The organism is Terriglobia bacterium, from assembly GCA_020073495.1.
Classification (GTDB): domain Bacteria; phylum Acidobacteriota; class Terriglobia; order Terriglobales; family Acidobacteriaceae; genus JAIQFD01.
The window spans coordinates 1-57,671 of record JAIQFD010000003.1 but is presented as its reverse complement, the minus strand read 5'-3'; the positions used below and the strand labels follow the sequence as shown (position 1 = coordinate 57,671).

At 62.9% G+C, this 57,671-nt stretch carries 47 protein-coding genes and 1 pseudogene; 29 read left to right on the top strand and 19 right to left on the bottom strand.

The features are described 5' to 3' along the window. The first annotated feature begins 763 nt into the window (after window positions 1-763). The 19 genes and pseudogenes from LAN37_07650 (at window position 764) to LAN37_07560 (ending at window position 19,685) form a co-directional block, all read left to right on the top strand. Entirely contained in the window at window positions 764-1,201 is a 438-nt protein-coding gene (locus tag LAN37_07650) for a hypothetical protein (protein MBZ5647082.1), read from the top strand. 276 nt (window positions 1,202-1,477) lie between these two features. Beyond that, window positions 1,478-1,966, top strand: coding sequence for an N-acetyltransferase (locus tag LAN37_07645; protein MBZ5647081.1), 489 nt, complete (start codon window positions 1,478-1,480; stop codon window positions 1,964-1,966). After that, window positions 1,963-2,325, top strand: a complete 363-nt coding sequence (locus tag LAN37_07640; protein MBZ5647080.1) for a hypothetical protein — start codon at window positions 1,963-1,965, stop codon at window positions 2,323-2,325. Before LAN37_07645 ends, LAN37_07640 begins: the two co-directional genes overlap by 4 nt. 12 nt (window positions 2,326-2,337) lie before the next feature. Further along, window positions 2,338-3,378 carry a Gfo/Idh/MocA family oxidoreductase gene (locus LAN37_07635; GenBank protein MBZ5647079.1) on the top strand — a complete coding sequence of 347 codons (1,041 nt, stop codon included), beginning with the start codon at window positions 2,338-2,340 and terminating at the stop codon, window positions 3,376-3,378. After that, window positions 3,363-4,487 (top strand): DegT/DnrJ/EryC1/StrS family aminotransferase, encoded by a 1,125-nt coding sequence (locus tag LAN37_07630; GenBank protein ID MBZ5647078.1) that lies wholly within the window; start codon window positions 3,363-3,365, stop codon window positions 4,485-4,487. Before LAN37_07635 ends, LAN37_07630 begins: the two co-directional genes overlap by 16 nt. After that, window positions 4,471-5,178, top strand: a complete 708-nt coding sequence (locus LAN37_07625; GenBank protein ID MBZ5647077.1) for an acyltransferase — start codon at window positions 4,471-4,473, stop codon at window positions 5,176-5,178. Before LAN37_07630 ends, LAN37_07625 begins: the two co-directional genes overlap by 17 nt. Window positions 5,179-5,232: 54 nt before the next feature. After that, window positions 5,233-6,189 carry an NAD-dependent epimerase/dehydratase family protein gene (locus LAN37_07620; protein ID MBZ5647076.1) on the top strand — a complete coding sequence of 319 codons (957 nt, stop codon included), beginning with the start codon at window positions 5,233-5,235 and terminating at the stop codon, window positions 6,187-6,189. Then, window positions 6,186-7,466, top strand: a pseudogene (locus LAN37_07615) (nucleotide sugar dehydrogenase). Before LAN37_07620 ends, LAN37_07615 begins: the two are co-directional and overlap by 4 nt. Further along, window positions 7,455-8,639, top strand: coding sequence for a DegT/DnrJ/EryC1/StrS family aminotransferase (locus tag LAN37_07610; GenBank protein MBZ5647075.1), 1,185 nt, complete (start codon window positions 7,455-7,457; stop codon window positions 8,637-8,639). The pseudogene LAN37_07615 and the gene LAN37_07610 overlap by 12 nt, the downstream one beginning before the upstream one ends. Next, on the top strand, window positions 8,626-9,621 hold the full coding sequence (locus LAN37_07605) for a glycosyltransferase family 2 protein (GenBank protein MBZ5647074.1): 996 nt from the start codon (window positions 8,626-8,628) through the stop codon (window positions 9,619-9,621). The genes LAN37_07610 and LAN37_07605 overlap by 14 nt, the downstream gene beginning before the upstream one ends. Then, window positions 9,614-11,470 (top strand): hypothetical protein, encoded by a 1,857-nt coding sequence (locus LAN37_07600; protein MBZ5647073.1) that lies wholly within the window; start codon window positions 9,614-9,616, stop codon window positions 11,468-11,470. Before LAN37_07605 ends, LAN37_07600 begins: the two co-directional genes overlap by 8 nt. 7 nt (window positions 11,471-11,477) lie before the next feature. After that, a complete protein-coding gene (locus LAN37_07595; GenBank protein ID MBZ5647072.1) occupies window positions 11,478-12,344 on the top strand; it encodes a metallophosphoesterase in 867 nt (288 codons plus the stop codon). Between the two features lie 141 nt (window positions 12,345-12,485). Next, window positions 12,486-13,880, top strand: coding sequence for a hypothetical protein (locus tag LAN37_07590; GenBank protein MBZ5647071.1), 1,395 nt, complete (start codon window positions 12,486-12,488; stop codon window positions 13,878-13,880). After that, window positions 13,880-14,995 (top strand): hypothetical protein, encoded by a 1,116-nt coding sequence (locus LAN37_07585; GenBank protein ID MBZ5647070.1) that lies wholly within the window; start codon window positions 13,880-13,882, stop codon window positions 14,993-14,995. The genes LAN37_07590 and LAN37_07585 overlap by 1 nt, the downstream gene beginning before the upstream one ends. After that, window positions 14,992-16,725, top strand: coding sequence for an AMP-binding protein (locus LAN37_07580; GenBank protein MBZ5647069.1), 1,734 nt, complete (start codon window positions 14,992-14,994; stop codon window positions 16,723-16,725). The genes LAN37_07585 and LAN37_07580 overlap by 4 nt, the downstream gene beginning before the upstream one ends. After that, window positions 16,722-16,979, top strand: a complete 258-nt coding sequence (locus LAN37_07575) for a hypothetical protein (GenBank protein MBZ5647068.1) — start codon at window positions 16,722-16,724, stop codon at window positions 16,977-16,979. The genes LAN37_07580 and LAN37_07575 overlap by 4 nt, the downstream gene beginning before the upstream one ends. A gap of 48 nt (window positions 16,980-17,027) precedes the next feature. Continuing rightward, complete coding sequence (locus tag LAN37_07570; GenBank protein ID MBZ5647067.1) at window positions 17,028-18,005, top strand: SDR family oxidoreductase; 978 nt, start codon at window positions 17,028-17,030, stop codon at window positions 18,003-18,005. Between the two features lie 10 nt (window positions 18,006-18,015). Continuing rightward, window positions 18,016-19,041 (top strand): polysaccharide deacetylase family protein, encoded by a 1,026-nt coding sequence (locus LAN37_07565; GenBank protein ID MBZ5647066.1) that lies wholly within the window; start codon window positions 18,016-18,018, stop codon window positions 19,039-19,041. A 95-nt stretch (window positions 19,042-19,136) separates the two neighbouring features. Further along, window positions 19,137-19,685, top strand: coding sequence for an acyltransferase (locus LAN37_07560; GenBank protein MBZ5647065.1), 549 nt, complete (start codon window positions 19,137-19,139; stop codon window positions 19,683-19,685). A 26-nt stretch (window positions 19,686-19,711) separates the two neighbouring features. Here the strand turns inward: LAN37_07560 and LAN37_07555 are convergent, their stop codons facing one another. The 18 genes from LAN37_07555 to LAN37_07470 are packed head-to-tail and all read right to left on the bottom strand — an operon-like array spanning window position 19,712 to window position 40,837. Continuing rightward, on the bottom strand, window positions 19,712-20,848 hold the full coding sequence (locus tag LAN37_07555; protein MBZ5647064.1) for a glycosyltransferase: 1,137 nt from the start codon (window positions 20,846-20,848) through the stop codon (window positions 19,712-19,714). Then, the gene (wecB, locus tag LAN37_07550) at window positions 20,845-21,990 is read right to left on the bottom strand and encodes a UDP-N-acetylglucosamine 2-epimerase (non-hydrolyzing) (GenBank protein ID MBZ5647063.1); all 1,146 of its coding nucleotides are present in this window, start codon (window positions 21,988-21,990) and stop codon (window positions 20,845-20,847) included. The genes LAN37_07555 and wecB overlap by 4 nt, the downstream gene beginning before the upstream one ends. After that, window positions 21,987-23,213, bottom strand: coding sequence for a glycosyltransferase (locus LAN37_07545; GenBank protein MBZ5647062.1), 1,227 nt, complete (start codon window positions 23,211-23,213; stop codon window positions 21,987-21,989). The genes wecB and LAN37_07545 overlap by 4 nt, the downstream gene beginning before the upstream one ends. Next, the gene (locus tag LAN37_07540) at window positions 23,213-24,442 is read right to left on the bottom strand and encodes a glycosyltransferase family 4 protein (protein ID MBZ5647061.1); all 1,230 of its coding nucleotides are present in this window, start codon (window positions 24,440-24,442) and stop codon (window positions 23,213-23,215) included. The genes LAN37_07545 and LAN37_07540 overlap by 1 nt, the downstream gene beginning before the upstream one ends. Window positions 24,443-24,474: 32 nt before the next feature. Further along, the gene (locus tag LAN37_07535) at window positions 24,475-25,482 is read right to left on the bottom strand and encodes a hypothetical protein (GenBank protein MBZ5647060.1); all 1,008 of its coding nucleotides are present in this window, start codon (window positions 25,480-25,482) and stop codon (window positions 24,475-24,477) included. Beyond that, complete coding sequence (locus LAN37_07530; GenBank protein ID MBZ5647059.1) at window positions 25,479-26,546, bottom strand: class I SAM-dependent methyltransferase; 1,068 nt, start codon at window positions 26,544-26,546, stop codon at window positions 25,479-25,481. Before LAN37_07530 ends, LAN37_07535 begins: the two co-directional genes overlap by 4 nt. Before the next feature lies 1 nt (window position 26,547). Next, the gene (pelF, locus tag LAN37_07525; GenBank protein MBZ5647058.1) at window positions 26,548-27,717 is read right to left on the bottom strand and encodes a GT4 family glycosyltransferase PelF; all 1,170 of its coding nucleotides are present in this window, start codon (window positions 27,715-27,717) and stop codon (window positions 26,548-26,550) included. A 31-nt stretch (window positions 27,718-27,748) separates the two neighbouring features. After that, the gene (locus LAN37_07520) at window positions 27,749-28,930 is read right to left on the bottom strand and encodes an ATP-grasp domain-containing protein (GenBank protein ID MBZ5647057.1); all 1,182 of its coding nucleotides are present in this window, start codon (window positions 28,928-28,930) and stop codon (window positions 27,749-27,751) included. Window positions 28,931-28,938: 8 nt separating this feature from the next. Next, window positions 28,939-29,931 carry a polysaccharide deacetylase family protein gene (locus tag LAN37_07515; GenBank protein ID MBZ5647056.1) on the bottom strand — a complete coding sequence of 331 codons (993 nt, stop codon included), beginning with the start codon at window positions 29,929-29,931 and terminating at the stop codon, window positions 28,939-28,941. 27 nt (window positions 29,932-29,958) lie between these two features. Further along, on the bottom strand, window positions 29,959-31,446 hold the full coding sequence (locus LAN37_07510; protein MBZ5647055.1) for an oligosaccharide flippase family protein: 1,488 nt from the start codon (window positions 31,444-31,446) through the stop codon (window positions 29,959-29,961). Continuing rightward, window positions 31,419-32,657, bottom strand: a complete 1,239-nt coding sequence (locus tag LAN37_07505) for a DegT/DnrJ/EryC1/StrS family aminotransferase (GenBank protein MBZ5647054.1) — start codon at window positions 32,655-32,657, stop codon at window positions 31,419-31,421. The genes LAN37_07510 and LAN37_07505 overlap by 28 nt, the downstream gene beginning before the upstream one ends. Window positions 32,658-32,681: 24 nt before the next feature. Beyond that, window positions 32,682-34,055, bottom strand: a complete 1,374-nt coding sequence (locus tag LAN37_07500; protein MBZ5647053.1) for a TIGR03013 family PEP-CTERM/XrtA system glycosyltransferase — start codon at window positions 34,053-34,055, stop codon at window positions 32,682-32,684. 12 nt (window positions 34,056-34,067) lie between these two features. Continuing rightward, a complete protein-coding gene (locus tag LAN37_07495) occupies window positions 34,068-35,039 on the bottom strand; it encodes a CpsD/CapB family tyrosine-protein kinase (protein MBZ5647052.1) in 972 nt (323 codons plus the stop codon). Then, the gene (locus LAN37_07490) at window positions 35,023-35,976 is read right to left on the bottom strand and encodes an AAA family ATPase (protein MBZ5647051.1); all 954 of its coding nucleotides are present in this window, start codon (window positions 35,974-35,976) and stop codon (window positions 35,023-35,025) included. Before LAN37_07490 ends, LAN37_07495 begins: the two co-directional genes overlap by 17 nt. 3 nt (window positions 35,977-35,979) lie before the next feature. Continuing rightward, the gene (locus LAN37_07485; protein MBZ5647050.1) at window positions 35,980-37,542 is read right to left on the bottom strand and encodes a lipopolysaccharide biosynthesis protein; all 1,563 of its coding nucleotides are present in this window, start codon (window positions 37,540-37,542) and stop codon (window positions 35,980-35,982) included. A gap of 56 nt (window positions 37,543-37,598) precedes the next feature. Then, window positions 37,599-39,203 (bottom strand): hypothetical protein, encoded by a 1,605-nt coding sequence (locus tag LAN37_07480; GenBank protein MBZ5647049.1) that lies wholly within the window; start codon window positions 39,201-39,203, stop codon window positions 37,599-37,601. A gap of 11 nt (window positions 39,204-39,214) precedes the next feature. Further along, window positions 39,215-39,844, bottom strand: coding sequence for a polysaccharide biosynthesis/export family protein (locus LAN37_07475; protein ID MBZ5647048.1), 630 nt, complete (start codon window positions 39,842-39,844; stop codon window positions 39,215-39,217). A gap of 27 nt (window positions 39,845-39,871) precedes the next feature. Further along, window positions 39,872-40,837: a sigma 54-interacting transcriptional regulator gene (locus LAN37_07470; GenBank protein ID MBZ5647047.1), complete on the bottom strand. Its 966-nt coding sequence runs from the start codon at window positions 40,835-40,837 to the stop codon at window positions 39,872-39,874. 95 nt (window positions 40,838-40,932) lie between these two features. Here LAN37_07470 and LAN37_07465 point away from each other — a divergent pair, with 95 nt between their 5' ends. From LAN37_07465 to LAN37_07420, 10 genes are all read left to right on the top strand, one after another. Then, the gene (locus LAN37_07465) at window positions 40,933-41,235 is read left to right on the top strand and encodes a hypothetical protein (GenBank protein ID MBZ5647046.1); all 303 of its coding nucleotides are present in this window, start codon (window positions 40,933-40,935) and stop codon (window positions 41,233-41,235) included. Between the two features lie 119 nt (window positions 41,236-41,354). Beyond that, on the top strand, window positions 41,355-42,260 hold the full coding sequence (gene xrt / locus LAN37_07460; GenBank protein ID MBZ5647045.1) for an exosortase: 906 nt from the start codon (window positions 41,355-41,357) through the stop codon (window positions 42,258-42,260). Further along, window positions 42,257-42,910: an EpsI family protein gene (locus tag LAN37_07455; GenBank protein ID MBZ5647044.1), complete on the top strand. Its 654-nt coding sequence runs from the start codon at window positions 42,257-42,259 to the stop codon at window positions 42,908-42,910. Before xrt ends, LAN37_07455 begins: the two co-directional genes overlap by 4 nt. 279 nt (window positions 42,911-43,189) lie before the next feature. Continuing rightward, window positions 43,190-43,873 (top strand): PEP-CTERM sorting domain-containing protein, encoded by a 684-nt coding sequence (locus tag LAN37_07450; protein ID MBZ5647043.1) that lies wholly within the window; start codon window positions 43,190-43,192, stop codon window positions 43,871-43,873. A 161-nt stretch (window positions 43,874-44,034) separates the two neighbouring features. After that, window positions 44,035-46,317 (top strand): tetratricopeptide repeat protein, encoded by a 2,283-nt coding sequence (locus LAN37_07445; protein MBZ5647042.1) that lies wholly within the window; start codon window positions 44,035-44,037, stop codon window positions 46,315-46,317. Window positions 46,318-46,453: 136 nt separating this feature from the next. Further along, window positions 46,454-48,652, top strand: a complete 2,199-nt coding sequence (locus LAN37_07440; protein ID MBZ5647041.1) for a tetratricopeptide repeat protein — start codon at window positions 46,454-46,456, stop codon at window positions 48,650-48,652. A gap of 322 nt (window positions 48,653-48,974) precedes the next feature. Further along, window positions 48,975-49,727, top strand: coding sequence for a PEP-CTERM sorting domain-containing protein (locus tag LAN37_07435; GenBank protein MBZ5647040.1), 753 nt, complete (start codon window positions 48,975-48,977; stop codon window positions 49,725-49,727). 303 nt (window positions 49,728-50,030) lie between these two features. After that, complete coding sequence (locus LAN37_07430) at window positions 50,031-52,316, top strand: tetratricopeptide repeat protein (GenBank protein MBZ5647039.1); 2,286 nt, start codon at window positions 50,031-50,033, stop codon at window positions 52,314-52,316. 42 nt (window positions 52,317-52,358) lie between these two features. After that, entirely contained in the window at window positions 52,359-54,656 is a 2,298-nt protein-coding gene (locus LAN37_07425) for a tetratricopeptide repeat protein (protein ID MBZ5647038.1), read from the top strand. A gap of 350 nt (window positions 54,657-55,006) precedes the next feature. Then, the gene (locus LAN37_07420) at window positions 55,007-57,394 is read left to right on the top strand and encodes a hypothetical protein (protein MBZ5647037.1); all 2,388 of its coding nucleotides are present in this window, start codon (window positions 55,007-55,009) and stop codon (window positions 57,392-57,394) included. Window positions 57,395-57,439: 45 nt separating this feature from the next. Here LAN37_07420 and LAN37_07415 read toward each other — a convergent pair. Further along, a partial coding sequence (locus LAN37_07415; protein MBZ5647036.1) for a cation:dicarboxylase symporter family transporter occupies window positions 57,440-57,671 on the bottom strand: 232 nt, incomplete at its 5' end.

Here is a 57,671-nt window from a genome sequence, read left to right as displayed (position 1 = left end):
CTTAGAATAGGATACGAATAGCTCGGCGAAGCATGGGTCGGAGCAGCTATGGGTGAGTTCATGTGACAAAAGAGAGATTTGTATTGCTTGATATTATCGTCGTTCCGAAAAGCCAACATCCCGGCGTGGGATCAACGGGCGTCCGGGACGCGGCCTTGACGCCCGGTTGGGGTCGTCCAGACTCGGACCGCTTACCGTGAATAGGCTCTTCCAAATCGCAGTCCCGTTTCTCCTGGCTTGTTCCAGCCTTGTGCTCGCCCAAGACGGTCGCACCAGTCCTCCGCAGAGCCGGACGCCGGTGACCTATCTCTCCACGGATTTTGAGGCCGGGTTCCCCGCGGGCCTATCCAACAACCACATTTCGTGCGGTGAAGGGTTGAATTGTCCGACTGCATGCCAGGTTTTGGAGTCCGGCGGCAAGACCGCGAACGGCAACGTCGTCACGGCCCATAGTGGTACTCGTGCCCTGGTTTGTTCCGCGACCGGATTGGGTGGTCCAAAAAGTTCCGCGGTAAATCGCGTCGATCTGTATTTTGGGCCGGACACCTGCGATACCGGGTCCGGGCCGACGGGTCGTGCGGGCATTACCACGATCTGCAATCCGGCGGCAGCGGCGCCTCCGTTGATAGCCAGTTGGTGGGAGTTCGAACCGCAAGCCTCCATCAGCAATGTGATCAAAGGAGGGCGGGGCGGCCTCAGCCAGCAGAAGTTCTTCCTTGCACGGTACACGAATTCTCCGGGTAAGCTCTTGCCGGCATGGTGGATGATCTCTTACAGCGCAGCGCTGGAGCACGTCCTGGCCTTGGAGGATTCCGGGGCCGATGCGCCTCCCGGCATCGGAAGTTTTGATACCGGCCTCCCGGTCAACAAGTTCGGCGGAGTGTGGCGCCGATTCGTGGTGCGCCTCGAGCATGACACGGGCACCGGCTGTGGGCACGCCAAGTTGTGGATGGGGACGGACGACAAACCCCTAACACTGGTGGCCGACACGGACACGCGCAAGCCGCAGGGCGGTTGCTACAAGGGGTTTGGCACGAGTGACAAGGGAGCCCAGCAGCAACTTCAATTCGGGCTGGTGTACCTCCAGGGGCCAAGCGGCGGAGTGGACGTCTTCGTGGACGACATCTGCGTTGCGAATTCTTTCGATGCCTGTGGCCTAAGTACGCTTGCCTCCGAGCCGCCGCAGCGCAGTCGGCGCTAGAAGCGGCGGCATTCCGCCCGCCATCATGCCAAGAGTCACTTGCGGACGCGTTACGGATGTAATGGCCGCATGGCTGGGCAGAACCGGTAACTTCATAGTACACTCAATCCAATTTTGTGCCGGAATGGCGGGCGCGTTGTCGCGCTGCAACACAGGGCTCTGCTGCATTCCCTGCGCCTTTTTAGAGGCTGCATTCCGGAGGCAAGCGGCGCCCCCCAGCACGCTGGCTCAAGAAGGCTTCCGGCCACGGCCGAGCAATTCCAACATGGAGACCGAATGCCGATCGCGAAAGACGTAGTGCTGGGCAAGGGCGTGCGGATCTTTCAGCCCGAACTGGTGAATCTCTACGGTTGCACCATCGGCGACGACACCAAAGTCGGCGCCTTTGTGGAGATCCAGAAGAACGCGTTCATTGGCGCCCGCTGCAAGGTCTCGTCCCACACCTTCATCTGCGAAGGGGTCACCCTCGAGGATGAGGTATTCGTCGGTCACGGGGTTCTATTCATCAATGACCGCTATCCCCGTGCGACGGCTGGCGGACAGTTGCAGACCGAAGCCGATTGGGCGGTCGTGCCCACCCGGGTCCGGCGCGGCGCCTCGATCGGCAGTGGCGCCATCGTGATGTGCGGTTTAACCGTGGGCGAAGGCGCCCTGGTGGGGGCGGGCGCCGTGGTCACGCGCGACGTCCCGGATCATGCCGTCGTCGTTGGCGTTCCGGCACGAGTGGTTTCCGACGTGCGAGAGCGCGAGAAGGTGAAGAAATGAGCCCCCTCGGCTTCACATTGGTTCTTCTCAGCGCGTTCTTCACCGCCATCGCGAACCTGATGCTGCGGAAGGGCACGCTGGCGGTGGGTCTGACCGCTTCACCGGGAGCGCAGATCCTGCTGCTTCTCCGACAACCCGTATTCGTGATCGGAGTCGTGTTGTATGGGTTAGCGGCGCTGATCTGGTTCCGCGTCCTCCCCATGGAAAAACTCACCACCAGTTACCCCATGCTGGTCAGCCTGACGTTCATCATGGTCACGATCGGAGCGGTGCTGGTGTTTCACGAACACGTCAACCTGCAGAAGGTGTCGGGGCTGGCGGTCATCATCGCCGGCATCGTTTTGGCGACCCGCGCTTAAGAGAGCTCCTGAATGATCCGTGTCGGCGTCATCGGCTATGGCTACTGGGGACCGAATCTGGTCCGCAATTTCTGTGAAGCCCCCGGCTCGCAAGTCACGATGGTCAGTGACTTGAGCAGCGAACGGCTGGGAAAAGTGACGGGCCGTTACCCTGGTGTGCGCGTCACCACCAACCATCACGAATTGCTGCATGATCCCAGTGTGGACCTGGTGGCGATCGTCACGCCCGTTTCGACTCACTATGATCTCGCACTGCAGGCCCTCCAGGCGGGCAAGCATGTCCTCGTGGAGAAGCCATTCACGGCGACCTCCGAGCAAGGGCTCCGCCTGATCGAAGAAGCGGAGCGCCGCCGGCTCGTTCTCATGGTGGACCACACGTTCGTGTACACCGGCGCGGTACGCAAGATCCGCGAACTGATCGCCAACAAGGTCGTCGGCGACGTCTATTACTACGACTCCGTCCGCGTGAACCTGGGCCTGTTCCAGCACGACGTCAATGTGATCTGGGACCTCGCCGTGCACGACCTGGCGATCATGGACTACGTGCTCGACGCCAAACCGGTCGCGGTCTCCGCCGCCGGCATGAGCCACGTGCCGGGCAAGCCGGAAAACATCGCGTTCCTCACGCTATTTTTCGAGGACAATCTAATTGCCCACTTCCACCTGAACTGGCTCTCGCCGGTCAAGATCCGAAGGACCCTTATCGGCGCCAGCCAAAAAATGATCGTCTACGACGACATGGATCTCAGCGAAAAGGTGAAGGTGTACGACAAGGGCATCACCGTGGCGGCCAATCTCGACAGCTTCTATCAGATGATCGTGGGGTACCGTACCGGCGACATGTGGGCGCCGAATGTGCCTGGCACGGAAGCGTTGCAGGTCGAGGCGCAGCATGTCGTGCAGTGCATCGAGAAGGGTGAGCGGCCCATCACCGACGCCCAGGCCGGACTGCGGGTGGTGCGCATATTGGAAGCGGCGTCGGAGTCTCTGAAGCAGCGCGGTATTCCAGTGGAAATCGAACGAGGAAAAACGGCAGCATGGTCCCATTCCTAGATCTCAAAGCGCAGTACCGCAGCATCAAGACGGAGATCGACGAGGCGGTCGGGCGCGTCCTGGAGAGTTGCCAGTTCGTGCTCGGTCCCGAAGTTGCGGCCTTCGAAAAGGAGTTCGCGGCCTTCTCCAGGGTGAAGCACGCCGTCGCGGTGAATACCGGTACCAGCGCGCTGCACCTGTCAATGCTGGCGGCCGGCATCGGACCGGGCGACGAGGTGATCACAGTTTCCTTCACCTTCGTGGCTACGGTTGCGGCCATCCACTACACGGGCGCGACGCCGGTGCTCGTCGACATCGATCCGCGGACCTTCACCATGGATCCGAGGAAGCTGGAGGCGGCCATTACTCCGCGCACCAAGGCGGTCATCCCAGTGCACCTGTACGGTCACCCCGCCGACATGGACCCCATCCTGGAGATCGCCCGGCGTCACAAGCTGCTGGTGGTCGAAGACGCGTGCCAGGCACACGGGGCCGAATACAAGGGTCGCCGCGTAGGCTCGATCGGCGATCTCGGCTGCTTCAGCTTCTACCCGGGCAAAAACCTCGGCGCCTACGGAGAAGGCGGGCTGGTCACGACCAACAACGAAAAATTCGACCAGACGATTCGCATGCTGCGCGACTGGGGGGCTGAGCACAAGTATCATCACGTCCTGAAGGGTTACAACTACCGCATGGAAGGCATCCAGGGCGCGATCCTGCGCGTGAAACTGCGCCACCTCGAGGACTGGACGGAAGCCCGGCGCGCCCATGCTTCCCGTTATGGCGAGGTCCTGGCCGGCAGCGGCGTGCGCACTCCCCAGGCTGCTCCGTGGGCCCGCCACGTCTATCACATCTATGCGGTCCGCACTCCCGACCGCGAGGGGTGGCAGAAGTTTCTCGACGACCGCGGCATCCAGACGGGCATTCACTATCCCATCCCGGTGCACCTGCAAAAGGCGTACGCCGATCCGCGCTACCGCGACGGCGATTTCCCCCACTCGGAGGCAGCCGCGCGCGAGGTGCTGTCGCTGCCGATGTTTCCCGAAATGACGGATGAGCAGATCCAGGCGGTGTGTGTGGCGGTGCGAGAGATCGGCGCAGGTGAAAAGATCCATGCCGCAAAAGTCTGAGCGCAAGCCGCGCATCGTGAAGGCGGTGCACGGGCTGGGAAAGGTAGAACCCGATCCCCAGTTCCGCGTGGGCCTGGCCGAGCACCTGCGCACGCGCTATACGCGCGACACGCTCATCGAACTGTACGGGCGCTTTGCGGCCGGCGACGGCGAAGTGGATGCACTGATGCGCCAGTCCATCCTGCGTGCCCTGGCGCGCCACTTCGGAAACGGGGTTCAGGTGGGCAGCAGTGTGGGGTTCAAGCACCCCGAGACATTCGAGATCGGCGACCACGTCTTCCTCGGTTCGCAGACGTATATCCAGGGCCGTTTCGACGGCACATGCATCATTGGCGATCACGTCTGGATCGGACCACAGAGCTATTTCGATGCCCGCGATCTCGTCATCGAGGAGTATGTGGGCTGGGGACCGGGCGCAAAAGTCCTGGGATCCGCGCACACGGCCTTGCCGGTGGATGTGCCGATCCTGAAGACCGACTTGGTGATCAAACCGGTGACCATCGGCGCGTGGGCGGACGTTGGCACTAACGCGATCGTTCTGCCGGGGATCAGCATCGGCCGCGGCGCGATCGTTGGGGCTGGAGCCGTGGTGACGAGAGATGTGCCGGCATTCGCCGTCGTGGCTGGTGTTCCCGCCCGGTTCCTCTCCTGGCGGGAGGGCTACAAGCCCAAAAAAGAGAAAAAGAAGTGAACGTCGCAGCAGGTTGACAGCCCACTGCGAGGGCGAGTTTCCGGGAGTCGGGTCTTGGCACGTATTTTGATCACTGGCGGCGCGGGCTTTATCGGCACTCATCTCGCCGAGCGCCTTTCCGGCAGCGCTGACGTCATCCTTTTCGATAATGGCCGGCGCGACTCGCTGTCGCTCGCGCCGCAGCTCAAGGACCATCCTCGCGTCACCTTCCTTGCCGGAGACACGCTGGATCCCGCTTCCATCACGCGCGCGTTCGAGCGTGGCGTAGATACGGTCGTCCATCTTGCCGCGATCGCCGGCGTCTCCAGCTACTACCAGGAGCCACTCAAGACACTCCAAGTCAACATCCTTGGCACGATCAATGTATTGGAAGAATCGCGCCGGCATGGGATCAAGCACTTCATCGACTTTTCCACGAGCGAGATCTTCGGCTCGAATGCGATGTGGGTGACGGAGGAGATGCCATGCGGCATCGGGCCATCGTCGGAGCGGCGCTGGGTGTACGCCACCAGCAAGCTTGCGACTGAGCATCTGACGCTCCGTTACGGTGAGACGTATGGATTCATCGGGACCGTGGTGCGGCCGTTCAATATTTACGGCCCGCGGCAGACCGGCGAGGGCGCAATCAGCAATTTCTGCCGTGCTGCCATCGAAGGCCGTCCATTGACGGTGTATGGGGATGGCAGTCCGATCCGGGCATGGTGCTACGTCAGCGACATGGTCGAGGCGGTGGAGCGCATCCTCGTCAAACCGGAGTCGGCGGCAGGCGTCTTCAATGTCGGCAACCCGAGCGAGATCGAGACAACGCTCGGCCTGGCGCGCCGCATCGCTCGGCTCGTCCCCGGCACTCGCATCGAGTTCCAGTCCATGGGACGCGCCGAAGTGCGTGCTCGCGTGCCCGTCATCGAACGCGCGCGGCAGCTGCTCGGCTTCGAGCCTAAGGTGGACCTGGAGCAAGGCCTGCAGCAGACCCTCAACTGGTATTGCAAGGCAAAGGGAGTCGCGAAATGAAGGTCGCCGTGATCGGGGCGGGGAAAATGGGGCTTCCCCTGGCCTGCCAGTTCGCAACCCGCGGGGCGACGGTGAGCGCTTGCGATATCCGGCAGGACGTCGTCGATGCGATCAATGCCGGCCGCTGCTCGATCGACGAACCGGGCGTCCCCGAGCTGCTCTCCGCTGCGATTGCGAATGGCCGGCTTCGCGCCACCACTGACATCGGTGGCTCGGTGGCTGCGAGCGAGGTCGTTGTTGTGATCGTTCCGGCGCTGCTCACGGCGGACAACGATGCCGACCTGGGCGCACTGTGCTCCGTGTCGCAACAGATCGCGGCCAATATGCATCGCGGGTTGATGGTCTCGTATGAGACCACGGTGCCCGTCGGTACCACGCGGCACCGCTTTCTTCCTATCCTCGAGAGCAGCGGGCTGAAAGCCGGGCGCGATTTCGACCTGGCTTATTCACCGGAGCGGGTCAAGAGCCAGTTCGTCCTGCGGCATCTGGCCAGTACACCCAAAGTGGTGGGGGGCATCACTCCGCAGGCGGCGGAGCGCGCCGCGGATTTCTATGGCCACTATCTTGGCGCCAAGGTGATGAATGTCGGATCGCTCGAAGCCGCCGAACTGGTCAAGCTTGCGGGCATGCTCTACCGCGATGTGAACATCGCGCTCGCCAACGAATTGGCGCGCTACTCCGAGGCCCTGGGCATCGACCTGGGTCCGGTGATCGAGGCCGCCAACACCGACGGCGAAGCTGCGATCCATCTCCCCGGCATTGGGGTGGGTGGCCACTGCACTCCGATCTACCCGTACTTCCTGATCCGGGACGGCGAGCGCCGCGGGATCCCGTTCATCCTGGCCGACCGGAGCCGGCGCATCAACGACGGTCAAGCTACGCATGCCATAAACCGGATCGAGCGCATTCTGGGTCCACTGGCTGGCCGCCGGGTGCTGATTCTCGGCCTCGGCTTTCGGCCGTCCGTGAAGGAGCACATTCTCTCCCCTGCGTTCCTCCTGGCGCCGGAGCTGCGGAAGCGCGGGGCCGACGTTCGTGTGCACGATCCCATGTACAGCGAGGCCGAGATCCGCGACCACGGCTTCATTCCCGGCAGCCTCGAACAATCTCCCTCGCCGGAAGTCATAATTCTCAACACCGCGCATCCGCAATATGCGAACCTCGATTTCAAGCAGCTCGCCACGCAAGGCCTGCGGGTTGTCTGCGACGGGCGCCGCCTGTGGCCGGCGGAGTCGGTCCGCGCCTCCAGTCTCCACTACATCGGCATCGGACAACCGGACGAGGTCCCAGCCGGCGAGCCGGTCATAGCGGTCGCCAAGCCTGTGCTGGCGGGCAACGAAGCCGAAGCAGCGGCCAACGTGGTCCGCAGCGGCTGGGTGATGCAGGGACCACAGGTTGCGCAATTCGAGCGCGAGTTCGCGGCCCGTGTCGGCGCCCCCCACGCATGCGCCGTCTCCAGCGGCACCACCGCCCTGCACCTGGCCCTCCTCGCGGTCGGAGTGCGGCCCGATGACGAGGTCATCACCGTCAGCCACTCCTACATCGCTACCGCGAATTCGATCCGGTATTGCGGCGCTGTGCCTGTCTTTGCGGATATCGACCCAGATACGTTTAACCTGGATCCCAAGCTGATCGAAGCTGCGATCACGCCGCGCACACGCGCCATCCTTTGCGTGCACCAGATGGGCATGCCGTGCGAACTGGCTGCGGTTCTTCACATTGCGCGCAAACACCGCATCGCTGTCGTCGAGGATGCCGCCTGCGCCATCGGGAGCGAGATACTCTGGGAGGGCGAATGGCAGAAGATCGGCCGCCCGCATGGCGATGTCGCCTGCTTCTCCTTCCATCCCCGCAAGCTGGTCACGACGGGCGACGGCGGCATGATTGTGACCGCCAACGGCGACTGGGACCGCCAGTTCCGTCTTTGGCGCTCGCACGGGATGTCGCAGCAGCCTGCGGAACACTACCCGGTGCTCGGCTATAACTACCGCATGACCGATATCCAGGCAGCCATCGGGCGCGAGCAATTGCGGCGTTTGCCGGAAATGATCGCCCGCCGGCGGGCGCTGGCCGATCGCTACCGTGAGCTGCTCCGCGGGACTGAGGTGACTCCCCCTGCGGAGCCCTCGAATGCGCGCTCCAACTGGCAGAGCTATTGTGTGCGTCTGCCGCAGGGCGCCGACCAGGCGACCGTCATGGATGCCATGCAGAAGGCCGGCATTTCCACCCGACGGGGCGTCATGTGCGCTCACCGAGAACCCGCGTACGCGCACGAGCCATGGCGGGCCGGCGGTCCGCTGCGGAAAAGTGAGGAAGCGCAGGACCAGTGCCTCATTCTGCCGCTGTACCCGCAGATGTCGGAGGGTGATCCGGAGCGCGTCGTGAAGGCCCTGTTGCGGGCCCTGGCCACATCCATGAAGGAGGAACGAGTTTCCCGTGCCTCCCGTTGATGCTGCGCGCCAGACACCGCCCGCCGACTTCCTTCTGACCGTGGTCACGCCGGCATACAACGAGTCGCGCAACCTCCCCGCGCTCTACGAAGAGCTGTGCCGTTCGCTCGACGGCCAGGGGTTCCGCTGGGAGTGGGTGGTGGTGGACGACCATTCGGCCGACGAGACGTTTGCCGTCGTGCGCGAGATCGCACAGCGGGACCCACGCGTTCGAGGTATCCGTTTCGCCCGCAATTTTGGGTCGCACACGGCCATCACTTGCGGTCTTCACCAGGCGCGTGGCGATTGTGCGGTCATCCTGGCCGCTGATCTTCAGGACCCCCCCGAAGTCATCCCCGACCTGATCGCCAAGTGGCACGAAGGCGTGCAGGTAGTATGGGCCGCTCGTGAACGACGGGAGGGCGAGACCGCCAGCACGGTGGGCTTTTCGCGCGCTTATTACGCCATCATGCGTCACATCGTCGGCATGAAAGAGATGCCGGCGATGGGAGCTGATTTCTTCCTCATGGATCGGCGCGTGCTCGACGGTTTCCGCGCTTTTAACGAGAGCAACGTGAGCATTCTGGCCCTGATCACTTGGATGGGCTTCCGCCAGGGAACGGTGTTTTACACCAAGAAAGCCCGGCTGCACGGCAGCTCCGGCTGGACCCTGGAGAAGAAGCTCAAGCTGGCGGTCGATTCCATCACCTCGTTCACGTATCTGCCGATCCGCCTCATGTCCTATTTCGGTTTTCTCATCGCTGTCGTCGGATTCGCCTATGCCATGTTCGTCGTCGCCAATGCGCTCACTGGACATCCGCCGCAAGGCTGGTCGTCGTTGATGGTCATGGTCCTGCTGATCGGCGGCGTCCAGATGCTTATGCTGGGGATTCTTGGCGAGTACCTCTGGCGCGCGCTGGACGAGTCGCGCCGCCGGCCGCGTTACCTGATCGAGGAGACAGTGGAACGTCCCGCAGCATCCGGGCAGACCAGCCATGCCTAGGGTGGAGATGGCGCGGACACCCAGTCGCCTGGGCGCCAAAGACAGTTTCATCCAGTCGATCCGGAAGTTGGTGCTGCCGGCTACCGTGGTGGTCGTTGCGCTGCTCTACGCCGCGCCGTACGTGGTGACAGCGGCGCGCGGGGAGTCGTCGAAGATCCCCCCTCTGTTCGGCCCCGACCTTTACTTCTACCTGAACATCAGCCGGCTGCACGCTTCCACCGCTGACTCCCTGGTGAATCCCTGGTACGGCGTGGAGGTCCCCCTCAGTGCGCTGGCCTATTGGAAGTTCCGTTCGGGGTTCATAGCATTCAATATCGTGCGGAATCTGCTGGGAGGGAACTGGCCGCTTACGCTGGTGCTGTGGTCCGCAGGCTGGGCGGTGCTTATCGCCTGCGGGACGCTCTACGTGCTCGACAAGATTCTGCCTCGCTCGTCGTTGCTCCTCGCCGTCGGCGTGGCTTTTCTGCTGCTCTTCGACGTGACTCTCCTGCCCGCGAGCGCTTCCGCCTGGATGCACGTGTCTCTGGACGGCTTCCGGCTGGTGCGACTCCCGTACACCCGCACCTTCTTCCCTCAGGTGGCCATTCCGTTCCTGCTCCTATACGTTGGGCTCCAGATCGAGGCATTACGCGCTCACAAGCGCTACGCGTGGGCGCTGATGGCGCTGATCCAGTGGGCGGCATTCACGTGTTTTCCATACACGACCCTGCTGATGGCCGGCACCACCGCCTGCGTCGTGGCCCTGGCATGGATCGCGCGCCGCCTCGATCTCTCATGGAGGGAGATCCTGGGCTTCGCGCTGGCATGTGGGGTACTGGACGGCGCCTACCTGCTGCTGAGCGGCGCCTCTCATGCGGCCGCTGCGGTGGCCGTGCGTGAGCCGATCCTGTCCATCTCGCTCGCCCGTCTTCCCTACATCCTCCGAGGCCACGCCAAGATGCTGGCCATGCTGGCTGCAGCCACCATCGGCTGTGCGATCGTCCCAGACGATGAGCGCAGGGAAAGCAAGGGGGTCCTGGTCTCGCTCGGTGTAGCTAACCTGCTCCTTTATTTCGCGGATCTGTTCGTCAGTCCCATGCTGCAAGTCACCGACCACGATCTCTACTTCGTTCACACCGTGCTGGGGCTGCTTGTGATCTATCTGGCCGGCGCAGCGGTCCGGGTCGCACGGGAGCGCAGGCTACGGGCAGCCTGGGTCCTGACCCCAGTGTTGCTGCTGATCATGGTGCATGGCGCGCTGGCGGCCGCCGGCGGGTACCGCAAGTACGTCAGCTTCAATCGGGCCAGTGCAGCCACCGCGAAACTGTTCTCTTCTCTGCAACTGGGGCCGCGGGATATCGTCCTCTCCGCGGCAGATTCGGTGGACGACGTGAGCTGCTGGTTGCCTTTGATCAGCGAGGGCCGCTTGGTCTATTGCTCGAATGCAGAATTGGCTCTTTCCCCTGCGAACAAGGCGGAGTTCCAGCGATACCGGCAGGCCGTTTACCTCTACTTCAGCGGGCGAGACAGCGCTTCCGTCGACACGATACTCGCCCGGCCCGACGAAGACGCCAAGCCGGCGCAGTGGCTCTTCGCACAGGTCAGGGAGCGGCTGTTGCTCGCCGGCCCCGAACGTCGGGCGGCGCTTGCTTCCATGCGGGAGACGCTGGTCCCCGTTCTCCGCAGGCTGGAATCGGGGGACGGAGAAGCCCTGAACCTGTTCGCCGCGTACGATCGTGTGATCATTGTCGACAACGTGGCCTCGCCCACGTTCGCTCCCGACCGCCTGCGGAGGTACCTGCAGGTCGTGCGGGAAACTGACATTGGCCGCCTACGCGTCCGCTGGTGTAGAGCGCGGCCTTCACTGTAGAGACTCGGTGCACAGCTCTCGGCCAACCCGCCGGCAATTCCTTCGCGCCGCCGCCGGTGTCGGCGCGGCGGCCGTCGTCGGCCTGGGCGGATATGCGGCGCTCGCCGAACCGTACGAGATCACGGTGGAGCGCGTGCCGCTCCTCACGCCGCGCCTCCCGGAGGCGTTCCACGGCCTGAAGGTCGCGCAGCTCAGCGACCTCCACTTCGGCCCCTACACCGGCGAACGCGAGATCCGCAACGCGGTCGAGCGATGCAACGCCCTCGAGCCGGATCTGGCGGTGATCACGGGCGATTTCATCACGGCGGCGCTGTGGGGCCGTCCCGTCAAGCAGTTCCAGAATGCCGACCACTGCTCGCGGCTGCTCTCCGGGATCCGGGCTCCCCTCGGCATCTTCGCCTGCTTCGGCAATCACGACGTCAGTGTCGATCCCTGGGCCCTGACCCAGATCATCCGGGCGCACCGAATACAGATCGTGAGGAACAACGCGGCGGCGATCGAACGCGATGGCGCGCGGCTCTGGGTGGCTGGCGTGGATGACGTCCTGTACGCCCACGCCGACCTCGACCACACGCTCGCCGGCATCCCGCGGAATGAGTTCACGATCCTGCTGGCCCACGAGCCTGATTTCGCCGACCACGCCAAGGCGTACCCGGTCGACCTTCAGCTCTCCGGGCATTCCCACGGGGGACAGATCCGGGCGCCTTTCGTGGGTGCGCTGTATTATCCTCCGCTTTCGCGCAGGTACCCGCGGGGCCTGTACCGGGTCGGGAACCTGCACCTCTACACGAACCGAGGCATCGGGACCATTGTGGTGCCGATGCGCTTCAACGTTCCCCCCGAGGTCACCTTGTTGACCTTGTTTTCCCACTGAGATGAGCGCGCGCACCTTGGTTACTTCCCGCGGTGACTTCGGTCAGATGCAGGCCGACAGCTTGTCTTGCGGGCTTTCGCGGGTGACGTTACACTTTTCAGCAGACATCCTTACCTCCCACCAAAAGGATCGAGTGAACCCATGACGGCCAGGCTGGTGGTGTATGTAGCTGGACTGCTGCTCACGTCGCTGCTGGCCAGGCATCTGGGGGTGCGTTCACGCCGGATCCTGCTGCTGGCGGTGAGTCTTGCCTTTTATGCCAGCTGGGGGCCCTGGTTTCTGGCCGTGCTGGTGGGCAGCGCGGTGGTGAATTTCGCTCTGGGCAAGGCCTTGCGGCGCAGCCCGACGTCCGGGCGGCTCTGGCTCGGGATCGCGTTCAACGTAGCGCTCCTGGGCGTCTTCAAGTACCTTCCCGCGATTGCCCAGCAGATCTCGGCGGAGTCGGAGCTGGCCCGGATCGTCCTGCCGGTCGGAATGTCGTTCTGGACGTTTCAGGCCCTGAGCTACCTCTTCGACCTCTACCGCGAGGAAGAACTGGATCCCACGCTGCCCGAATTTCTGCTGTACATGAGTTTCGCGCCGACGGTGCTTTCGGGGCCGATCTGCCGCCTGCCGGAAATCCTGCCGCAGCTTCGCGAGCGCGCCGATCTCTCCCGCGACGACATTCACTCCGCCGCGCAGCGCATCTGGCTGGGCGCTCTGATGATGGCGCTGGCGCAGCTGCTGGGCTCAGGATTGACCCCGAACCACGGCATCAACGCGGCCTTCGACTCGACTGCCCCGCTGGCCGCGCCCGACGTCTGGCTGCTCGCCATCGGGTATGGCTTCCAACTCTTTTTTGATTTCGCCGGATACTCGCACATCGCGATCGGCGCAGCGCGGCTGCTCGGTGTTCGCGTCCAGGAGAACTTCGATCGCCCGTATCTGTCGGCCTCGCCTTCGGTGTTCTGGACCCGCTGGCACATGTCGCTTTCTTTCTGGATCCGCGATTATCTCTTTCTTCCGGTGGCGGCGATGCGTCGCGAGACCTGGTGGCGGAATGGCGCGCTGCTGTTTTCGATGATCGTCTTTGGCGTGTGGCACAAGGGTGCGCCCTTGTTCGTCATCTGGGGCGCGTACCACGGTGTCCTGCTGGTCCTGCACCGCCTGTGGCAGCAGCTCCAGCGGCAATTTGATTTCCGCTGGGAAGGAGCGGCCCAGACGGCAGTTTCGTGGCTGGTCACGTTCGCCGCCATGTGCCTGGGATGGACCTGGTTCCGGGCGCAGGGCGTCACACAGGCAGCGCGGATGTTTGCTACTGTATTCACCCCGGGCAGCTACCGTTCCCCGGTGTTGCCGGCAGAGCTCTACCTGCTGACCGCAGCGCTTGTCGCGGGCTACTTCGTCTGTGCGGCGCTCTCGGCACGCAGGGACAAGGAGCAGGCTGTGCTCTCGTGGCTGCCGCTGGAAGTGCGCTATGCCTGCTACGCCGTGGCCCTGTACCTGGTCGTTTTCCGGGCGGCACAGCCGCAAGCGTTCATTTATTCCCAGTTCTGATGATGAAAGCGGCCAAACTACTCCGGGTAGCGCTCGGCGCGGTGATCTTCGTGCTCGTGCTCGAGCTGTGTGCGCGTCTCGACGATCATGTCACTTTTGGCGCGCCGGTGTCCGGGGTATATAGCGACGAGAATCTGTACGAGAACGACCGGCTCGGCAAACGGGGTAAACCCAACGCGCGCTACCGCAAGTGGCAGCTCAACGAGTTCGGTTACCGCGGTCCGCGGGTCGAGAAGGACCGCGTTCACATCGTGTGCTTCGGGGCGTCGGAGACCTTTGGGCTTTACGAATCGGAAGACCACGAATTTCCGCGGCAGTTAGAGCGCGAACTCAATGCCCGCGCCGGCCGGCCCGCATTCCAGGTCGTGAATGTCGCGTACCCGGGTCTCACGCTGCCCACGGCGACGCTGCGGGTACCCGAGATCGTCGAGCGCATCCAGCCCCGGGTCGCGCTGATCTACACGACGCCCAGCTTCTACATCGACATGCCGCCAAAGCAGTCGCAACGCGTGGTCAAGGTCCTGCCGCCGCCCAGCTTCGAATGGCGGCTGGGGGAGCGCGTGCGAAACGTCGCCAAGGCTGTCCTGCCGGACGCAGTCCAGACCTGGTTGCGCCAGTGGCAGATCGAGCATTCGCTCGGGGCACGAGCGGCGATCGAGCGCCTGCCCGATGGGGACGTGAAGCGGTTCGGCGATGATCTCTCGGAACTGCTCTCGACCCTGCGCGCGCACGGCGTCGAGCCAGTGGTCGTCACGCACGCGACCGCCTTCGGCGATGACCGAACCCCGGATCGGGATCTTCTCATCTCTTGGCGCAAGTTCCATCCCAAGCTCAAGGAAGAGGGATTCCTCGACATGGAACGGCGCATGAACCAGGCCATGCGCGATGCCGCCGCGGCCCAGGATGTCGCGGTGATCGACATCGCACGCGAGATCCCCCCGGACCGCAAGTATTTCGCCGACTTCGAGCACTTTACCGACGCGGGTGCGGCGCTCATGGCGGAGCGTCTGGCGGAAGGCCTCGGACCGGCGCTCCACCACTCCGGGGTGGCGCTCTATGTGAATGCGGCCAGCGCCGGGGTGAACAGAAGTCATGAGGACGTGGTGACGCGATGACCGAAGCTCCCCGCCCGCGGTATCCGATAACGTATCGCACGTTGCCGGAAGCTCTGCTGGCCGCCCCGCCCGACCAGCCGTTCGTGACCATGTGGAAGAGCGAGGACGACGTGCAGACCGTCACCTTCGGCGAGTTCGTGCGCCTGGCGCTTGGCCAGGCGGCATACTTGCAGCAGCGCGGGCTACGCCAGGGCGATCGCGTCATCCTGGTGATGCCGCAGGGCATCCCGCTCATGACCGCCTTTGCCGGTGCCCTGTGCCTGGGTGCGATCCCCGCGATCCTGGCTTATCCCAACTTCAAGGTCGATCCCGCCAAGTACCGCTTCGGCCTGGCCGGTGTCACCGGCAACCTGAAGGCGAGGCTAGTCGTTCTCGACGACGAATTCCCAGACGAACTCCTCGAACACGTGGCCCTCAAGGACGACGCCCAGGTGGTGCACCTGAAGGCGCAGATGCCCGCGCCGCCCGCAGGCTTCAAGCCGCTCGATGCCGCTCCGGACAGCGTCGCCTTCATCCAGCACTCCGCCGGCACCACCGGACTGCAGAAAGGCGTGGCTCTGTCGCACGCGGCGGTGCTCCTGCACTTGAACCACCTCTCGCCGGCGCTGCGACTGACCTCCAATGACTGCATCTACAGCTGGCTGCCGCTGTACCACGACATGGGCCTGATCGCCTGCTTCATGCTGCCCATGGTCTGCCACCTGCCCATCGTGATGCAGTCGCCGACCGACTGGGTCATGCAGCCTGGGTCCATGCTGGAGATCATCACAAAGTACAAATGCACGCTGGCCTGGACGCCCAACTTCACCTTGCAGTTCCTCGCGCGGCGCGTCCGTCCGGCGGACCGCCAGGATTTCGATCTTTCCTCGCTGCGCATGTTGATCAACTGCTCGGAGCCGGTACGCGGGTCGAGCATGGACGAATTCCGAGCCGCCTATGCCGGCTGCAAGCTTCAGCCGCACGTCCTGCAGGCCTCGTACGCGATGGCGGAGACCGTGTTCGCGGTCACGCAATCGGGCATCGGCGCGGACGCCGGTCCGAAACGGATCTGGGTGGACGCCGACGCGGTCCGCAAAGAGCGCCGGGCCGTCCAGGTCGCGGACAGCACCCAGGGAGCGATGTGCTTCGTGTCATCGGGCAAGTGCATCCCGGGCTGCGCCGTCCGCGCGGTCTCCGACAGCGGCAAGCCGCTGCCGGAGGGAGGGATCGGAGAGATCCTCATCCGCAGCGACTCCTTGCTCACTGGCTACTACAACCGTCCCGACCTCACCGAGAAGGCGCTGCAGGACGGCTGGTACTGGTCGGGCGACCTTGGATTCGCGCTCGAGGGCGAAGTCTACGTGGTCGGCCGCAAGAAGGACCTGATCATCGTGGCCGGCGAGAACATTTACCCACAGGATGTGGAAGAGATCGTATCCAGCCATCCTGCCATCCACGACGGGCGCGTGGTTGCGTTCGGCGCCTACAACCCGGAGCTGGGCACCGAGGACATCGTGGTGGCGGCGGAAGTGAACCGGGAAGAAGATCTCGCCGAAGCCGCGCGCATCGAGCGCGAGCTGAAGACGGCGATCACCGGCGAGCTGGCCGTGGTCGCGCGCCGCATCTACCTCAAGCCGCCGAAGTGGGTGGTGAAGAGCACGGCCGGGAAGCCGGCGCGCTCCACCACGCGCGAAAAACTCATTGCAGAGCACCCGGAATTGCAGTCGAATGCCGCGGGACCCGGCCTATGACCGAACAAGCGCAGCAGATCGTGGATTACATCCTGAAAGAGATCATCCGCCGCCCCGGCGTGACCATCGGCGAAGAGACTGCGCTGGTCTCCTCCGGGCTGATCGACTCTCTTGCCCTGGTCGATATCCTGGCCAAGCTCGAGGACGTGACTCACATGCGGATCCCCGCCGGCAAGGTGCAGGCAAAGGACATGGACACGGTGCGGCAGATGATCGCCACCGCACAGCGCGTGGGCAAGCCGCGCACTCGGTAGCCAGAGTTGCTGATTCCGGCCCGTGGAGGGCCATGGTAAGGTTGAGCGATGGCTTTTTATCTGATCACGGGAATCGCCGGTTTCATCGGCTCTTCGCTGGCCCATGCGCTGGTGGCGAAGGGTGAGCGGGTGCGGGGTGTGGATAACCTTTCGACCGGGAGACTCGAGAACATCGCTTCCATCCGTGACCGGATCGACTTCCGCCGCGCCGACCTCGTGGACCTGGGTGCCATGCGGGATGCCTGCCGTGGGGTCGATTACGTTTTCCACCAGGGTGCGCTGGCGTCGGTCCCTCGCTCGGTCGAGGATCCCGTGGCCAGCAACCAGGCGAACGTCGACGGAAGCCTGAACGTGCTCGTGGCTGCGCGCGAGGCGGGAGTGAAGAGGGTCGTCTACGCGGCGTCGTCGTCGGCCTATGGGGACACGCCCACACTCCCCAAGCGCGAGGACATGCTGCCCAATCCCATCTCCCCGTACGCCGTCGCCAAGCTCGCCGCCGAACACTACATGGCTTCGTTCTTCCGCGTGTATGGGCTGGAAACGGTGTCGTTGCGCTACTTCAACATCTTCGGTCCCCGGCAGGATCCGTCATCGCAATACTCCGGCGTTCTCGCGAAGTTCATCCCCGCGATGCTCGAGGGCAGGCAGCCGACCATCTACGGAGACGGGGAACAGAGCCGCGACTTCACCTACATCGACAACGCCGTCTCCGCCAATCTGCTGGCCTGCACGGCTCCGGCCTCGGCGGTCGCGGGATGCACGTTTAACATCGCCGTTGGCAAGCGCGCCAGCCTCAATGAGACGTTCGGCATTCTGAAGAAGCTGACCGGATACACCGGACAGGCCGCCTACGCAGCGGCCCGGGAAGGCGACATCAAACATTCGCTGGCCGATATATCGCTCGCTGAGAAGCATCTGGGCTACCGCGTGCTGGTCGATTTCGAGGAAGGCCTGCGCCGCACGGTGGAGTGGTACCGGCAGGAAGCTGCCGTGACGGCCGCGGCGGGAGGCAAGGCTTCCCGATAACGAGATGGGGTTGCTGAAAAAAGTCGTCCGCAGCGTGCTTGCGTTGCCCGGAGCATCGTCGAGCTTCCGTCCGCTGCTGCGCGACTGCGGCGTCATCCTGATGCTGCACCGGTTCACCGATCCCGACCGCGGCGTCAAGGGCGACGATCCGGCGCGCGTGCGCCAGTTCCTCGCCTACCTGCGAAGGAAGAAATACGATATCCTGCCGCTCGGCGATGTCTTCTCGCGGTTGGCCGAAGGAAAGCCGCTGCGCGGCGCGATCGCTTTCACCATCGACGACGGCTACTACGATCAGGCGGCGATCGGCGGCGAAGTGTTCGCCGAATACGACTGTCCCGTGACCGTTTTCGCGACCAGCGGTTTCGTTGACGGCCAGCTCTGGTTTTGGTGGGACAAGATCGATCACGTGTTTCGCAACAGCACGCGCAAGGAACTCCGATTCATACTGGCCGATGAGGAACTCAGGTACTCGATCCAGGACGCGCGGGAGTGCGATGCAGCCCGGGCCGATTTCATCGGACGCTGCAAGAAGGTTCCCGACGCGGAAAAGCACGCCGCTATCGCGCGCCTGGCCGCAGCAGCCGAGGTCGCGCTGCCGGAGAAGCCGCCCGCGATGTACGCCCCGCTGACCTGGGACCAGGCCCGCAAGGGTGAAGGGCGGGGGATGACCTTCGGACCGCACACCGTCACCCATCCCATCCTCTCCAACACTCCCGACGACCAATCGGACTTCGAGATCTGCCGCAGCTGGGAGCGGATCCAGGCGGAAGTCCGGCGTCCGGTGCCCGTCTTCTGCTACCCGAACGGGCAGTGGGGCGATTTCGGAGACCGCGAGGTTGCCATCCTCCAGCGCGCGGGGTTGAAAGGTGCGGTGTTGGGCTTGGCGGGCTACGCGCGAGTCACCGCCTTCCATGGCTCTGCAGGAGCGCCTTTCAGGGTGCCCCGCTTCTGCCTGCCGGAACAGTTTGTCGACCTCGTCCAATACGTCTCGGGCATGGAGCGAATGAAGGAGATCGTTCGCGGAGGCGCAGCCTAGTGTTGCGCTGGATCTTGAAGACGTTTTCGCCCATCAAGCGCCGCATCGAGCAGGCGCGGGTGGAACGCCGTTGGGAGTACCTGCGCGCCCGCGGCATGCATATCGGCAGATCGGTTCTGCTGCCTGCTTCCACCTTCATTGACGTCAGCCACTGCTACCTGATCAGTATCGGGGACAACTGCGGCTTCGGGGAGGGGTGCACGATACTGGCGCACGACGCGCAGATGGACGAGTTTCTTGACGCCGCGCGCATCGGCAAGGTCGTGATCCATGACTCGTGCCATATCGGCACGGGCGCGGTCATTCTGGCTGGGGTTGAGATCGGCCCGCGCACCATCGTGGGCGCTCACTCGGTTGTCTCTAAGTCTCTCCCACCCGATACCGTATGTGCGGGCAACCCGGCGCAGGTCATCTGCTCGCTGGAGCAGTACCTCGAAAAGCACCGCCAGCGGATGGCAACGCGTCCGACCTTCGACTACGGGACGTACGACATCCGTTCCCTGACGCCGGAGCGCCGCAAAGAACTGCTCGAGGCCCTGGCCGACGGCGACGCGTACATCATCGGCGGCCGGACCGCGGAGTTGGCCGGCGGCGGTGGCACACCGCGCACCGCGGCGGAAGCGGCCCCCGGATCGAAGCAGTAGCCCGCTGTCTCACAGGACCACAAGGCTCACGGTCGTCGGGTCGGCGTCCAGGTGACGTACTTATCGCCCGAAAAGAAGCGGACCCAGGCAACGAGCGCTGCGACATTGCCCAACAGGAAGAATCGCGCGATCTTCAATGGCTTGAACCGCGCTATTCCTTCATACACGAAGGCAAGTATTGCGGCCGCATAGAAGGCGAGCTGCAGGTAGAGGATCACTCGATAGAAAGGCTGATTTCTGAGCGCGACATTCGCACTGAGCAGGCTGATCAGTGCGAAGGGAACGATCCAGCGGCATAGCTTGTGACTGAAAAGCTGCCAAGCGAACAGGCCGTACGTCAGCGGGCTCAGCAGGTGCAGATGGCTGAATAGTACGTCGAGGCCGTGTACGATGGTGCGCACTTTTCGTTGAAATTCGGCGCTTTGGTCGAGGCTCACGCCGTACCAAGCAAGGCAGTTCGGGTCCACGACCGAGCGCTTCCCGGCCTGGGCCACGTGGAGTGCAACGAAGAAGTCGCTGGAAAGCTCTCCGTGCCACACCTCGCACGCTTCTCGGCGCGCGGCGAAGAAGGAGCCGCTTGCGCTCACGAGAGACCAGATGTTTCCTTCCATGCGGCGCAGCCACATCTCGAAATCGACGTAGGAGCCTTCCGCCACCTTCGTCTCGGGCGATGCGAGCACGCGGTCCTCGCTGCTCACGCATCCCACCGCGGGATCCGCGAAATTGCAGACCATGTTCACGAGTGCCTTGGAGTCGAGCTGGATCGCCGCGTCGGTGAACACCAGGATCTCGCCCGTCGCCTGCTCGTACGCCGCGCGCTGGGCGTAATGTTTTCCGCGGCGTTCGCTCATCGAGATGAACTCCACCCCTTGGTGTGGGCTCGATTCGAAGTATTCCATCGTCTCTCGGTCTTCACCGTCGCTGACCACGATGATCTGCCGTTTCTCGGGTGGATACTCGAGCGCGAGCGTGTTCTGGAGCTTCCTCTCCAGGATCTGCGCCTGTTGATGCACCGGGATAATGACGGAGACCATCGGCCAGATCTGGTCCCGCCGGTGGGGCCGCTGGACGATCCGGCTGAGAAGCCACAGAAGGGAGGGGTATCCAGCGGTGCTGTACGCGACCACGGCCGCGGCGATCCAGAACACGACCACGGCGCTCACCTGTCACCTGCTTGGAGGCCGCTAGCGATCTCCCGGACAATGCGGGGTGCCGCTTTGCCGTCACCGAACGGGCTGGGATTGCGACCGAAGTCGGCGTACGCCCGCGCGTCATCCAACAATCGAGTGACCGCGGCGCAGATCGTTGCCGCATCCGTCCCCACGAGTTGACAGACGCCGGCCTCCACCCCTTCAGGACGCTCGGTTTTCTCGCGCATGACCAGGACGGGCCGCTTCAGCGAAGGCATCTCCTCCTGGATCCCGCCGGAATCGGTCAGCGCGAGGAAGGAGTGGCCCATAAGCCAGACAAACGGCAGGTATTCGAGCGGACGCAACAGGCGGATCCGGGGCACCGAACCCAAGCGCTTCCATACCGGCCCATGGACGTTCGGGTTAGGGTGGACCGGATACACGATCTCGATGTCGTCCCGCGTGGTCGCCAGCTGCTTGAGTGCCTGGCAGATCTGTTCGAGCGGAGCGCCGAAATTCTCCCGCCGGTGCGCCGTCACCAGGACCACCTTCCGCGCGGACTTGAGGAACCCGTCCAGTTCCGGGATCCGGGGCGGCCGGCGCTGCACCAGTCGGTGCGCGTTGAGGAAGGCGTCGACCACGGTGTTGCCGGTCACGAAAATGCGATCGTCGGCTATGCCCTCCGCCAGCAGGTTGCGGCGGGCCCACTCGGTGGGTGCGAAGTGGAACCGGGTGACGTGCGTGGTGAGGCGGCGATTGATCTCCTCGGGGAATGGCGCGAATGGGTCGTTGGTGCGCAACCCGGCCTCGACGTGCGCGACCGGGATGCGCTGGTAGAACGCCGCCAGGCTCGCCGTGAACGCGGTCGTGGTGTCGCCCTGGACCAGTACGATGTCGGGCCGCACTTCCTTGAGGACCCTGGAGACGCGCGTCAGTAGCCGCGAGGTCAGCGACTCCAGCGTCTGGTTGCGCGACATGATATTGAGGTCGTAGTGCACCGGCACTTTGTAGATCTGCACCACCTGGTCGAGCAGCTCGCGATGCTGCGCGGTTGCGCAGACGAAGAGGTCGAATTCCCGCTTGTGCTGCCGGAGTTCGTTGATGACGGGCGCGAGCTTGATGCATTCGGGCCGTGTGCCCATCACGACCAGAGCGCGCTTGCGTGCTAGTTTCATCTCGATCGAGTCCCAGCCGGGGTCGCAGCGGTCGCAGTTGCCGCGGCGGGGCCGCCGACCAGTGCAGAAAGGGTGTCGAGAGCGTGCCGAAAATCGCGCTCCCAGTTGTATTTGTCGAGGATCGCCTGTCGGCCCCGCTGCCCCATTGCGGCACACTCTTCGGGAGAGTTTTTCAGGTCGAGGACGATCCTGGCGACGTCCTCGGGAGTCGCGTTTCTGGGGATGATGCGCCCGCAGCCGACCTCCTCGACGATCCGCCGCGTCGGAGCCATGTCCGTGGCGAGCACCGGGATGCCGACCGCCATGTAGTAGAAGAGCTTGTTCGATACCGTCGTGTCGGTGAACTTGCTCGGATCGTACGCGATCACGCCGACCTCCTTCTCCCTCAACCACAAGCAAACCTCGTCCGCAGGGATAAGGCCGGCAAAATCCACGTGGTCGAGGATACCGAGTTCCGTTGCCAGCGGTTCCAGCTGCCGTCCGCCGGCCACGGCGATGCGCACGTTTGGGTCCTGCCGCAACATGATGGGCAGCGAGCGCATGAGCAGCTCGACCGAGCCGTGCCCCGGAGCGAAGAGACCGACGTAGGCCAGGCTAAAATCCGTTTTCCGGACGTTATACGACTTCACCCCGACATTGATCTCGCTCTCATCGGGCGTGTGGCAGACGACGCTCACCTTTTCCGGCGAGCGCAACCCGACGGGCAGCGCCCCGATGCGCTCCTCGACCACTACCCAGGTGTGGTCCGCCCAGGAAACGCACAAGCTTTCCAGCAAGCCGACCAGATGACCGTTTCGGCTCAGGTAGTGGACCAGTTTCGTCTTCGGCCGCAGGCGAACGACCTCGGCATTGTTCTCCTGCAGGTCGACGACGACCGGGATGCCGAGAGATCTGGCGGCGGCGATGGCGGGGATCGCGAGCCTGATGTTACTCGTGACCAGAACGTGAAGACGCTCCTCGCGGGCCATCTGGCGGATCCACAGGGCCCAGATCGGGCTAAGCGGCGCGGGCGCGCTCAGCAGGCCGTAGAACCCGGAATTCAAGAACCAATCGAAGCGGCGGACCGTTCCGTACTCGAGCTGTTCCTTCGCGAGCTTCTGCCGCGAGTTCCTGCACAGGAACACGGATTCATGTCCGGCCTTGTGCAGCGACTGTGCGAGCTTCCGCGGACGTACTTCTCCGACGTGCGGGTAATCCATGTCGATGACAAACCCGACTCGCATCAGCTTTGTCCCCTCGCACTCTTTGCCCGGCCCGCGGAGCTCGGCTCGCTGAGTGAACGATACAGTTCTGCCAGGCCGGCGGCGTTCTGCTCGGCCGAGTAGTCTTCCCGTACGCGCCGTCGTGCCTTTTCCGTCATGCTCATCCGGAGAGCAGGATCGTGCGCGATGCGGACACACATTCGGGAAATTTCTTCCGGACCGGCGACCGGCAGCAGCACGCCGGAAACGCCGTTCTCGATCACATCGGCCATGCCTCCGACGGCGCTCGCAACCACGGGCAGTCCCAACCACATGGCCTCCAGGAGCACCATCGGCAGTCCTTCGTGATCAGAACAGATGACGAACACGTCGATGGCCCGCAAAACGTCGAAAATGTCGTCTCGGTGACCGAGAAAGTGGATCCGGTCGCGCACGTCTGAAGCTTGGGCGAGCTCGCGCAGGCGGTTCTCCTCGTTGCCATCGCCGGCGATGACGACGTGGGCCGAAGGGAGGTCGCGCACGATCAGCGTGGCGGCTCTCACGAGGCGCTCCAGCCTCTTCACCGGCTCCAGCCGTCCAGCGGAGCCGATCACTACTGCATCCGCAGGCAAACCGAGCCGGAGTTTGGCCTCTCCCGGGCTCAAACTCGACTGCACCCGGGTGCAATCGAGGCCGTTGCGGATGATCACGACCTTTTTCGCAGAAACCGTACGCGCCAGGTGCACGCGCATTTCGTCGCTTACGCTGATGACGCGATCGGTCCGATAGCGGCCGATCATTCCATCCACCGCCTGCAACACCCGGTTCTTCCATCGCTTGATGCCGGTGAACGGCTCGGCAAGCCCATGCTGCGACCGCACCAGGTGCGGGATGCCGCACCGCATCGCGATCGCGAACGACACCGTGTTCGCCTTGTAACCGTGCGAGTGCAGGATGACCGGGTTCGTTTTCCTGACCAGTACAGATCCGTCGCTGACGATCGAGAAGAACCCGTGCGTTGCTTCGTCGATGACCTGCACCGGCACGCCGCAATCGCGCAACTCGCGGGCCAGGCGGCCGTCATGGAACAGGACTGCGCTGATGGAGACGTCCTGCCTTTGGGACAAAAACCGGAGCGCAGTAGCGATCTGCACCTCGGCACCCGCCCAGCGGTCCCCGCTGGCGATATGACAGACCGAGACCCGCTCATCGCTGCCCGGAGGCGCAACAGCGCCCTCCCTTGTCTCTCCGATCTGGCTTGCAGCTACCAATCTCATCTCCCTACGAAGTTCGAACGCATCGGCTAGGACGAGGCCTGCCCGGAACGAGCCAGTATGGCTGTGCACTTCGTCGCATCCGCGGGGAAGGCCGATGATCCGCTGTCAGCTACCAGCGCCTTCAAGACGCGTATCATCTGGCGACCTGCGAGTTCGTTTCGTGTGGCGGCGGCTTCTTGCAGGCGCTGCAGCGCCGCTGCCATTAGCGTCTCCCATGCTTGAACACGTTCCAGCTTGTGCTGCAGGCAGAGATCCTCGAACGCACGATCCACAATCTCTCGGACCGGTGCAACGCCTCCGGCGCACTCATCGACGGAACCCGCCAGTGTAAACAGGTCATACAACGCGGGGGCGGTCGCCTTGAATCCCAGCCAGCCAAGCACGCCGACGCGGCGCCCGTCCCAGACCATGTTACGCAGGCTGAAATTGCCATGCGACCCGACACCGGTGATAGAGATTTCCTCCAAGTCCGGCGGAAAGCTTCTCTCCACGTCCTTCCACTCGCGTTCGGGGTTCCCCAGCGTGGTGGCCGCGTCGTGCAGGATCTGGGCCGGTGCAAGCGCGGGTAACAAGACGCGTCCGGTGGGCAGCGTCTTCTGCAGTTCTACGATCCAATTGACCGCCGCTGTGACCGCCTGCCGAGCCGCTGCGACATCACCGACCTGCAGCTTCTCGCCGACGAAATCGTGCATCGGCTTGCCCCGGAGAGCCGATGTGGTCAGCGCTGCCGTCCCGTTCAGATCGAACAGAGCCAGGGGCGCCGGCACCCCCGACGCGAGGGCGGTCCCCGCTACCCGCTGCCCGACCTGCTGCAACGTCGCGAATTCGTGCTCCAGCAGGTGATTGTCGGCGCGCTCGCGCACGATGGTCACGTGGAACACGGGTGCGGCGGCCCGGGGCTCGAAGACGTACAAGGATACCGTCCCCGGAATTTCCCAGTCGGTCTTCAGGACTCCGAGCTTCCGGGCATCGGGCGTTCTGCCAAGCTGCCCGCGGAGTTCGGTGAACAGACGCTCTCTCAGTAGTTGGATCATGCGGTTCGCCTGGCGACGACAGAGAAGTCCGAAGCAAGGTACTTGAGCAGTCCGAGCGCTCCCAGTATTCCCAGTCCAGCTCCGTACAACGCGCGTTTCCTGTTACGGCGGCCCATCAGCTCGCCGAGCCAATAGCGCAGCGGTAGCGTGTTCTCCAGCGGCGCGATCACGTCCGGATGTTGATAGGACGGCAGGGGCAGGAAAAACTCGGGATCGTTGAAGCCGGCCTCGGCCAGCAGTGTCGTCAGCCCCCGCTGGGAGTACGTGTAATTGCGGAAGGGCCGTCGCCGCGCCAGATACGAAACCACGTTGGCCAGCGGGCGGGGCAGGATCGAAAGGAATGGCACCATGGCGTGTGGCTCCCGCTTGCCAACGAAGTACAGGACGAAATACCGGTTTTCGATGCCGATATAAAGGTATCCGTCAGGCGCCATCACACGACGCAGCTCTCGCAGCACTCGGAGCTGGTGGTCCCGCGGTGAGCCGGTATCCACGCCTGTACCCACCCATTCCAGTACGCCGCTCAGAACCACGGCTGCAAAGGTGCCGTCGCGGAACGGAAGGCCAGTCGCTTCGAGCGGATCGATGTGCGCCAGCGTGATGTTCTTCCGGCCAGCGTCACGCATCCGCACCTGGACGAATTCCAGGTTCTCGCGCGTACCGTCGGCCGCGACCACGTGGCCGAACTGGCGGCACAGCCCGAGCGCGTTTGCGCCCCAACCGGAGCCGAGGTCGAGACAGATCCCGTCTGACGGGGCAGGGATCAGGAAGCGGAAATCGCCGCGGTTCTCGTGCAGCAGGTCGAAGTAGAACTCGCCATCGGGACGTGGCCGAAGGAATTGCTCGAGTGCCGCGTCGATGCCCTTCGTCTCCGCCACATCGACCATGCGGGCTAGTTCGGGGCGGTCGAGATAGCTCCAGTAGAGGTCCCGGGTGGCGAAGTCCACGATCCCGCCGCGATGGAATCGCGCGGCCGAGCCGCAGTTCGCGCACACCAGCGCTTGCGCATCCTGTTTCAGAGCGCCGTGGCACTTAGGACAACAGAAAAGGTCGGTCGTTTGCATGTCAGATGTTTGTCGCCGAACCCGCCCGGCGCTCCTGCAACGAGCTCGGCACCGTCGACGTTTCGCACAAGTTTTCGTAAAAGTTTTCGTACTGCCGGATCATGACATCTATTGAGAACCTGGTCTCAACCGCGGAGCGGGCGCTGGCCACCAGTCGTCGCGCAAGCTCCGGCTGCCGGATCAGGTCGGAGATCGCAGCTGCCAAAGCCTCGGGATCTGCGACCTCCACCAGGATACCGGTCCGCCCGTTATCGACGATCTCCTGGGGCCCGCCGCAGCGCGTGGCTACCACTGGCTTACCCGCAGCCATGGCTTCCAGGATCACCAGCGGGAATCCCTCGCTGGTGGAGGACAGCACGAAGATGTCGAGATCTCGGAGCACCTGTGCGACGTCCTCACGGAAACCGAGGAACGTGAAGTTCTTCTCCAGCCTGAGTTCGTTGATCATCTTGCGCAGCGGGTCGGCGTAGAGCGGCTTCAGCTCGCCCACCGATACGAAATGCGCGTCGGGGAATTTGTCCACGACGAGCCGTGCAGCGCGGACGTAGTGATCGTACCCTTTGCTTCCGCGGAGGTTGGCGACCATGCCCACCAAGGGCGCTCCCCCAGGCAGGTTCAGTTCGCTGCGTAAGCTTCCGCCGCCATGGCCATTGAACCGGGCCAGATCGACGCCATTGTGGATCCGGATGACCTTCTCCTTTTGGACCCCCATGCTTTTGAGCATCTCGCCCACGAAGTCGCAGACCACGATGAACGCATCCGCATTGTGCCGCACCCACCAGAATTTCAGCGCGCCCTTCCAGCGGTTGGTGTCCGCCAGTTCCACGCCGCCGTGATAACACACTGCTGTCTTGCAGCCGGTCACGCGGCCGGCGATGCAGCTATAGAAGTTTTGCCCGGGCAGATGGGAGTGGATCAGGTCCACGCGTTCGCGGCGGACCAGGCTGGCGATCGCGCGCGGTGTCCCAAAGTCGTACCAGCCCTGCGACCGTACCCGGTACGTCGGGATCCCTTTCTCTTCCAGCTTCTTGCCCAGCCAACGATCGGTCGCCAGCAACACCAGGGAACGGAAGCGCGAACTGTCGAGCCGCGCCGCGAGGTTCAGCACCACGTTCTCGGCTCCGCCGGGTCCGCCGGTCTCGATCGTATGCAGGATCGTGTATCGCTTCATCGTATTCCCTGTGCCGGCGATCTGCGCGCCGTCAATTCCAGAAGCTTCGCAGGTATGCCCGGTACTCGAACCAGCCGGGCGCGGGGTCGTCTCCGCGAAACACCTCGTGCTGCACTCCCGAGTCGAAACAGTTCAAAAACTCATAGCACGCACGCACGCGCGAGCGCTGCCCAGGGGGCAAGCTCTCCGGATGCCGCAGCCGTATCAGCAACTGGTCCAAGTCGCCCAACAACCAGCGGCTGCGGACGCCGGGCTGGTACTCGAAATTCGGCGGCACGTCTTCGCCGCTGGCCAGACGATAGAGCATCAACGGGAAATTCATGCCCGCATCGATCGCAAGCTGGAGCGAGCCCCAGAACCTGCCGTTGATCTCCATCAACTTGGCCCGGCCATCCCGCCGGTCCGTCTTGAATTCGACCATGGCGGCGCCTTGCCATCCGATGGTCCGCAAGAGCGCGAGCGAGCGGTCGACCATTTCGCTGTCCAGGGGCAAGCTCTCGCGATAGACGCTGACCCCTCCCCACGGTGGTTTTTCCCGCAGCCGACGATGGCAGAACGCCGCCTTCAGTTCGCCATTCCATATCAGGAGGAACACGCCGCGGGCTTCGCCTTCGATTCTTTCCTGCACCAGCGGGCAGGGGATCTGGGCGTGAATGGCGGCGTGGCGTTCGATCAGTTGTTCCGCGTTGTCGGCATACTCTACCGGTCCCATCACCCAACTGCCGTTTCTCAACACCCGTGAGAAGCGCGGCTTCAGCACCACCGGAAAGCCGACGCGCGATGCAAAATCGCGCAGCGTTGCGGGGTCGGTCGTCATGCACGTCTGGGGCACCTCAAGACCGACCTGTTGCCCCAGCCGCAGGACCGCTGCCTTGTCCTGCGTGATCGCGATCTGCTCCAGTGTCGGGATGGGCACGCTGGCCGCTGCTGCCAGTTCGTCTCGGATCTCGGCCACCAGCCGCATCGTGATGTCCGTCAGCGGTAACAGCACCCGGTAGCGCCCGGAGCGCATCTGCTTTCGCAGGAATTCCTGGAATTCCGGCCCCGCGGATCTCGGTGATGGGTACCGGACTCTCTCGCAGCAGTACCGCGAACTCCCCGCGAGGGAGGATCCTTCCGCCTCTCCCACCGTGACGGGCACGCGAGCGCGTCCCAGGGCGCGCGCTACTGCCAGCGCGCAGCGCTCGTTGCCGTCCGTGATGAAGAGTCCCATCGAGTCCCTCATCGCCATCCTGTCATGGCGAAACGCAGCGCCGCTGGTGAGAACTTGCCATCCGGGCCGGTCACATTGCCCTCGTGCAGCAGGATCCGAGGCATGGTGAACGGATCGGAGCCACAGCGATACCAGCCACGGCGCGTCGTCACCGCGCACGAATAGCCCGCTTTCTCCACCCAGTTACGGACCCTGGTGTTGTGGTCGCCATTGGGATAGGCGAAGCTCGACACTTCGCGGCCCAGGCGACTTCGGATCAGCTCGCGGCTGCCGGACAATTCCTCCTCCACTTTCCCATCTTCTTCATAACTCAACAGCGGATGGTTGAGGGTGTGCGAGCCCAGCTCGATCCCATCTCCCGCCATTTCCTTCAATTCGTTCCACGTCAGCATGCGGTCAACATCCGGCAGAGCGGGTTTCATTGGCAGGACTTCACTCAGGATCGCATCCCGCCGCTCCGCGGGTTTGCGCTTCAGGGATTCGATCACCGGTTCCAAGGGATCGTCTCCCTCACGGCTGAACTGGCCCGCGAAGGCCTGCTCGATCCGGGGCCGCGCGAGCGGATCGCGCCACGCACTGCGCAGCTTCTCGACCCACAGTACCTCGCCGCGGTCTACCAGCCCCGCGGCCACGAACAACGTCGCGGGAAGCCGCATCTGTCGCAGCATCCCAAGCGCGTTCCGGTTGTCGCACCAACCGTCATCGAAAGTGATCGCGCACGCCGGCCGCCCAGAGCCGGGGCGGCAGCCGTCCCACGCCGAACTCAGGGCGACAACGTCGAAGTGCCGCCGCAGATACTCGGTCAAGGCTGCGTACGTCTCCTCGCGCAGGATGATGGCGCTCTGCGAGCACGTGCGCTCGCACTGCGCGTCACTCAACACCCGGTGCAAGCCCAGGATACAGATGTCCTTCCGCTGCCTTGCCCGCAACGCGAACCACAGGGACAGCGCCCCGCTGTAGTGCAGCAGGTTGATCAGCGCGAATTTGAGTTTCCGACGCATTCTGGGTCCCGCTCTGCAGGGCAAAGGTCAAGAGCCGCTTGCGGCTGCCGCCTGCTGCCGCCAGCCCAGCTTCCTGGCCACCGAGCCGCCGATGTCGCGCGCCATCGCGAGTTCGTCCGGGTGGAGCAGTCGCGTGCAGATCCACAAGAAGCTGCCAAGCAGCGCCACCTTCAGCAACAAGCTGAGGACCAGCGGGAGCTTGAGCGCGTCTGCCGCCAGGTACATCGCTACCGCCGAAAACAGGGCAATGGCGCTGCGCGCATACTCGTAAGGGATCTTGTACAGTCGCTGCGCCACGATCAGGCAGGCGAACAGGTTGGTGGCGTACGCCACCAGCGTAGCCACCGCCGCGCCCATCGCCAGGAAGCGCGAGATCAGCAGGTAATTGAGCGCCAGGTCCAGCAGCGCGACCGGCACCGTGACCGCTGCCAGGTGGCGCGTGTCTTTCTGCAGATACATGCCACTGATCACCACGTTCCGGATGGCGTCGAACACGTAGCACAGCGCGATCAACGGCACGATGCGGTAGGCCGACCAGTAGCTCTGCGGCGTAAGGACCTCGATCACTTCCTTGCTGAGCAACGACAGCCCCAGACCAAAGAACACCGACACCAGCAGGATGTACTTTCCCATGCGGGCATAGATATGCTGCGCGTCCTCTCGCTTCGCCAGTTCGAACTGCTGCCACTGCCACACCAGTTGAAAGGGGACGTTGATCACCAGGGGGAGCACCATCGCAAGTTTGTATCCCAGTGCGTAGACGCCCACCTCGCCCAGCGTGCCGAAATGCCGGAGGAAAAACCGATCGGAGTAGACCAGAATGAACGACGCCAGGCTCGTCGGCACCAGCGGCAATCCATAGCGCAGCATTTGTCCCAGCTTTACCCAAACGACGCGCTTCGGCAGGTCCCACATCGCCACGGCGGAAAACCCGATTCCCGCCAGCGCATTGGTGAACAGGTTGGCATACAATGCGCCTTTCACTCCGGCCTTGAATCCCGCCAACGCGATGGCAAGTGCCGCCGCCCCGACGACCGTCCGGCTGACGCTTGCGATGAAGAACGTCCCCGGCCGCTCCTTGGCCCGCCAGTACGAAAGCGGCACCTCGGTCATGTTGGAGAACAGCAGCACGCAGGCCATGATGCGTACCAGCGGAGCGAACGAATCCGCGCCCAGCGTGGCCCGCGCGATCGGCACGGCGAACAGGATGATCAGTCCCGAAACCACCACTGCCAGCGCGGTCATGTAGAGCGCGGCCGTGGCGACCACTTCTTTTTTGTCCCGCTCCGACTCGTACATGGAATAGAAGCGGAAAATAGCGCCGTTGATCCCCATTGCTGCGATGATCGCCGTCGAGTAGAGGATCAGATCGAGGATCTCCAGGGTCCCGTAATCACGCGGCGCAAGATACCGCGTGTAGATCGGGATCATGATGAATCCGAGCGCCTTCGAGATTACGATCCCGACGACGTAGATCCCCGAGTTTCTTAGTAACCGGCGCAGCTCTTCAAGCATTGGGTTCCGTACTCGTCGAGAATCTCGACCATCCTGCTAATGTCGCTTTCCTGCACGAATGCGTGCGTCGGCAAGGTAAGCAACCGGGCAGCCACGCTTTCCGCACGCGCACAATGGGTCCACCCCTCGGCCAGCGAAGGCTGCAGCCCTGGAATGTCACAAATGGCCGTGGGGTATGCGCCCGAAGCGCCGATCCGGGCGTCGCGGAGCTTCTTCCACGCCATATCGCGCCTGCGTCCGTCTTCTGCCAGCAGCGGCAGACGAAGATAGATCGGTCGGGAACCCGGCGCAGGCTCGATGGGGCAGAATGCGCTGTTGCGACCCAGGGCTTCTGCGATCCTGGTCGCGTTGCGCACGCGGGTGGCGTTCAGATCGGCGAGCCCTTCCAGCAGGGAACCGGCGAGCGCCCGCGAGGTCTGCGACAGCCCGGCGATCTCGAATCCCGGATCGAATTCCGTGATGCCCAGCTTCAGAAAAGGGATTGCATTCGGGATCCAGTAGAGCCGCGGCATGAGGAGAGCCGAAGTCACCAGGACCTCCAGGACGATGCGAGCCGAGCACAACGGCCCCGCGCCGTCCACCGCCTCCAGTTCGAGCCGCAGCGCTTCTGCGATCTCGCCGGAATTGCTGACCAGGATGCCGCCGTGCGCCACCGGCAGCGCCTTGCCGCGGCCTAGGCTGTAGAGACCGGCGTCGCCGCGTGTCCCCGCGAACTGGCTATCGCGCGTCGCACCCAGCGCCTGCGCGGCATCGTCGATGAAGAATGCCCCGGCCGTTTTCGCCACTCGCGCGATCCTCTCCGAATCGTTCACGTATCCGAAGAGGTTCGAATCAAGGATCGCCAGCAGGTGCTCGCCAGGCACAGCTTCCAGGCGCGTGAAATCGAAATCCAGGGTCTCGGGATCGATCTCTACGGGAAGAACCTTCAGCCCGGCCCGGACAATGGCCGCTGGAACCGAGAAGCAGGTATAGGCGGGCACGGCAACGATGTCCCGCTGAGGCCGCAGCCGGTGCATCGCCTTGAGCACGGTGCAGAGCGCGGCGCGCCCGGACGACATTCCCCAGACGTAGCGTACGTTGAAGCGGGCGGCGAATGCCTGGAGACCGTCTTCCGAACCCCCGTCACGAAGCACCGCCTCCAGCACCCTCGACCAGGGGACCGGAGCTCCAGCGGGTGCGAGGAACCGCGGCATTATGGCGTGTTTGGGCATGCGCTCATCAAGGAAGCGGCGGATTCACCGGCTCCCCCGTCCCAGCAGCACGATCTTGATGGTCATGAACACGATCAGCAAGTCGAGCATGGGCGCGATATTCTTGATGTAGTAGAGGTCGTAGCGCAGCTTTTCCTTCGATTCTTCCAGTGAAGCGCCGTACTCGTAGGAGACCTGCGCCCAACCCGTGAGTCCCGGCGGGACGATGTGCCGCAGGTTGTAGTAGGGGATCTCCTTGCTCAGCCAATCCACGAATTCCGGCCGCTCCGGGCGTGGTCCGACGAACCCCATCTCTCCCCTCAGCACGTTCCAGAGCTGCGGGATCTCGTCGAGCCGCAGCTTGCGCAGGATTTTGCCGACCGTCGTGATACGGGGGTCGTCGCCCGTGGCCCACTGTGCGCCGTTGGCCTCAGCGTCTTGGAGCATGGTGCGGAATTTCCAGCAGGTGAAGACCTTGCCGTGGAAGCCCACTCTCTTCTGGCCGTAAAAGATCGGTCCCGGCGACGACAACTTGACCGCGAGTGCGACCAACGGGAGCAGCGGCAGGAACACCAGCGAGACGGCGATCCCGGCCACGATCGAGATCAAGCGCTTCACCACCAGGAACGTATGGTTGATGCGGAAGCCGTCGGAGAAGATCAGCCAGCTGGGCTGGAGATCGTCCACCTCGATCTTGCCGGAAACCTTCTCCAGCACCGAGGTCGCGTCTTCGACTTTCACGCCCGAGAGCCGCAGGTCGAGCAATTCCCGCACCGGCATCCGTCCGCGCCGGTCGCCCATGGCAACGATGACCCGATCCACCGGCTGTTTGTGGCGGGCGTTGAGCAGCATCTGGCCAATCTCCTCTCGGCTTAACGAGCCGTTGCCCACGGCTCCCGCCCAGCCCACCACGTCCATGCCCAGCTCCGGCTGGTTGCGTAGCGCTTCGACCAGGCGGTCGGCGCGCTCCCCGCCGCCCATCACGTACACCCGCTCGCGCAGGAACGGCTGGCGCACCAGCCACACGTATCCTGCCCGCCACAACAGGAGAAGCCCGGTCAAGATGAACAGGCCCAGCAGGGAGATCCCGTTCTCCAGCACCAGCTTCGGGAATAGATATTCCGTCCCCGCAAGCAGGAACGAGAGCACGCCCAGCACTACCAGCAGGCGGAAATAAATCTCGCTCTTGGAGGCCAGTCTTTGCGTTTCGTACAGGTCGAAGTAATGGGAACAAAGCAAAGCCACCACGGTGACGCCTGCAATCTTGTAGAGCCCTCCCTCGTAGTTGAGGATCAGCAACGCATCCTGGCGGAAGATCGCAAAGGTCGCGATCACGAACGACAGCATCACGAGCAGAGCTTCGCCCGCGAACAGCACCACCGTCCGCATCGGGTAGTAAACATGGAACAGGCGTACCAACGATTCGTCCCCTTACTTCTTCCCCTTCTCCTGCCGCTTCTTGCGATCTTTTCCGTAGCCACCGTAGTAGTAGTAGTAGCTGCTGTACGACCTCTTGGCCTCGACCTGGTTCAGCACCACCCCCAGCAGCGGCTTGTTGTGGAACTCCAGGCGCGCCTTCTGCGCCATCTCCAGCGGCGTGACCTCCGCCTGCACCACCATGAGCACGCCGTCGCACATCTCGGCCATGACGGCGGCGTCGGAGACGGGCACGATCGGCGGCGAGTCGACGATGACCCAGTCGAACGTCGTGGCCATCTTCTCCAGCAGGACCCTCAGCCGGCCATTGCCGATAAGTTCGGCAGGCTGCTGCGCCGGTGTGCCCCCGGCGATGAAATACAGGTTGTCGAGCGGGCCGCGCTGGATGACCTCGAACTCGGTCGCCGCGCCGCGCAGGTACTCGGTGAGCCCGGGCGTGATCGCCGTTCCTAGGTATTCGTGCAGACGCGACCAACGCAGGTCGGCGTCGACCAGAAGCGCCTTGCGCCCGCTTTGCCGGACTATCACCTGCGCCAGATTGGCCGCGACGAACGATTTCCCTTCGCCAGGCAGGGCACTCGAGACCAGCACCGTGCGCAATGTCTGCTTGGCACGCACCTGGTACAGTTTGGAGCGCAAGGTCCGGAATTCCTCCGACCCCACCACCATCTGGTTGTTCTTGCGATCGAAGAAAAGCATCTTGGCCTTGTCGGGCTTCCAGTCCCCCATGCGGCACTTGGCGTGCAGGTCGTCGGACGAGAGCTGTCCGAACCCCGTCATCTCCGCCAGCGCCGTCTGCACGGCGGCCGGCAGTACGGCGGGGACGGTTTCGCGGGCCAGATCATCCACGGGCGCGGCCAGCGACTCAATGGGCGCCTCGATCGACGGCGCCTGCGCGGCCCCCGCTCCTCCCGCCTGGGCCCGATCCTGTTCTGCCTTCTTCAATGCTTCATGAATTCGGCTCATACGTTCCTTTCCTGGGTACGGCTGCCGCCTGGGCCTGTACTTCCCGCAAGCGTTCTGCCGCTTCATGCAGGCTCTGCACGGCTTCCTTCAGGCCCAGGTCCTCACCCCCAGGCGCCGTCGGATCCACAACATCCAACTCGAATTCCTTGGCGACCTCTTCCACCCGGTCGCCCTTGATCTGTTTCTGCTGGTCCACGAACGCGCTGATCAGCGTGTGCTCGCAGAGCAGGTTGATGACGCGCGGGATTCCCCGCGAGTACCTCTGGATCGTGTCCACGGCGTCGGGCGTGAAGATCACGTGGCCGTTCGAGCCCGCGATCTTCAGCCGCTGCGCGACGTATTGCGATGTCTCTTCATCCGTGAGCGGGTGCGTCTTGCAGCGCAACGTGATGCGCTGGCGCAGCTGCCGCAGCTCCGGGCGGCGCAGTTTCATCTCCAGCTCGGGCTGGCCGCACAGCACGATCTGCAGGAGTTTCTCCGACGTCGTCTCCAGATTGGTCAGCAGACGGATCTCCTCTAGCACCTGGGGCGAAAGGTTTTGCGCTTCGTCCACCACAAGCACCGCCGTTTCCCCGACTCGGTAGCGCTCCAGCAGCCAGTGGTTCAGCTTGAGCAGTACCTGGCTCTTGAGCTGAGACTCGCAGGGGATGCCGAAGTCCGCCATCATGAAGTCGAAGAACTGGGTCACGTTCAGGCGCGGGTTGAAGATGAACGCCGTCGAGACCCGCTGCCGGTGCAGCCAGTCCAGCAGCTTGTTCAGCAGCGTCGTCTTGCCCGTCCCGACTTCGCCCGTCAGCAGCACGAACCCCTTGCGGCTCTGGATGCCGTAGGTCAGGCAGGCCAGGGCCTCGTGCGTGGCCCGCGTCAGGTACAGGTAACGCGGGTCGGGATTCACGTTGAACGGGTTGGCCCGCAGGCCAAAAAAGTTCTTGTACATGTCCTAGGCCTCGACTCCGTGCTCCACCTGGACGTCGCTCTTGGCCGCGGCGGCGGCCACCTCAGCCTCTGTCTCTTTCTTCTTCTTTCGCTGCCACCAGTGGCGCCTGTCGCCGTTGACCGGGATGTTCTGGCCTACCGTAGGCACCTGCGCCAGCGTTGGCAGCTCGAGGTAGAACTCGATGTCCTGCTCGCTGCGCAGCGACTTGTCGCGCAGCTCCATCAGGAAGGCCAGCCCCAGCCCCAGGCCCAATCCCGCGATCGCGCCTCCCGAGGTGAACATCACCCGGTCCGGGAAGCTTGGTTTTTCCGGCAGGTTTGCCGGGTCCATGACGCGGAAGTTCTCGCCCTGTTGCCGGCGCTCCATGTCGCCCGTCATCTCCGACTGCGTCTTCTTTGCCAGCAGTTCGTTGTAGAAGCCGAGTGCAGTCTGGTAGTCGCGCATCAGGCTCTTGGCTTCTTCTTCGATCATCGGTGCCGACGACACCTTGGCTTGGTACTCGGAGATTTGCTTCTGCAGTCGCAGTTGCTGCTGCTTGCGTCCGGCGATCTCCTGGTCCAGCGCATGCAGCGTCGTCCGAAGCTGCGCGACGTTCTGAGGCTCGAGCCGATTGGATTTCTTCGGCTTGGCATCGGTCTTGGGCGCATCGTCTGTGGCGTCGAGCTTCTTCTTGAGCTCGTCCACAGTCTGGCGCGCCTTGATGACATCCGGATGATCAGTCGTGTAGTGCGTCTCAAGGAGGTTGAGGTTCGCCTGGGCAGCCGCAAGCTGTTGCTGCAGGGTCACCGGCCCTCCGGCGGCATCGCCGGTCGCTTCCCACGCTGCCATCTGCTGCGACAGCAGGGTCTCGGCGTAGGTCCGGTCCTGCTGCGCACGATTGAGCGCCTGGGTGGTTGCGTCCAGCTGAGTGTTGAGCGACATCAAAATGCCCATGTTGCTCCCCTCTTGTCCCGGCAGCCGGCCCAGATTCTTCCCCTTAAAGACCGCCAGCTTTGAGTCCAGGTCGTCAAGCTTGCGTTTAGCGTCCTCCAGTTGTTTTGCCAGGAACTCGGTCGTCCCTTGCGCGCTCTGCTCCCGCGCTTTGAGGTTCTCCGACATGAACATCGAAGTGATTTCCGCGCAGACCTGCTGGGCTAGGCGTGGGTTGTCGACCGTGAACGAGATGTAGAAGCCGGGAAGACCCTGTCCTCCACGGGCGTTCTGGAAATCAGCCTTGACCGCTGCCACCGCGATGCTCCTCCGCATCCGCTCGACCAGCTCCTCCATCGGCATCTTGTTGACGTCCTCTTTGTAGAGGCCGAAGCGCTCGATGATCGGCTGCAGCCGGGTGCGGCTCAGGATCTGTTCCTGCATCGTCGCCAGCCGCTCTCCCAGGTCTTCATTGCCCATCGCGTTGACGTACTTCTCGGGCACCTTCTGCTGTTCGATCAGCACCAGCGTGCGCGAGGTGTAGCGGTTGGGAAGCAGGAAGGTGACACCCAGGGCCAGCAGCGGCGCCACCAGAACCGGCACGATGATCCACCACACACGCCGCCGCAGCATCGCCAGGTAATCTTCGACGCTCATTTCACGATGTCCGAACATTTTCTAGCTCCCCGTCCGTTCTCTTTTAGACGATCTCATTAGAACCATCCCGTCATCGGGCGGCCCTGCCAGTTGAATCCGAGGCCCACCATGTGCCGCGCATAAGAATCGCCGCACCCAAGACAGATTGGGAAATTCGACGTCTGGTGCTGTAAGTTGTAGTTGAGGAACACGCTGCATTCGCGGGTGAGAATGCGGCTGATCTGGACGCTTACGAACTGCGAGTTGAACGTTGCTTGCGCTGCCCCCACCCCGGAAAGTGAGGTATTCCGTGCGATGCCGAAGTTCACGCCGGTATTCCACTGGCGTCCGATCATCCGGCCGGTACCCACGTTCCATTGCCAAGTATCCGCGCCGTAGAGCACGCCCGACCCACCGCTGGTGTAATGCGTTAAAGACGAAGACCAGTGCATCCGGCCGACCTGGTACGTGAGCCCGGAGCGGATGGAATACGACACAGCGGTGGCCGATCCCAACTTCGGATCGTCGTAGGGTCGGATCTCCGCTCCCCCGCCCAGTTGCAGCGCCAGCTTGCCCACCACGCGCCGCCCATAAGACAGACTGATGCTGTGGGTGACGACGCTCTGGTTGCTCCCGCCGAAGCCGTAGAGGGAAGCCGCGTAGCTGACTCCGATCGTGCCGGTTCCACCGACCTTGCGGTCGAAGCCGGCGCCGAAGTTCAGGTTGTCATCGTTGGTGAGTCCGCCGCCTTGGTCCCGGAGGATGCCCCAGGTCGCGGAAAAGTGCATGGACGACTTCGGGCTCATTTTGTAGTTGGCCGAGCCCACAACGGTGTTGCTGATTCGGCTGCCGCCCACCGTGAGGATGGATTGGTTGGGCAAATATCCGGTACCCAGGCCGCTCCCGCCGCCCAGGAACTGCGTCCCGTAGAAACCGAATGCCGAGTCGGGCAGGTAGCTGGCGGCGTCTGTGAGGGACATGCTCCAATGGTTGCGAGTAAGATTCAGGCCTAGAGAAAAATCCTGGTACGCAGAATTCAGTTCGGAGTGGCTGGAGTACAGGTTGCCGCCCGCTGTGTAGTTGAAGTTCAATCCGGCGCGTGCCCACGAGTGCAGCACAACGACCGTGGCCGACATGTTGCCGCTCGCCTCGGTTCCCGCCCCAGGGATGCCGCTCGTAGCATTAACCGACGTGGAGAAGCGGAAGCTCGGCGTCACGGAGCTGCGCCCGCTCCAATCGCGGGGTGTACCGAGCGTCAGTTCCTGCGGACTGTTCAACGGCGTCATGTCCGGCAGCATGGGCGCTGCCCCGGGCGCCGGCTCCGTGGTCTGCGCCGCCGGCTCAGCGGGGCCGATGGGCTGCATCGGCTGGTCCAGCCGCGGATCGGGCATGTTGCCGGACGCCGTGCCTGGTGCGGCTGGCTGCTGACCCGGCTGAGCACCCGGTTGCTGGCCCGGCTGGACACCAGGCTGCTGACCAGGCTGCGTACTGGGCTGCTGACCGCCTTGCGGCTGGCCGGATTGCGTCGAGGGCTGCTGCCCGGCTTGCCCCGACGGCGCCTGTGTCGACTGCGAGTCTTGCGCCTGCTGCGCGGGATACCACACCACCGGCTGCTCCGCCGTCGCAATGCAGCCGGCCGACAGGACCAGCAGCGCCATCCAGATTGTCTTTGTCTTCGTCATAGCTCACCCACCTACGGGACGACGATGGTGTCACCTGGTTTTAGCCGGATGTTCAGTTCCGGCGCGCTCCCGCTGATCAGCGCCTTGTAGTTGATTGGCATCTTGGTCTGCTTGCCGTTTTCGGTGCGCAGCATGTAGATCTTCTTGATCTTGGCGAAAGGCGAGAACCCGCCGGCGCTGGAAAACGCCTGCATCAGGGTCATGTTGGGCAGCATGGGAAATGCCCCTGCCCGTCCTACCTCGCCCATGATGAAGATGCGCCGGCTGTTCATCTGCGCCACCGTCACCGTCACCCGCGGGTCGGTCACGTACTGCTTGAGCTTCTCGCCGATGTCGGCAGCGAGCTTCAAGGGCGTACAGCCGGCGGCCTGCAGATCGTTCAGAAGCGCCAACGAGATCTTTCCATCGGGGCGGACCGCGACTTGTCCCGACAGCTCCGGTTCTTTCCAAACGTTGATATGCAGCACGTCTTCCGGGCCGATGACATACTCCTCGGATGCCGGCTCCGGCGCTGGCGCGGGCTTCTGCTCTGTGACCTCCGCCTCTTTCTGGCCCGCTTTCTTCTGCTCCTTTTCCTGGGCGACCACCGCAAAGCTCAACAGCAGCATGGTCATGAATGCAAGCGCGATCCTCTTGTTCATCTCCATCTCCTCGTTTGCGATTCTTTTCTATCCAGCCGAATCCACTCCGATCTGTTTCAACTTGTACAGCAGCGCCTTGTAGCTGATCTGGAGCTCCTGGGCGGCCCGCTTGCGGTTCCACCGGGTACGCGACAGCACCTTCAGGATCAGCTCCCGTTCCGCCTGGCGTGAGGCGGCGCGCGCCGCCTCCTTCAGCGACATCCCTTCCAACTCGATTCCAGGGCTCGGCTCGTGCGCCTTCGTCCCGCGCAGATCGGCCAGCGCCACCCGCTCGTCCCCCAGCGCCACTACTTTCTGCATGGCGTGCTCGAGTTCGCGGATGTTTCCCGGCCAGGTGTGCTCCAGCAGGATGTGCAGCGTCTGGGGCGTCAGGTCGGGTTTACGGCGGCTGAACAGCGCGGCGTACTTGGTCAGGAAGTGTTCCGCCAGCGCAGGAATGTCTTCCTTCCGCTGGCGCAGCAGGGGAAGTCGCAGGCAGACGCCGCTCAGCCGGAAGTAGAGATCTTCGCGGAACCGTCCCCCACGCATCTCCTTTTCCAGGTTGCGCTGCGTGGCCGAGATGATGCGTGCTCCCAGGCACTGCTCGCCCTCGTCCAGATCTCCATCGGGCAGCGCGTACACCAGCTTCGACTGCAGCGCCGCGTCCAATTCGCCGATCTCGTCCAGGAAGAGGGTGGTTTCGTGCACGCTGGGTGTGCTGCCGTTGGAGAACGGGCCGTTCAGGAAGTCGCCCGACAGCGCCGCGCAATTCATCTTCACGAAGGGCTGGTTGCGGCGTCGCGAGAGTTGGTGGATGCGATAGGCGATTGCACCCTTGCCCGTCCCACTCTCTCCGATCACGAGCACTGGCATGTCGGTGGCGGCGATGTCTGCCATGGTCCGCTCCAGCGCCCGCATCGCCGGGGTCGTGCTGGGCACGAAATGATGGTCTCCGTTGGAGGGCAGGGAAGCCGTGCGGTTTCCGCCCATCGGATCCGGAGCCTTCGATTCCATTCATCCTCCCGGTTCTACTGCCTGGAAGTCCGTAGAGCGCAGCACACCGAACTGTTCTCAGTGCACGGCGCGTTCCACGCCCCTGCGAAAGACCCGTGGATTCCCAGGAAGGTGCCTGTTTTCAGCAACTTCGACAGAGAATGCGAGTCGGCAAAACGGCCGACGGTACCGGAGAAATCTCCGAAAAAGTGGAAATGTTTTTCCCTTTTTCCCCGAACTTGGAGGCCACGACGGAACGTGCAATTGTGCCAAAGTACCTGAAAAATAAGAAGCTTACAAGAGTAACCGAACAGGGAAGGCCGCTCCAAGGTAAAGTGGAAAAAGTTTTCCCTCCGGAACTCTTTTCCCCCTCCTGCCACGCCGCCGGAAGAGCTGACAAGATTCGCCAATCCTCTTGAGTTCTCTGGGCTTAGTCATCTCGGCAGATTTTGGGCGAAAGCGGTTACAGGGGTGATCACGGGTGGAATTGCGATTGCAACAGTAGGCAAGTCGCATTAATCTCAGCCACCGAGGACCAATGAACCAAGCTGGGGAAGGTGTAGCCGCACGTCCTGCGGAGCAGGCGACCACGCGTTCACAAGCACGACCGCTGTGGATCATCCTTGCGGGGGCCATGCTCGCTCTGGTGGCCGTCTTATATCACGGCATCCTTGCCACCTTGGCTCTCGACTGGTGGAACGACCCAAACTTCTCCCACGGCTTTTTCGTCCCCGCATTCTCGCTGTTCGTGCTCTGGCAGGAACGTGCGCAGCTGGCGAAGCTCGAACCCCGGCCGTCGTGGTGGGGCAGCTTCTTCGTCGCTGGGGCGCTGGCCATGCTGATCGTCGGATCGCTCGGCGCCGAGTTCTTCCTGTCGCGCACCTCGTTCATCGTGCTGTTGGGCGGATTGGTGATCCAATTCTTCGGCTGGCAGGTGTTTCGCGCCATCTTGTTTCCCTGGGCAGTGCTCTTCCTGATGGTTCCCATCCCCGCCATCATCTTCAACCAGATCACGTTCCCCCTGCAGTTATTCGCCTCGCGGCTGGCGACCGTCCTGCTCACGCTGCTCGGCGTGCCCGTTCTGCGCGAAGGTAACGTCATCCAACTTCCGATCATGTCCCTGGAAGTGGCCGAGGCTTGCAGCGGGATCCGTTCTTTGGTGTCGCTGACCACCCTGGCCGTCATCTACGGCTACTTCATCGAGACGCGCACGTCGCGCCGCGTCTGGATGGCTGTTTTCGCGGTTCCCATAGCCGTGGCGGCCAATGCCATGCGGGTCATGGGCACGGGCTTGGTGGCGCAATACTGGGATCCCAGCAAGGCTGAAGGCTTCTTCCACGAGTTCTCTGGTTGGTTCATCTTCATCCTCTCTCTGGGCATGCTGTTGCTGGTGCATCGTGCGATGCGATTGTTCGACCGCGCAGCAAGAGTGAGTTCGCAATGAGACTGACTCCCTCTGCCGTGCTTAGGTTCGCTGTGCCGGCGGCCCTGCTGCTGGCTGCGGCGCTGTTCCTCCACGCCCGCAGTCGTCCGGAACCCCAGGCTGCGCATCTTCCGATCCGTGACTTTCCCCGCGAACTTGGCGGCTGGTCGAGCAAGGACATAGAGATCGCGCCCGAGGTGCGCGAGATCCTCGGCCCGGGCGACTTTCTCTCCCGCATCTACATGCGCCCCGACCAGCCCTATGTCGATCTCTTCGTGGCGTACTTCCCCACCCAGCGCACAGGAAATTCCATTCACTCTCCGAAGAACTGTCTGCCTGGGTCCGGGTGGGCGCCGACCGAATCCAGCCAGCTCCAGATCACGGGCCCGGGCGGAGCGCCGGTCACCGTAAATCGCTACATCATCTCCAAGGGACTGGATAGGGAACTGGTCCTGTACTGGTATCAGGCGCACGCTCGCGTCGTGGCCAGCGAGTACTGGGCGAAATATTTTCTGGTTGCCGACTCGATCAGGATGAATCGCAGTGATGGCTCCCTCGTGCGCGTCATCACCCCCATCGCGCCCCACGACAGCCCCGAATCGGCACAGCAACGGGCGGTGGAATTTGCCCAGTCAGCCCTCGGCCAGCTCGACAGCTTCATCCCGCGCTAGTTTGGAAAATATGCAAAGCTTTGCACATGGACGGCAAAGGATGTTCTCTGACTGGAGACAGCGCAGGTGGAAATTCGCTGGGGAAAGGATTTACACACGCAACTTATTGAAAACAAGGACCTAAAATGAGGCACTTACGCACTCGGGGCGGCCACTGTGGCCCCTTGATTGCTCATCACACTGGTGGCTGATGCTGTCAGTGCGCCCAGAGTGCAGCCTACGCCACCCCTCCCTGGCGCGGTTGACTTGGGCAATGGGCTGGGGTTCGGAGGGTTTCAAATGCGTAAGATCGGCGTTTTGCTGGCGATCCTCGTGGCTGCCGGAGCTTTCAACGCCCCGGCGTTCGCGAGCACCATTGGGCCCAGCTGTGGCAGCTGTAACGGCGCTTCCTACACACTCAGTTACAGCTACGTGAGCCAGGGTGGGAGCACGGATGTCGTGAATGTCACCCTCAGCATAAACACCAGCACCATGACCGCCGCCACCTTGGGCATGACCCCCGTGCAGTTCGCCAGTGCCGGGCCTATTCACCTCGACAATGTCGCAATAAAGATCAACAGCTCAATCCTGAGCTCGACGCTGATCCAGGCTCCGGTGGGCAACTGGAGTTTGATGCCGGGAGGCCTCAACGCGGGTGGATGCTCGGGATCCGGGGCCGGTTGGTCATGCGCGCTCTCCGCGACCGTAGGTGGGGCGCCGGTGATTGGAAGCGGTACGCCTCTAGTCTGGGTTTTCCATTTAACGATTCCGCACGGCTCTCTCGCGACTGCTCTCAACGGGGCCAGCATCAAGGCGCGCTACGTCGACAAACACGGGAATAAGGTCGGGTCGCTGCTCTCCGAGAACATCACTGACAGCCAGCACCTGCCCCCGCCCCAGGTCCCCGAACCCGGCACCATGGTGCTGTTCGGCAGCGGATTGCTCGGCCTGGCGACCGTTGTTCGAGGTCGGCTGCGACTGTAGACGGGTGCGCGGTTCTCCGGGGTGAGCCCCAACCTTGGTTGGGGCTTTTCGTTTGTCCACCGGAATCACAGGGCTCCCGAACCCCGCGGATCGCCGGACGGTGGTATCGTGAGTTTCTCCTCCCGCTTGCCCCGGTGTTGGAGAGTCCATCTGGAGAGTCTATGAGGAGTTCTCGGTCACTGCTGTCCTGGTTGTTGGCGGCCCTTCTCCTTTTGTCTCTCGCGGGCTGCAGCCGGGACCCGGTCGTCCGCAAGCGACGGCACTTCCAGAAGGCGGAATCCTACTTCCAGCAGGGCAAGTACCCGGAAGCGATCATCGAATACGCCAGCGCTCTTCAGATCGACAAGGAATATGCCGAGGCCCACTACGGTGTGGCCCGCTGCTACATGAAACTAGGGGCCTACTCCGCGGCCTACGTGGAATTGGCACGCACGGTAGAGCTCCAGCCCGAAAATCAGGAGGCGCACGTTCAAGCGGGAATCTTGCTGCTTGCCAACGGGAACTTTGATGAGGCCCGCAAGCACGCCGAATTCGTGCTCCAGCCTAATCCCAATCAGGTCGACGCCCGCGTTCTTCTGGCCGACGTGTATGCGGCGCTTGGCCAGATGTACGACGCCTTTCGCGAGATGGACAAGGCCATCAAGGCGGATCCAAATCGTCCCTCCTCCTATCTCAACCTCGCGATTCTTCAGGGAAGCGCTGGCCAAACTGGCCCCGCCGAAGAGAATTTCAAGAAGGCCATGGCCATGGATCCGAATTCCATCGCGGCGGTCATGGCCACAGGAGAGTTCTTCGAGCAACTTCGCCGCGGTCCGGAAGCGGAAGCTCTCTATCGCCATGCCATGACTCTCGATCCCAAGGATCCGCGCCCGCGCGCGGCCCTGGTTCGCATCTTTCTCGCCCAAGGTAAGGTCGCGCAGGCGGAACAGTTCCTTCAACAGGCGGTCAAGGATCGGAATGACTTGGAGAGCATGCGGCAGCTGGCCGATTTCTACCTCGGGATCGGCGACCTGGCGCGCGCCACCTTCCAGTATGCCGCCGTCCACCAAAGGTATCCCAAGGACCTGCTTGCAAAGAAATACTACGTGCAGCTGCTGATCTTCAGCCGCCGGCTCCTGGAAGCCGAGAAGCTCAACGACGAGATCCTCGTCAGGAATGTTCGCGATAGCGAGGCCTTGTTGATGCGTGCACAAATCTTCCTCGCCCAGGACAAGGCCCAGGACGCAGCCGACCTGCTCGATAAGCTCATCCTGGTGGAGCCGGAAAATGCCTTGGCGCACCACTATCTGGGCATAGCGCTCGACAAGCTCGGCAATCGCACCCGCGCCGAGAGCGAGTGGAGAGAAGCGGCCCGCCTGCGCCCTGGCCTGCTCGAAGCCCAGCAAATGCTCGTCCAGCTCGCTCTCCAATCGCAGAACTACGAGCTGCTCGACCAGAGCGTCACGCAATTGATCAATGCGCGTCCCTCCACCCCCCGCTGGTACGTCTACCGCGCCATGGCGGAGATGCAACGCAGCAACCTCTCCGCCGCGGAAGGAGACCTGACGCGCGCCATCCAGATCGGCCCACAAAGCCCGATGGCGTACTCCAAGATGGGCCTGCTGCGGCGCAAACAGGACCGCTTCAAGGAGGCTGAGCAGTTCTTCGAGAAGGCGCTCGACCGCGATCCTGCGTACTTCGAGTCCCTGCAAGGCCTGGCCGACCTCTACATGGACCAGAAGAAGCCCGATGCCGCGCTGGCGCGCGTGAAGGCGCAGGTCGCCAAGCTTCCCAACAATACTCATTTCAATTACCTGCTCGGCAGCCTCTACCTTCGCCTGGGCGAGAGGATCCAAGCCGAGTCGGCATTCAAGAACGCAGTCGCGGCCGATGGGGGCAACGTGGACGCCCTCGTCGTCCTGGCGCAGCTTTTCTACGAAAGAGGTGCTGTGGAAAGCGCCAGCGGCTGCTACGAGCAGGCCATCCGCACCCATCCCAACGATCCGCGCGCCTATGTGCTGCTGGGTTCGATCCGGGAGTTCAGGGGCGATCTTGACCGCGCCCGCGAGTTGTACCAGAAGGCCTTGCGCGTGCGGCCGGATTATCCCATGGCCGCTAACAATCTCGCCTACCTGATGCTGGAGCACGGCGACAACCTGGACATCGCCGCCTCGCTCGCTCAGGTGGCCCACAAAGGCATGCCCGAATCGCCGGCCGCGGCCGATACCCTGGGCTGGGCCTACTGTAAGAAGGGCGCCTACACGCTGGCCATCGACCTGCTCGAAGACGCGCTAAGAAGGTCGCCCAACGATGCCGCGTTTCACTATCACCTCGCTCTGGCTTATCTGGGTGCCCACGAGCGCGACCGCGCCCGCACCCATTTCCAAAAGGTTTTGCAACTGAATCCCAACGACGCCCACGCAGAGCAGATCCAGCAGGCTCTGAAGAAACTGGAGCGCGGATAGCATGTCATCAGAAGCCCGAACCGATCGTCTCGCCAGGACCGGCTCGATTGGGCCTTGCCAGAGAATCCTGCGTGTGGTGTGCGCTTTTGCGCTCCTGTTGTCCTTCGCCCTTTGTCTCACCGGATGCGACCGGAACGTGCGCAAGCAGAAGCACTTTGCGAAAGGCCAGACGTACTACGACGGGGGAAAGTATTCCGAAGCGCTGATCGAGTTCGGCAACGCCGTGCAGATCGATCCGGAATTCGCCGAAGCTCACTATTACCTGGCCCGCTGCTTCCTGCGTACCGGGCAGTACCCCTTGGCTGTGCGAGAACTCGGCCGCACCCTTGAGATCCAGCCCAGGAACTGGAAGGCACACATCGATACCGGCAATCTGATGTTGGCGGCCGGTGAACTGAGCGGCGCGCGCGACAACGCCGAGGTCGTTCTTGACAACGTTCCCGACGATGTCGACGCCCGCGTCCTGCTCGCCAAGGTCCATGCCGCGCGCGGCGATACGGACCGCGCCATGACCGAGATGCAAAAGGCCGTTCTCATCGATCCCAACCGCGCTGACTCTTACATTGACCTGGCCCTGATCGAACAGGGCGCTAAGCCGGCCCAAGCCGAGCAAGACTTCAAGAAAGGATTGGAGCTCAATCCCAAGTCGTTGATCGGAGCCGTGGCCATCGCCGGTTTTTACCAGCAACAGCGCCGCCTCGACGAGGCCGAACGGGCTTACCTGTACGTCCTGCGGCTCCAGCCGGAGAACGTCGTGGTGCGGAACGCTTTGGTGCGGGTGTTCCTGAGCTCGGGGCGCCGCGACGCGGCCGAACAGCTTCTCGTCGAAGCGAAATCCAGCTTTCCCAAAGATCCCAGGATGTACTCCTTGCTGGGAGATTTCTATGTCCAGCTCGGTGTGCTCGACCGAGCCATGTTCGAGTTCGCATCCCTGCTGCACCAACACCCGCACGATCTGAACGTCAAGAAGAAATACATCTGGCTTCTCATCGAGCATAAGCGGCTTCCGGAAGCCACCCGCCTCAACGATGAGATCCTGGCCCAGTCGGCCAACGACCGGGATGCCTTGGTCCTGCGAGCCCAGATTCTCCTGGCGGGGAGCCAGGTGCAGCCCGCCTTGGAGATCCTTCGCGATCTGGCTCACAACCAACCCGCAGAACCGAACGTCCACTATCAGCTCGGGTACACCCTTCGTATGGCCGGTGATCTCGACAGCGCCGAGCATGAGATGTATGAGGCGCTCCGGCTGGATCCCTCTATGGTGCAAGCCCAGCAGCAGCTGGCGGAGATGGCCCTGAGTCGCGGGAATCCCGACCTGCTCTTAAAGTTCGCCGAGGCTCTCATCGCTGCACAGCCTTGGGATGGCCGCTGGTATGTGTACCGCGCGGAGGCGGGGTTGATCCGCGACCGCACCGCTCAGGCGGAAAACGACCTCAACCTGGCCATGCGCCTCATGCCGCACACTCCCGCGCCGGTTTACATGTTCGCGCAGCTGCGGTTGAACCAGGGGAAGCTGGCCGAAGCGGAGGCGCTCTTCAACCGTGTCTTGGAACTCGATCCCGGGTACGGACCGGCATTGCAGTCGCTGACCCAAATGTACCTCCGCCGGCGGCAGCCCGAAAAAGCGATTGCGTTTCTGGATGCGCGGATCGCGAACTCCGGCGGCAGCAGTCTCCTCCACCTCCTGCGAGGCTCCGTCCTGTTGACCACGGGCCGCTACGACGACGCGGCGCTCGCCTTACAGCGCGCCATCGAACTGGACAATCGCAACACGGATGCTTATGTGCTGCTTGCCCAATTGAACGGTGTGCGCTCCTCCATCCCGCAAGCCATCGCCGTGTGTGAGCGATCCATCCAGGCCAATCCCAAGGATGTGCGTCCCTACGTGCTTTTGGGCAGCCTGGAGGAAGCTCGCGGAAACTGGCAACGGGCCGAGGACGTGTATCGCAAAGCCCTTCAGGTGCAGCCCGACCATCCCGTCGCCGCCAACAATTTGGCCTATTTGATGGTGGAACACAGCGAGAATCTCGACGTCGCCGCCTCTTTGGCCCAGACCGCCCACCGGGCCATGCCGGACTCTCCGGCCGCCGCGGACACATTAGGCTGGGCTTATTATCGAAAGGGTGCCTACTCGCTCGCTGTTGACTTGCTGCAAGAGGCCCTCAAGCGTTCGCCCAACGAGCCGGTCTTTCATTACCACCTAGGCTTGGCCTACTATGCGGCGCACGACCCCGAGAACGCGCGGATCCACTTACGCCGGGCCTTGGAGCTGAATCCGAAGTCCGCTGAAGCTGAGGAGATCAAGAAGGTGCTCAAAAGTCTCGATCACGCCTAGTCGGGCTCCGGAATGCTCGATCAAGGTTCAGGTTCTGGGAAAAGCTGCGGAGGAGAGATGTCCGCGGCTCCGTTGCGGATACTTGCGTTCAATGGGTTGCAGACATGCCATGGCCGGCCGAAACCGCGGAGAACAGGCCATTGACTAGCAATGACAATCGCTTGCAGTTAAGTGCAACTTGGTTGCAGCTCCGCCCTGAAATTTACCCTCAAGGGAGCCGTAAGCCATTGCAATGTAAAGACTTAATTTTTGGTCGTTTGGAAGCATGCGTGCAGGTACTTATCATGCCAGGCTGTGGTAGAAGATTGTAAGGAGAACGTTTATGGGTAAGCTCGCGTCGGGCCTGTTCTGTTTGGTGCTCTTGTTGGCGGTTGGAACTGCGCAGGCAACCACGATCTCCTTCACCACTGTCGTGGGAAATTACGGTGCCTCCACGGCCACCATCGGCGGAATCGGCGTCGCCGGCTTCTATTTCGACACCTCGGGGGGCGGCTCCTGGAAGGCCGCCAACTTGTTCGGTCGCAACGAATCGACCGACCGTGGTGTCGGCGTCTGCGATCCGGTGGAGGCGTCCCAGCACCTGTGTGGAACCGGCAGTGGCAACGGCGACTGGAACGAGCTGAGCAATGAGCTCGCCAAGGAGTTGATCCGGCTGACTCTGCCTGCGGGCTACCACTGGGTTTCCGTACAGCTCTCTTCGTTGGACGGCAACGGCTCCACTCACTCCGCCGATTGGGAACGCGGACAGCTCCTGTCCTCGAGTTCGGGGTCGCCTTCGGGACCTACCTCGGTGATTTGCAACTTTGCTGCCAACAACGCCTTTTCCTGCTCCGGGGTTTCGGTTGGCGGCACTTCAGTGGAACCGATTCTCGGAGTACCGGTAGGGTCCGCCAACAGCCCATACCTCTTCTTTAAGCCCTGGGACTGGACGACCGGGCACCATAACACGAACAACGATTTTCTGGTGCTGGCCGCGACCATCGAGAAGAACAACCAGGTGCCTGAGCCCGCGACTATGCTGCTGCTGGTAAGCGGCATCCCCGCGCTGATCGCGCGGCGCAAGCTTCGCGCTTAACATGACACTGTTTTGGGAGCCGCCCTGCGGGGCGGCTCTTTTGTTGTTCCTCGTGCCCCTCTGCCGGCGCCCAGCCGTTGGCTCAGCAGCCAGTTCCGGATGGATCGCCGCACTGGCCGGTGCGCGAGGAGAGGTTTTTCTCTCAGTGGAAGATGTTTTCTCCGGGCCGGGCTTTTGCAAGGGACTGTCAGGGGCTTACCAGCCCTCCGTACCCGGCAGAATCCCTCTTGACTGGCTCGATAATTGCAATAAAGTGCATAGCGCACTTAAATATTTTGCCTTCCGGCAGCACGAGGAACTCGTATGCGGCATTCCCGGATCGTCTTCGCATTCGTTCTTGGCCTGGTCATGGCAACTCTGTTGGCCGGCTGTTCGCGTGACCCGAACGTCAAAAAGCAGAAATACCTGGCCAGCGGCAAGAAATATTTCGAGCAGGGCAAGTATCGGGAAGCCGTTATCCAGTTGCAGAACGCGCTCCAGGTGGATCCCCGCTTCGTGGATGCCCACTACGAGCTGGCGCAGACCTACGCCCGCATGGGCTCCATGCAAGGGGCGTTTGTCGAACTGATGCGCACCGTCGATCTCCAGCCCGACCATCTCAAGGCACAGCTCGATATCGGCACTGTGCTGATGGGTGCGCGACAGTTCCAGCGTGCCCAGGACCGCGCCAACCTGGTCCTGCAGAAGGACCCCAAGAACGTGGATGCGCAGATTCTGAAAGCCGACACCGAGGCGGCCCTGGGCAACATGGACCAAGCCTTGGCCGACCTTAAGACCGCGGTCGAGTGGCAGCCGAACCAGGCGCGGCCCTATCTCGCGCTGGCGATTCTGCAGGCCGCGGCGAGGAAGACGGATGAGGCGGAGGCCAATTTCAAGAAGGTCCTGTCGCTGGATCCAAAGAACTTGAACGCGACCCTGGCGCTGGGCTCCTTCTACGAGTCGCAGAAGCGTTTCGCCGATGCCGAGCAGCAGTTCAAGAACGCCATCGGCCTTGACCCCAAGAACACCATGGCACGTGCCATCCTCGCCCGCGACTACATCGTCCAAGGCAATCGGACGCAGGCGGAGCAGGTGCTGGCCCAGGCGAAGAAGGATTTGTCCGACAATCCCGACGGGTACCGCCTCCTGGCCGACTATTACATCGCGGAGAACGACGTCGACAAGGCGACCGCCGAATTCCAGTCGCTGCTGCAGGAGCACCCCAAGGACCTCAAAGTCAAGAAGAGCTACATCGCGCTTCTCATGGCGCGCAACAAGTTCGAGGACGCCGGCCGGCTCAATGACGAGGTCCTGCAGGACAACCCCAAGGACGCCGAGGCGCGGATCGTGAGGGCGCAGATCCTCCTCCGCCAGAACAGGGCCAAGGATGCCGCGGAAGTGCTCCAGAGGGTCGTGAAGATGGAGGGCGACAACGCTTCCGCCCACCTTCAGCTCGGCAACGCCTTAAGCGCCCTGGGCGATTCGGGTCGCGCCGAACACGAATTCCGCGAGGCCGTCCGCTTGCGTCCCAATATGGTGGAGGCTCAGCAGGCAATGGCCGCCGTGGCCCTGCGGAAGGGCGACCTCGACCTGCTGTTGAGTACCTCGGAAAAGCTCATCCAGCTCCAGCCGCGCAGTTCCGCCGGCTACATCCTCCGTTCGGCGGCCTACTTCGGACGCAAAGACCCCGCCAAGGGTGAGGACGACATCAAGAAAGCCATGGCGCTCAACCCCGAAAATCCCGTGCCCTATACCCGCCTGGGCGAGTACCGCCTGTCCCAGAAAAAATATGCCGAGGCGGAGAAGTTATTCGAGCAGTCCATGGAGAAGAACCCGAACTTCGTGGAAGGCATGAACGGACTGATCGCGGTCTACGGAGCGCAGAAAAACCTGCCCAAGGCGCTGGCGCGCGTCAATGCGCAGATCGCGAAGGCCCCCAATATCAGCGCCTTCTATTTCACGCTGGGCAGCTTGCAGATCGCCAACAAGCAGCCTGACCAGGCGGAAGCCTCGCTGCAGAAGGCCGTCGACCTCAACAAGTTCAACCTGGACGCGGTCACGCTGCTGGCGCAGATGCAGCTGATGCGGGGCAAGGCCGACCAAGCCATCGCTACCTACGAGCATTCCATCCAGGCCAATCCTCGCGATGTGCGCTCCATGGTTTCGCTCGGCGCTGTCTACGAGGCCAAGAAGGACTACCAGAAGGCGGAGCAGTTCTACCGCAAAGCGCTGGGGGTCGAGCCCGACTCGCCGCTGGCTTCCAACAACCTGGCCTACCTGATGCTGGAGCAGGACAAGGACATCGACGCCGCCGCCTCCCTGGCACAGGTCGCGCGCGAGAAGATGCCCGATTCCCCGGGCGCCGCTGACACCCTGGCCTTCGCTTATTACAAGAAGGGTGCCTACGGACTCGCCATCGATCTGCTGGAGGAAGCGGTGAAGAAGGTGCCGCAGAATCCGACCTACCACTATCACTTGGGTCTCGCGTACGATAAGACGCATGATCGCGCGAAGACCCGCATGCATTTTGAGAAAGTGTTGCAGCTGGACCCGAATTACAGCAAGGCTCCCGAGATCAAGCAGACGCTGGAGCTGCTGTCCAAGGGGTAGGCCGCGGTTTTGCGCGTTCCTGATCTATCTTGAGAGGTGATCATGATCGACCGTGTCGCCTCCGTTCGCCGGGGCTGCTGCACGCTGCTCTCCCTCGTTCTCATTTTGCTGGTCGGCTGCACGCGTGACCCCAACGTCAAGAAGCAGAGATACCTGGAGAGTGGCAAGCGCTACGCCTCACAGCATAAGTATCGCGAGGCCGCCATCCAGTTCCAGAACGCTCTCCAGGTGGATACTCGCTACGCCGATGCGCGCTACGAGCTGGCCCACGCCTACATGGGCATGGGTTCCTGGCAGGCTGCCTTCGCGGAAATGCACCGCGTGGTCGAGATCCAGCCCAATAATCTGAAGGTGCGGCTGGAGATGGCCGATCTGCTGATCGGAGCCCGCCAGTTCGATACGGCCCAGGAACAACTCAACTTCGTGCTCGAGCAGGACCCGAACAACATCCGGGCTCACGTCGCCGAAGGCGCGCTGAAAGCGGGCCAGGGACATCTCGACGATGGGCTGAGCGAGATCCAGCTGGCCATCCGGCTCGATCCCAAGCTCGCGACCTCCTACTTCGCCCTCGCCCAGGTACAGGCCGCCTCGAAGTCGATGGCGGAGGCCGAAGAAAGTCTCAAGAAGGCCATCTCGCTCGATCCCAAGTTCGCGCTCGCCATGCTCTCGCTGGGCAGCGTCTATCAGCAGGCCGGCCGCTTCAGCGATGCGGAGCAGGCCGTGCGGCAGGCCATCGCCGTCGAACCCGACAACCTGAATGCGCGCATCGCCCTCGCCAGGCTGTACTTGAGCAACAATCAGCGGCCCCAGGCCGAGCAGGTCATGATCCAGGCCGGCAAGGATCTGCCGGACAACTCCGACGCTTACCGCATGCTCCCCGACTTCTACTGGTCCATGGGCGAGAACGACAAGGCGCTCGCTCAGTATGAGAGCCTGATCAAGCAGCATCCTAAGGACGTCGCAGTCCGCGCCAATCACGTGCAACTTCTGATCTTGGCGAATCGGCTGGGCGACGCGGCGAAGCTGAACAACAGCATCCTGGGAGAATTTCCCCGCAGTGTCCAGGCGCTGCTGAACCGTGGTCAGATCCTCTTCCGCCAGGGCAAGGCCGGAGAGGCGGCGCAGAACTTTGAGCAGGCGCTCAAGTCCGACCCCGACAACGCGCAGGCCCACTATCACCTCGGGGTCGCGCTGGCCTCCCAAGGTAAGCTGGCACAGGCTGAAACCGAGTGGCGCCAGGCAGCCCGTCTCCGTCCCGATTGGCTGGAAGTCCAGCAGGCGCTGGCAGAGGTCGCGGCTCGCCGGGGCGATTCCGACCTCATGGGCTACGCCAGCGACAATCTGATCAATCTCCAGCCCAACAATGCGCGCGGCTACATTTTGCGCGCCACCGCCGAATTTGCCCGCCGCGACGGCGCCAAGGGCGAGGCGGATGTCCAGAAGGCGATTCAGCTCGATCCCGGCAATCCTGCGCCCTACAGTCGTCTCGGTGCATGGCGCTTCTCCCAGCGCCGGCTTCCCGAGGCCGAGAAGCTCTTCGAGCAAGCTCTGGAAAGAGATCCCAATTTCGTCGAGGCTCTGCAGGGGCTGGTCAACATCTACCAGCTCCAGAGCAACCTTCCCAAGGCCATCGCGCGCCTCAACGTCCAGATCGAGAAGGCGCCCAACAACGCCATGTACCACTTCATCCTCGGCAATCTGTATGGGATCTCCAAGGACATCGGGAAGGCCGAGGACGAGCTGCAGAAAGCCATCCAGCTCGACCGCGATATGGGTGACGCCTACCTGCTGCTCGCCCAACTGGAGGTTGCGCAAGGCAAGGCAGAGCAGGCGATGCAGAACTACAATGCCGCGCTCCAGCGCAATCCGCGCGATGCCCGCGCCATTGTGATGCTCGGAGTGCTCAACGCGAAGAAGGGCGACTTCGCCAAGGCGGAGGAGCTCTACCAGCGCGCCCTCCAGGTTGAGCCGGACTATCCGCTGGCCGCCAACAATCTTGCGTTCCTGCTCCTGCAGCAGAACAAGAACGTGGACTTGGCCGCTTCCCTCGCCCAGATCGCACGCCAGAGGATGCCTAATTCACCGGATGCCGCCGATACCCTGGGCTGGGCCTACTACCAAAAGGGAGCGTATGGTCTCGCCATCGACTTGCTCGAGGAGGCCAGCAAGAAATCCCCCCAGAACGCTTTGTATCAGTATCACCTTGGCATGGCCTACCAGAAGAACAGCAACCCCACACAGGCCAAGGTGCACCTTGAGAAAGCTCTCCAGATCGATCCCAACAACACTGCCCGCAATGCCGAGATTCGCAAGGCATTGGCGGAGATCAAGAAGGGCTGAGACGTAGCGATCCGGTTCTGCCGGGTGCGTCAGACGCTACGCGTGACCCCCGCGATGGAAGCGGGGATTGCAGACCACGTTTGGACGCTGGAAGAGCTTGTTCTACTTTCGGAACAAGACTGCGAATCTGCTTGCGCCTGACCCGTTGGGCCATACAATCGCCGCGCAAGGGAGGCACCACCATGGCGAATGGATTTCAATGCGAGCTTGTAGCCGCCAACCAACGCGTCGCTCGGCAAGATGCCCTTATTGTTCAACTTGGGACAGTGGCGAGAATCGCGTCTATCGCACTCTGTCTGCGCTATCATTCAATGGTTGGGAACTGCAGCCTTGTTATTGGGGGCAAAGCGATGCTGCGCTCGCGCTGGCCTTATCCTCTTCTGATTGTCGGCCTTTTCGCGGCTATCTGCTCGGCGCAAAACCAAGACCCCAAAAAAGGTGTCGGTATTCCCTCCGACTGGAGCCACACGCGTCTGGTGGTGAACAATGCTGCCGCGGCTGAGGACGACCTCACGTTCCGGCGAGATCCGCGCGTCCTCTCCAACCTCGCTGCCCGGATTGCGACCCGCCGTCCTGCTGGCGTGAATCCTGGACAGCTTGCCGCCAACCGCTCGAAGCTTCGCCCCAAGCCGAAGAAGCAGGCGATGAAGCAGGATTGGAGCTTCGCCCTCGGTGCCGGCCGGGCCGCTCCCACCATGTCACCGGCCAAGTTCAACTTCTACACCGACTCGAGCCTCACCGCCGCCAACTGCGCCAGCGACTACGTGGTGTACGCGCTGGATGTGCCCGGTGCGGTCTGGGCGACGATTGGAGCGTCCGGCGCTGTCCGCAACAGCAACACTGTCACGATCACTACCTCCGCGGCGCACAACTTCACCGTCGGATACACCGTGACCATCGCCGGCGTGACCGATTCGACATTCAACGGGACTTTCACCATTGCCTCGACCCCCAACGCGACCACGTTTACCTATGCCCAGGCCGGGACCGACAGCACCAGCGGCAGCGGCACCGCGACCATGAACCGGGGCAATCTGGTCGCCCTCAACAACCTGTACAGCGGCTCCCTTCCGGCCAATAACAACGGCCTCTGCGGCAGCGGATCCGGGAACCTCCAAGCATCGCCCACCGGAGCCGTGCGCAACGCGAATGTCGTCACCATCAAAACTAACGCAGCCCACAATCTGGTCGCCGGACAGTGGGTCACGGTCACGGGTGTGACCGACCCCAGTTTCGCCGGCAGCTATCAGGTCGCCTCTGTTCCCAATGCGACCACCTTTACCTATGCCCAGGTCGGTCCCGACACTGCGAGTGGGAATGGAACGGCGGCCATTACCGCCAGTCCTAGCTGGGCGTACAACACATCCAGCGCCACCTGCGGCAGCGCCACCTGCGCCGGCAACGGCAATTTCACTTCGCCCGCCATCTCATTCGACTCTACGGGTGCCAAGGTCGCCTTCGTGGAGAGCGTCAGCGATGCCAATGCCACTTGTCCGGGCCGCGGTGGAGTCGGCGCCTGCTCGATCTTCCATGTGCTGACATGGGCCGCGGGAGAAGGCACGATTGTCGCCCCCCAGACCCCCGGCCAGGGCGGTTCCACCGCCTCCATGGTGAGCATCACCTATGCCTCTGCCGCCAACACCACGTCCTCGCCCTGGATCGACTACAGCAATGACGTAGCCTACGTCGCCGCGGACGACGGCAACCTGTATCGCATCACGGGTGTGTTCCATGGAACGCCGACGCTGGATTCTGCCTTCACCCTGTCGGTTACAGGTTCGGCAGTCCGGCTCTCGCCGCCCGTGCAGATCGCGGGCGCCATCCCCGGCCCGGCCAATTTCGATGTCGTACTGATCGGTGATGCCAATGGCAATGTGTGGGCCGTTGATGCGCTGAACCGGATCGTTTTAGGCACGACTGCAACTCCGGGTACGCCGGCCCCCATCGTGGTCGGCGGTCATACGGTGGGCTCTCTCACCCCCGGCGTCCTCGATGCCCCCTTGGTCTATTATGATCCCGTCGGCGATCCCCGCCACATTTCCGTCTTCGCGACGTCGTCGTCATCCGCCAATACCGTGCACGCCACCATCACCAACAAGGCAGCGGTTGTGCAGGGCCTGGTGGAGCTCAATGCCGCCGTGCCTTTCGGAACGTTCGACGACGTTGCTGGCATCGCCCTCGGGCTCGGCGCCACCGCAACAGAGTCAATCAACTTGCACCAGGGCGCCTTCGACAACACCTTCTTCACGACCCCGACCAGCGGCTTCGGATATTTCTGCGGGACTCAGCCCCCGCAGACCTACCCCATGTTGTATCGCATCGGCTTCAATAACCCGCTCGCAGCTCCGCGGAACAATGTTCCGGTCCTCAACTCGGGCGATGTTTCTTCCAAGGCCATCGTGAGTTTCACCCCTAGCGCCGAGTGCTCGCCCCTGACCGAGTTCGCCAACCCGAACCTGGCGATAACCGATATCCTTTTCTTCGGCGTTAGCGCCGCCCTTCAACAAAAAGTCTTCAGTTGGGACATCACCGGCGCGTTGCAGCCCGGCCCGATCGTTTCCGGCGGCGTAGCGGAGCCCGGCGGCACCAGCGCCATCATCGTGGACAACACTCAAGCCAGCAGTGGCAACGGTACTTCGCAGGGATCGAGCATCTACTTCACGACCCTATCGCTGAGCAACAACTGCGGCAGCAACGTCATGTGTGCGGTAAAGTTACGCCAGGGCGACTTGAAGTAAGCGCCTTAGGTGTTTTGACCGGCGGCGCCTGGCGTGGGATAGAATCTACGCCACCCACCTGGCAATCGTGTCACGCGCTCGGAACGAACTCGCAGCACCGCTCCCTGCAGGCCTGGGATCGATGCCGAATCTTGACCCGGTCGGCATGCAACTCTTCCGCGACGTCGTGGCGATCTCAAAGTAGATTATGGCTTTGAGCCCGATGCGTCCGACTTTCCTAAAATCACCTGTGCCGGCGATGCCGATGACCAATGTCGAAAAAATCAGGGGTGCGATA

Bases quoted from the DNA above. Each gene is read 5' to 3' on its own strand.
- LAN37_07560 (MBZ5647065.1), top strand. From the start codon at position 19,137: ATGCATATCGGCAGATCGGTTCTGCTGCCTGCTTCCACCTTCATTGAC.
- LAN37_07505 (MBZ5647054.1), bottom strand. From the start codon at position 32,657: ATGCCCAAACACGCCATAATGCCGCGGTTCCTCGCACCCGCTGGAGCT.
- LAN37_07490 (MBZ5647051.1), bottom strand. From the start codon at position 35,976: ATGTACAAGAACTTTTTTGGCCTGCGGGCCAACCCGTTCAACGTGAAT.
- LAN37_07625 (MBZ5647077.1), top strand. From the start codon at position 4,471: ATGCCGCAAAAGTCTGAGCGCAAGCCGCGCATCGTGAAGGCGGTGCAC.
- LAN37_07435 (MBZ5647040.1), top strand. From the start codon at position 48,975: ATGGGTAAGCTCGCGTCGGGCCTGTTCTGTTTGGTGCTCTTGTTGGCG.
- LAN37_07600 (MBZ5647073.1), top strand. From the start codon at position 9,614: ATGCCTAGGGTGGAGATGGCGCGGACACCCAGTCGCCTGGGCGCCAAA.
- LAN37_07495 (MBZ5647052.1), bottom strand. From the start codon at position 35,039: ATGAGCCGAATTCATGAAGCATTGAAGAAGGCAGAACAGGATCGGGCC.
- LAN37_07515 (MBZ5647056.1), bottom strand. From the start codon at position 29,931: ATGCGTCGGAAACTCAAATTCGCGCTGATCAACCTGCTGCACTACAGC.
- LAN37_07425 (MBZ5647038.1), top strand. From the start codon at position 52,359: ATGATCGACCGTGTCGCCTCCGTTCGCCGGGGCTGCTGCACGCTGCTC.
- LAN37_07585 (MBZ5647070.1), top strand. From the start codon at position 13,880: ATGATGAAAGCGGCCAAACTACTCCGGGTAGCGCTCGGCGCGGTGATC.
- LAN37_07570 (MBZ5647067.1), top strand. From the start codon at position 17,028: ATGGCTTTTTATCTGATCACGGGAATCGCCGGTTTCATCGGCTCTTCG.
- LAN37_07510 (MBZ5647055.1), bottom strand. From the start codon at position 31,446: ATGCTTGAAGAGCTGCGCCGGTTACTAAGAAACTCGGGGATCTACGTC.
- LAN37_07470 (MBZ5647047.1), bottom strand. From the start codon at position 40,837: ATGGAATCGAAGGCTCCGGATCCGATGGGCGGAAACCGCACGGCTTCC.
- xrt (MBZ5647045.1), top strand. From the start codon at position 41,355: ATGAACCAAGCTGGGGAAGGTGTAGCCGCACGTCCTGCGGAGCAGGCG.
- LAN37_07635 (MBZ5647079.1), top strand. From the start codon at position 2,338: ATGATCCGTGTCGGCGTCATCGGCTATGGCTACTGGGGACCGAATCTG.
- LAN37_07590 (MBZ5647071.1), top strand. From the start codon at position 12,486: ATGACGGCCAGGCTGGTGGTGTATGTAGCTGGACTGCTGCTCACGTCG.
- LAN37_07480 (MBZ5647049.1), bottom strand. From the start codon at position 39,203: ATGACGAAGACAAAGACAATCTGGATGGCGCTGCTGGTCCTGTCGGCC.
- wecB (MBZ5647063.1), bottom strand. From the start codon at position 21,990: ATGAAACTAGCACGCAAGCGCGCTCTGGTCGTGATGGGCACACGGCCC.
- LAN37_07475 (MBZ5647048.1), bottom strand. From the start codon at position 39,844: ATGAACAAGAGGATCGCGCTTGCATTCATGACCATGCTGCTGTTGAGC.
- LAN37_07420 (MBZ5647037.1), top strand. From the start codon at position 55,007: ATGCTGCGCTCGCGCTGGCCTTATCCTCTTCTGATTGTCGGCCTTTTC.
- LAN37_07445 (MBZ5647042.1), top strand. From the start codon at position 44,035: ATGAGGAGTTCTCGGTCACTGCTGTCCTGGTTGTTGGCGGCCCTTCTC.
- LAN37_07640 (MBZ5647080.1), top strand. From the start codon at position 1,963: ATGAGCCCCCTCGGCTTCACATTGGTTCTTCTCAGCGCGTTCTTCACC.
- LAN37_07485 (MBZ5647050.1), bottom strand. From the start codon at position 37,542: ATGAGCGTCGAAGATTACCTGGCGATGCTGCGGCGGCGTGTGTGGTGG.
- LAN37_07630 (MBZ5647078.1), top strand. From the start codon at position 3,363: ATGGTCCCATTCCTAGATCTCAAAGCGCAGTACCGCAGCATCAAGACG.
- LAN37_07455 (MBZ5647044.1), top strand. From the start codon at position 42,257: ATGAGACTGACTCCCTCTGCCGTGCTTAGGTTCGCTGTGCCGGCGGCC.
- LAN37_07575 (MBZ5647068.1), top strand. From the start codon at position 16,722: ATGACCGAACAAGCGCAGCAGATCGTGGATTACATCCTGAAAGAGATC.
- pelF (MBZ5647058.1), bottom strand. From the start codon at position 27,717: ATGAAGCGATACACGATCCTGCATACGATCGAGACCGGCGGACCCGGC.
- LAN37_07650 (MBZ5647082.1), top strand. From the start codon at position 764: ATGATCTCTTACAGCGCAGCGCTGGAGCACGTCCTGGCCTTGGAGGAT.
- LAN37_07530 (MBZ5647059.1), bottom strand. From the start codon at position 26,546: ATGCAAACGACCGACCTTTTCTGTTGTCCTAAGTGCCACGGCGCTCTG.
- LAN37_07580 (MBZ5647069.1), top strand. From the start codon at position 14,992: ATGACCGAAGCTCCCCGCCCGCGGTATCCGATAACGTATCGCACGTTG.
- LAN37_07430 (MBZ5647039.1), top strand. From the start codon at position 50,031: ATGCGGCATTCCCGGATCGTCTTCGCATTCGTTCTTGGCCTGGTCATG.
- LAN37_07645 (MBZ5647081.1), top strand. From the start codon at position 1,478: ATGCCGATCGCGAAAGACGTAGTGCTGGGCAAGGGCGTGCGGATCTTT.
- LAN37_07450 (MBZ5647043.1), top strand. From the start codon at position 43,190: ATGCGTAAGATCGGCGTTTTGCTGGCGATCCTCGTGGCTGCCGGAGCT.
- LAN37_07535 (MBZ5647060.1), bottom strand. From the start codon at position 25,482: ATGATCCAACTACTGAGAGAGCGTCTGTTCACCGAACTCCGCGGGCAG.
- LAN37_07545 (MBZ5647062.1), bottom strand. From the start codon at position 23,213: ATGCGAGTCGGGTTTGTCATCGACATGGATTACCCGCACGTCGGAGAA.
- LAN37_07520 (MBZ5647057.1), bottom strand. From the start codon at position 28,930: ATGGGACTCTTCATCACGGACGGCAACGAGCGCTGCGCGCTGGCAGTA.